General features: G+C 58.6%; 49 protein-coding genes and 5 pseudogenes (1 of these 54 only partly in view). 26 read left to right on the top strand and 28 right to left on the bottom strand.

The annotated features are described in order from the left end of the window. Window positions 1–102: 102 nt before the first annotated feature. From DFS28_RS30975 to DFS28_RS26055, 4 genes and pseudogenes are all read right to left on the bottom strand, one after another. Window positions 103–318, bottom strand: a pseudogene (locus DFS28_RS30975) (hypothetical protein); the annotation flags it as partial. A 169-nt stretch (window positions 319–487) separates the two neighbouring features. Beyond that, window positions 488–901, bottom strand: a complete 414-nt coding sequence (locus tag DFS28_RS26045) for a VOC family protein (protein WP_111452040.1) — start codon at window positions 899–901, stop codon at window positions 488–490. 199 nt (window positions 902–1,100) lie between these two features. Then, window positions 1,101–1,703, bottom strand: a complete 603-nt coding sequence (locus DFS28_RS26050; RefSeq protein WP_111452041.1) for a TetR/AcrR family transcriptional regulator — start codon at window positions 1,701–1,703, stop codon at window positions 1,101–1,103. Further along, the gene (locus DFS28_RS26055; RefSeq protein ID WP_111452042.1) at window positions 1,690–2,541 is read right to left on the bottom strand and encodes a 3-hydroxybutyryl-CoA dehydrogenase; all 852 of its coding nucleotides are present in this window, start codon (window positions 2,539–2,541) and stop codon (window positions 1,690–1,692) included. The genes DFS28_RS26050 and DFS28_RS26055 overlap by 14 nt, the downstream gene beginning before the upstream one ends. A 165-nt stretch (window positions 2,542–2,706) precedes the next feature. On the opposite strand from DFS28_RS26055, the gene DFS28_RS26060 reads away from it, so the two are divergent. Both DFS28_RS26060 and DFS28_RS26065 read left to right on the top strand, forming a co-directional pair. After that, window positions 2,707–3,726, top strand: coding sequence for an AraC family transcriptional regulator (locus tag DFS28_RS26060; protein WP_111452043.1), 1,020 nt, complete (start codon window positions 2,707–2,709; stop codon window positions 3,724–3,726). Further along, complete coding sequence (locus DFS28_RS26065; RefSeq protein ID WP_111452044.1) at window positions 3,723–5,537, top strand: ABC transporter ATP-binding protein; 1,815 nt, start codon at window positions 3,723–3,725, stop codon at window positions 5,535–5,537. Before DFS28_RS26060 ends, DFS28_RS26065 begins: the two co-directional genes overlap by 4 nt. 3 nt (window positions 5,538–5,540) lie before the next feature. Here the strand turns inward: DFS28_RS26065 and DFS28_RS26070 are convergent, their stop codons facing one another. Then, window positions 5,541–6,497, bottom strand: coding sequence for an alpha/beta hydrolase (locus tag DFS28_RS26070; RefSeq protein WP_111452045.1), 957 nt, complete (start codon window positions 6,495–6,497; stop codon window positions 5,541–5,543). Window positions 6,498–6,517: 20 nt separating this feature from the next. On the opposite strand from DFS28_RS26070, the pseudogene DFS28_RS26075 reads away from it, so the two are divergent. After that, window positions 6,518–6,748 (top strand): annotated as a pseudogene (locus DFS28_RS26075) (2-deoxyribose-5-phosphate aldolase); the annotation flags it as partial. On the opposite strand, the gene DFS28_RS26080 reads toward DFS28_RS26075, so the two are convergent. The 3 genes and pseudogenes from DFS28_RS26080 to DFS28_RS26090 form a co-directional block, all read right to left on the bottom strand. After that, a complete protein-coding gene (locus tag DFS28_RS26080) occupies window positions 6,749–7,747 on the bottom strand; it encodes an NAD(P)H-quinone oxidoreductase (RefSeq protein ID WP_111452046.1) in 999 nt (332 codons plus the stop codon). It abuts the pseudogene before it with no gap. Window positions 7,748–7,867: 120 nt separating this feature from the next. After that, a pseudogene (locus tag DFS28_RS26085) lies at window positions 7,868–8,137 on the bottom strand (YbfB/YjiJ family MFS transporter); the annotation flags it as partial. A gap of 77 nt (window positions 8,138–8,214) precedes the next feature. Continuing rightward, window positions 8,215–8,937, bottom strand: a complete 723-nt coding sequence (locus DFS28_RS26090; RefSeq protein WP_111452047.1) for a pirin family protein — start codon at window positions 8,935–8,937, stop codon at window positions 8,215–8,217. Between the two features lie 345 nt (window positions 8,938–9,282). Between DFS28_RS26090 and DFS28_RS26100 the strand changes: the two genes are divergently transcribed. Continuing rightward, a complete protein-coding gene (locus DFS28_RS26100; protein WP_111452048.1) occupies window positions 9,283–10,233 on the top strand; it encodes a GlxA family transcriptional regulator in 951 nt (316 codons plus the stop codon). A gap of 183 nt (window positions 10,234–10,416) precedes the next feature. Then, the gene (locus tag DFS28_RS26105) at window positions 10,417–11,901 is read left to right on the top strand and encodes a winged helix-turn-helix domain-containing protein (RefSeq protein WP_111452049.1); all 1,485 of its coding nucleotides are present in this window, start codon (window positions 10,417–10,419) and stop codon (window positions 11,899–11,901) included. On the opposite strand, the gene DFS28_RS26110 is transcribed toward DFS28_RS26105, so the two are convergent. Then, window positions 11,866–14,670 carry a winged helix-turn-helix domain-containing protein gene (locus DFS28_RS26110; RefSeq protein WP_111452050.1) on the bottom strand — a complete coding sequence of 935 codons (2,805 nt, stop codon included), beginning with the start codon at window positions 14,668–14,670 and terminating at the stop codon, window positions 11,866–11,868. The two genes, DFS28_RS26105 and DFS28_RS26110, sit on opposite strands and share 36 nt — an antisense overlap. Before the next feature lie 408 nt (window positions 14,671–15,078). On the opposite strand from DFS28_RS26110, the gene DFS28_RS26115 reads away from it, so the two are divergent. Both DFS28_RS26115 and DFS28_RS26120 read left to right on the top strand, forming a co-directional pair. Next, on the top strand, window positions 15,079–15,651 hold the full coding sequence (locus DFS28_RS26115) for a flavodoxin family protein (protein WP_111452051.1): 573 nt from the start codon (window positions 15,079–15,081) through the stop codon (window positions 15,649–15,651). Window positions 15,652–15,682: 31 nt separating this feature from the next. After that, a complete protein-coding gene (locus DFS28_RS26120; RefSeq protein ID WP_111452052.1) occupies window positions 15,683–16,507 on the top strand; it encodes an alpha/beta fold hydrolase in 825 nt (274 codons plus the stop codon). A gap of 51 nt (window positions 16,508–16,558) precedes the next feature. Here DFS28_RS26120 and DFS28_RS26125 read toward each other — a convergent pair whose 3' ends face one another. Further along, complete coding sequence (locus DFS28_RS26125) at window positions 16,559–16,999, bottom strand: helix-turn-helix domain-containing protein (protein ID WP_111452053.1); 441 nt, start codon at window positions 16,997–16,999, stop codon at window positions 16,559–16,561. Window positions 17,000–17,207: 208 nt separating this feature from the next. On the opposite strand from DFS28_RS26125, the gene DFS28_RS26130 reads away from it, so the two are divergent. The 8 genes from DFS28_RS26130 (at window position 17,208) to DFS28_RS26170 (ending at window position 25,402) form a co-directional block, all read left to right on the top strand. Continuing rightward, a complete protein-coding gene (locus DFS28_RS26130; protein ID WP_111452054.1) occupies window positions 17,208–18,191 on the top strand; it encodes an MBL fold metallo-hydrolase in 984 nt (327 codons plus the stop codon). A 46-nt stretch (window positions 18,192–18,237) separates the two neighbouring features. Beyond that, a complete protein-coding gene (locus tag DFS28_RS26135) occupies window positions 18,238–19,158 on the top strand; it encodes a LysR family transcriptional regulator (protein ID WP_111452055.1) in 921 nt (306 codons plus the stop codon). A gap of 844 nt (window positions 19,159–20,002) precedes the next feature. Beyond that, window positions 20,003–20,419, top strand: coding sequence for a DoxX family protein (locus DFS28_RS26145; RefSeq protein WP_111452056.1), 417 nt, complete (start codon window positions 20,003–20,005; stop codon window positions 20,417–20,419). After that, a complete protein-coding gene (locus DFS28_RS26150) occupies window positions 20,412–21,002 on the top strand; it encodes an antibiotic biosynthesis monooxygenase (protein WP_111452057.1) in 591 nt (196 codons plus the stop codon). The genes DFS28_RS26145 and DFS28_RS26150 overlap by 8 nt, the downstream gene beginning before the upstream one ends. Further along, window positions 21,002–22,840, top strand: coding sequence for an amidohydrolase (locus tag DFS28_RS26155; RefSeq protein WP_111452058.1), 1,839 nt, complete (start codon window positions 21,002–21,004; stop codon window positions 22,838–22,840). Before DFS28_RS26150 ends, DFS28_RS26155 begins: the two co-directional genes overlap by 1 nt. Window positions 22,841–22,910: 70 nt before the next feature. Then, window positions 22,911–23,537, top strand: coding sequence for an isochorismate family cysteine hydrolase YcaC (gene ycaC / locus DFS28_RS26160; RefSeq protein ID WP_008032694.1), 627 nt, complete (start codon window positions 22,911–22,913; stop codon window positions 23,535–23,537). Between the two features lie 97 nt (window positions 23,538–23,634). After that, complete coding sequence (locus DFS28_RS26165) at window positions 23,635–24,531, top strand: LysR family transcriptional regulator (RefSeq protein ID WP_111452059.1); 897 nt, start codon at window positions 23,635–23,637, stop codon at window positions 24,529–24,531. 58 nt (window positions 24,532–24,589) lie between these two features. Further along, window positions 24,590–25,402 carry a bifunctional 2-polyprenyl-6-hydroxyphenol methylase/3-demethylubiquinol 3-O-methyltransferase UbiG gene (locus tag DFS28_RS26170; RefSeq protein ID WP_111452060.1) on the top strand — a complete coding sequence of 271 codons (813 nt, stop codon included), beginning with the start codon at window positions 24,590–24,592 and terminating at the stop codon, window positions 25,400–25,402. Window positions 25,403–25,415: 13 nt separating this feature from the next. On the opposite strand, the gene DFS28_RS26175 is transcribed toward DFS28_RS26170, so the two are convergent. Then, complete coding sequence (locus tag DFS28_RS26175) at window positions 25,416–25,724, bottom strand: addiction module antidote protein (protein ID WP_008153842.1); 309 nt, start codon at window positions 25,722–25,724, stop codon at window positions 25,416–25,418. A 191-nt stretch (window positions 25,725–25,915) separates the two neighbouring features. Here DFS28_RS26175 and DFS28_RS26180 point away from each other — a divergent pair, with 191 nt between their 5' ends. From DFS28_RS26180 to DFS28_RS26205, 6 genes and pseudogenes are all read left to right on the top strand, one after another. Then, window positions 25,916–26,584 (top strand): ABC transporter ATP-binding protein, encoded by a 669-nt coding sequence (locus tag DFS28_RS26180; RefSeq protein WP_111452061.1) that lies wholly within the window; start codon window positions 25,916–25,918, stop codon window positions 26,582–26,584. 1 nt (window position 26,585) lies between these two features. Continuing rightward, window positions 26,586–29,057 carry an FtsX-like permease family protein gene (locus DFS28_RS26185; RefSeq protein WP_111452185.1) on the top strand — a complete coding sequence of 824 codons (2,472 nt, stop codon included), beginning with the start codon at window positions 26,586–26,588 and terminating at the stop codon, window positions 29,055–29,057. Next, window positions 29,047–30,111 carry a lipocalin-like domain-containing protein gene (locus tag DFS28_RS26190; protein WP_111452062.1) on the top strand — a complete coding sequence of 355 codons (1,065 nt, stop codon included), beginning with the start codon at window positions 29,047–29,049 and terminating at the stop codon, window positions 30,109–30,111. The genes DFS28_RS26185 and DFS28_RS26190 overlap by 11 nt, the downstream gene beginning before the upstream one ends. 62 nt (window positions 30,112–30,173) lie before the next feature. After that, complete coding sequence (locus tag DFS28_RS26195) at window positions 30,174–30,416, top strand: hypothetical protein (protein ID WP_111452063.1); 243 nt, start codon at window positions 30,174–30,176, stop codon at window positions 30,414–30,416. 120 nt (window positions 30,417–30,536) lie between these two features. Further along, window positions 30,537–31,115 (top strand): hypothetical protein, encoded by a 579-nt coding sequence (locus tag DFS28_RS26200; protein WP_111452064.1) that lies wholly within the window; start codon window positions 30,537–30,539, stop codon window positions 31,113–31,115. A 274-nt stretch (window positions 31,116–31,389) separates the two neighbouring features. Continuing rightward, a pseudogene (locus DFS28_RS26205) lies at window positions 31,390–32,107 on the top strand (VanW family protein); the annotation flags it as partial. A 183-nt stretch (window positions 32,108–32,290) separates the two neighbouring features. On the opposite strand, the gene DFS28_RS26210 reads toward DFS28_RS26205, so the two are convergent. The 9 genes from DFS28_RS26210 to DFS28_RS26250 all read right to left on the bottom strand — a co-directional run bounded on the left by DFS28_RS26210 (window position 32,291) and on the right by DFS28_RS26250 (window position 43,329). Continuing rightward, window positions 32,291–32,788 carry a hypothetical protein gene (locus DFS28_RS26210; protein WP_111452065.1) on the bottom strand — a complete coding sequence of 166 codons (498 nt, stop codon included), beginning with the start codon at window positions 32,786–32,788 and terminating at the stop codon, window positions 32,291–32,293. A gap of 182 nt (window positions 32,789–32,970) precedes the next feature. Further along, complete coding sequence (locus DFS28_RS26215) at window positions 32,971–33,360, bottom strand: immunity 22 family protein (RefSeq protein WP_111452066.1); 390 nt, start codon at window positions 33,358–33,360, stop codon at window positions 32,971–32,973. 369 nt (window positions 33,361–33,729) lie between these two features. Then, complete coding sequence (locus DFS28_RS26220; protein WP_111452067.1) at window positions 33,730–34,035, bottom strand: hypothetical protein; 306 nt, start codon at window positions 34,033–34,035, stop codon at window positions 33,730–33,732. Beyond that, a complete protein-coding gene (locus DFS28_RS26225; RefSeq protein ID WP_111452068.1) occupies window positions 34,036–38,694 on the bottom strand; it encodes an RHS repeat-associated core domain-containing protein in 4,659 nt (1,552 codons plus the stop codon). Beyond that, complete coding sequence (locus tag DFS28_RS26230) at window positions 38,694–39,431, bottom strand: DUF4123 domain-containing protein (RefSeq protein ID WP_111452069.1); 738 nt, start codon at window positions 39,429–39,431, stop codon at window positions 38,694–38,696. Before DFS28_RS26230 ends, DFS28_RS26225 begins: the two co-directional genes overlap by 1 nt. A 24-nt stretch (window positions 39,432–39,455) precedes the next feature. After that, window positions 39,456–39,794 (bottom strand): hypothetical protein, encoded by a 339-nt coding sequence (locus DFS28_RS26235; RefSeq protein ID WP_256596905.1) that lies wholly within the window; start codon window positions 39,792–39,794, stop codon window positions 39,456–39,458. Further along, window positions 39,784–40,194: a hypothetical protein gene (locus DFS28_RS26240; protein ID WP_111452071.1), complete on the bottom strand. Its 411-nt coding sequence runs from the start codon at window positions 40,192–40,194 to the stop codon at window positions 39,784–39,786. Before DFS28_RS26240 ends, DFS28_RS26235 begins: the two co-directional genes overlap by 11 nt. A gap of 181 nt (window positions 40,195–40,375) precedes the next feature. Further along, window positions 40,376–42,682: a type VI secretion system tip protein TssI/VgrG gene (gene tssI / locus DFS28_RS26245; protein WP_111452072.1), complete on the bottom strand. Its 2,307-nt coding sequence runs from the start codon at window positions 42,680–42,682 to the stop codon at window positions 40,376–40,378. Window positions 42,683–42,813: 131 nt separating this feature from the next. Further along, window positions 42,814–43,329 (bottom strand): Hcp family type VI secretion system effector, encoded by a 516-nt coding sequence (locus DFS28_RS26250; protein WP_054051032.1) that lies wholly within the window; start codon window positions 43,327–43,329, stop codon window positions 42,814–42,816. Between the two features lie 443 nt (window positions 43,330–43,772). On the opposite strand from DFS28_RS26250, the gene DFS28_RS26255 reads away from it, so the two are divergent. After that, complete coding sequence (locus DFS28_RS26255) at window positions 43,773–44,450, top strand: type 1 glutamine amidotransferase domain-containing protein (RefSeq protein ID WP_111452186.1); 678 nt, start codon at window positions 43,773–43,775, stop codon at window positions 44,448–44,450. Between the two features lie 153 nt (window positions 44,451–44,603). On the opposite strand, the gene DFS28_RS26260 is transcribed toward DFS28_RS26255, so the two are convergent. The 3 genes and pseudogenes from DFS28_RS26260 to DFS28_RS26270 all read right to left on the bottom strand — a co-directional run. Next, a complete protein-coding gene (locus DFS28_RS26260; protein ID WP_111452073.1) occupies window positions 44,604–45,995 on the bottom strand; it encodes a VOC family protein in 1,392 nt (463 codons plus the stop codon). A gap of 110 nt (window positions 45,996–46,105) precedes the next feature. Further along, entirely contained in the window at window positions 46,106–47,062 is a 957-nt protein-coding gene (locus tag DFS28_RS26265; RefSeq protein ID WP_111452074.1) for an alpha/beta fold hydrolase, read from the bottom strand. A gap of 22 nt (window positions 47,063–47,084) precedes the next feature. Next, window positions 47,085–47,447, bottom strand: a pseudogene (locus DFS28_RS26270) (NAD(P)/FAD-dependent oxidoreductase); the annotation flags it as partial. 132 nt (window positions 47,448–47,579) lie between these two features. On the opposite strand from DFS28_RS26270, the gene DFS28_RS26275 reads away from it, so the two are divergent. The 4 genes from DFS28_RS26275 to DFS28_RS26290 all read left to right on the top strand — a co-directional run bounded on the left by DFS28_RS26275 (window position 47,580) and on the right by DFS28_RS26290 (window position 52,254). Continuing rightward, window positions 47,580–48,653, top strand: coding sequence for a diguanylate cyclase (locus tag DFS28_RS26275; RefSeq protein ID WP_111452075.1), 1,074 nt, complete (start codon window positions 47,580–47,582; stop codon window positions 48,651–48,653). A 207-nt stretch (window positions 48,654–48,860) separates the two neighbouring features. Next, entirely contained in the window at window positions 48,861–50,102 is a 1,242-nt protein-coding gene (locus DFS28_RS26280; protein WP_111452076.1) for a M20/M25/M40 family metallo-hydrolase, read from the top strand. A gap of 152 nt (window positions 50,103–50,254) precedes the next feature. Then, window positions 50,255–51,621 (top strand): IS3 family transposase gene (locus DFS28_RS26285; RefSeq protein WP_111452187.1). Its coding sequence is split into 2 segments (ribosomal slippage): window positions 50,255–50,723 and window positions 50,723–51,621, totalling 1,368 coding nucleotides; the frame shifts between segments, so codons are not numbered across the junction. A 330-nt stretch (window positions 51,622–51,951) separates the two neighbouring features. Then, the gene (locus DFS28_RS26290; protein ID WP_111452077.1) at window positions 51,952–52,254 is read left to right on the top strand and encodes a hypothetical protein; all 303 of its coding nucleotides are present in this window, start codon (window positions 51,952–51,954) and stop codon (window positions 52,252–52,254) included. A gap of 150 nt (window positions 52,255–52,404) precedes the next feature. On the opposite strand, the gene DFS28_RS26295 is transcribed toward DFS28_RS26290, so the two are convergent. The 5 genes from DFS28_RS26295 to DFS28_RS26315 form a co-directional block, all read right to left on the bottom strand. Beyond that, complete coding sequence (locus DFS28_RS26295) at window positions 52,405–53,274, bottom strand: oxaloacetate decarboxylase (RefSeq protein ID WP_111452078.1); 870 nt, start codon at window positions 53,272–53,274, stop codon at window positions 52,405–52,407. A gap of 130 nt (window positions 53,275–53,404) precedes the next feature. Further along, the gene (gene astA, locus DFS28_RS26300; protein WP_111452079.1) at window positions 53,405–54,439 is read right to left on the bottom strand and encodes an arginine N-succinyltransferase; all 1,035 of its coding nucleotides are present in this window, start codon (window positions 54,437–54,439) and stop codon (window positions 53,405–53,407) included. Window positions 54,440–54,500: 61 nt separating this feature from the next. Further along, window positions 54,501–55,517 carry an arginine N-succinyltransferase gene (locus tag DFS28_RS26305; protein WP_111452080.1) on the bottom strand — a complete coding sequence of 339 codons (1,017 nt, stop codon included), beginning with the start codon at window positions 55,515–55,517 and terminating at the stop codon, window positions 54,501–54,503. Between the two features lie 119 nt (window positions 55,518–55,636). Further along, on the bottom strand, window positions 55,637–56,986 hold the full coding sequence (locus DFS28_RS26310) for an APC family permease (RefSeq protein WP_008153807.1): 1,350 nt from the start codon (window positions 56,984–56,986) through the stop codon (window positions 55,637–55,639). A 57-nt stretch (window positions 56,987–57,043) separates the two neighbouring features. Then, window positions 57,044–57,174 carry the final stretch of an N-formylglutamate amidohydrolase gene (locus DFS28_RS26315; protein WP_111452081.1) on the bottom strand. It continues 622 nt past the right edge of the window, so only the last 131 of its 753 coding nucleotides appear in the window; its start codon lies beyond the right edge, outside the window; it ends in the stop codon at window positions 57,044–57,046.

Here is a 57,174-nt window from a genome sequence, read left to right on the forward strand (position 1 = left end):
CCCCATGTGAGAGTAGGTCATCGTCAAGATTAAATTCCGAAACCCCTATCTGCGTATGCAGGTAGGGGTTTTGTTTTGCCCGCAGGAAAGTGCGAACGGACATCACCGGTACTTGATCACAATCCCTTTGAGTTTCCGACCTTCGATGGTTTTTACGTCGCGAGCCCACAGTGGACCGTTGACATAGGCGCCCACCGATTGGATATGGTCGTATACCACAACCACGGCATCGCCGCCGAGCCTGGCGGACTCTTCGCGTAGTTTTTCTTCTACCTGAGTGATGGGAGGAGCAGGCTCGACGTTCGCGTCGATGAGCAGTGACAGTTTGAGGCGAGTGGACTAAGGCACGTCTTGGGCAGGCAGTGGGGTTCCTCCGAACAATCCGCGGTTGTACGAGGTAGCGCGTTGACGGTAGCAGACAGTCAGGGAGTTGCCAGAAGCCCAACCTTTCAGGTTGGGCTTTTTTCATGCCTTGAGAAAATGAGTTTCACTGATCCTTTTCGCAGTTAACCATCCACGACACACCAAACCGATCAACCAGCATCCCGAAACGTGCTGCCCAGAACGTCGCTTCTAGTGGCATTTTAACGCTGCCGTCTTCCGACAATGCAGCGAAGATCCGTTCAGCCTCCGCAATGCTGTCGACATTCAGTGAAACCGAACAGCCGCTCATTTCGTCAGTAGGGCGATCAGGTGTTGTGTCCGAGCCCATGATCGCCTGATCGCCCACCAGCAGGCGGGTGTGGATGATCAGGTTGTGGTAGTCCGCCGGAAAGTGCTCGCGCGCGGGGCTTTCGCCGAAGGTCATCATGACTTCGATTTGGCCTGGCAGGCTTTGGGCATAGAAGGTGAAGGCGGCTTTGCAGTCGCCATTGAAGATCAGGTAGGGATTGATTTTCATGCTTTGCTCCCGGTTACGAAGAGGCGAAGAGAGGCCGAATTCACCTCAGGCTCCGCAGTGATTGGGCTCCCATTAGCAAAGCGTTAGATGTCGTGATTGGCGGGAATTGTTTAGATGTTTTTTCTATTGAAGCGACGTGGCTTATGGCTTCCGGCGCCTAGGTGCAGATCCATGGTCACGGAAATATCGTCCTGGGCCCTCAAGCTACGGCGCGTGAAACCGAGGGGCGCAGCAAACGCTCGATGGCACCGCTGACCAGGTTTTCCAGCAGCTCATCTCGCTCCGCTTCACTCAGCGTGTGCTGCGCCAACCAGCTGGGCGCGCTGTTCAGCAAATTGGCGATGGCGTGCCCGGTGGCAAGTTGCGCCTGCTCGCTGAGACGAGGCCTTGTTCCGAGCATCAGCAGAAGTCGGCGCTCGTATTGCTCGCGCAGTTGCCGAACCCGTTCCTGTTGCTCTTCATTCAGGCAGCCGCTGTCACGCTCCGCCAGACGAAAATGCCAGGGCATCTCCTGATGCAGGTTCAAATGCGCTCGGATAAGGGCATGGAGTTTGTCACGTTTTGCCGGCGCCTTTTGCTCGATCCGCCCCAAGGTTGCCAACAGCTCTTCGTAGAACTCTTCGATCAGGTCGAGCAGCAAGTGCTGTTTGCTGGGGTAATGGTGATACAACGAGCCGGGAGCGAGCCCCAGGCAGGTCGCGAGCTCACGCATGCCGACCTGTCCGAAACCTTTGCAGGCGAACAGCTCCAGCACCTTGTCCCGGTACTCGGCAAAGCGCGAGCAACGCTCAGGCATAGGCATGGAAGCCACGCCCCGTTTTGCGCCCCAGGTAACCGGCGGCGACCATTTCCTTGAGCAGTGGAGCAGGGCGGTACTTGCTATCGTTGAAGCCGTCGTAGAAGGCTTCGAGGATCGCCAGCACGGTGTCCAGGCCGATCAGGTCCGCTAACGCCAACGGCCCGATCGGCTGATTGCAGCCCAGGCGCATGCCGGCGTCGATATCTTCGGCACTGGCCAGGCCTTCCTGAAACACCAGAATCGCTTCGTTGATCATCGGCACCAGAATCCGGTTGACCACGAAACCCGGACGGTTGCCCGCGGTGATCGCGGTTTTACCGAGAGTGGTCGCCATGTCCAGCGCTAGGGCGTGGGTGGCGTCGCTGGTTTGCAAACCGCGAATCACCTCGATCAGCCCCATCACCGGCACCGGGTTGAAGAAGTGCAGACCGATGAAGCGCTGAGGCTGGCTCACGCTGGCCGCGAGTTGGGTGATGGACAGCGAAGATGTGTTGGAGGCAATCACGCAATCGTCGCTGACCTGCGCCGCGATCTGTTGCAGCACGCGCAGTTTCAGCTCGAGGTTTTCGGTCGCGGCTTCGATCACTAGTTGCACGTTCTGCAAGTTGCTGTAGTCGGTGCTGGTGCGGATCTTGTCGAGGGCGGCGAGCTTTTGCTCTTGCGTCAGCGTTTCCTTGGCGATCTGTCGATCGAGGTTTTTACTGACGGTTGCGACGGCCTTTTGCAGGGCGCTCTCGGAGATGTCGAGCAAGGTCACGTTAAAACCGGCCAAGGCGCAGACTTGCGCAATGCCATTGCCCATGGTGCCTGCGCCGATCACGCCAATGTTTTGCAGATTCATGTTCTGTCCTTCCGATCAAATCCCGCGATACCTTGGCCGCCGTAGTGGCCGAAGGCGTACTATTGGCCGCGAGTCTAGAGCCGGCAGGGCGGTTGTCCTATGCCGAAACTGTTCAACGGCACTGGTGTTTTTTGCCATTCGGGTGATGGGGAGAGAAGCGTTCACATGCGGGAAAAGGACTCGGTTTCCGCCTACTTCGTGCAGGCAATGATCCATGGGCTGGGAAATAATCCGCAACGACAGAGGGCTGTGCTTGAACAGGCCGGCATCGATCCGGCGTTGATGGAGCAGCCCACCGCGCGTGTACCGGCGAGTGCGTTTGCCGCGTTGTGGTTGATTCAGATCCGCGAGCTCAACGATGAGTTCTTCGGGCTCGACTCCCATGGCATGCCGCCGGGCGGTTTCGCCCTGATCTGCCGGGCATTGATTCAGGAACCTGACCTGCACAAAGCCATGCGCCAGTGCCTGGCCAATTTCGCGCTATTCCTCCACGACTTTCGCGGCACGCTGACGGTGCGCGGGAAACGTGCAGTGATCAGCTTGCAAAACCACTCGCCAAACAGCGACGTCAGTCGTTTGGGCGAGGAGACGTTTCTGGTATTGATGATCAGTCTGCTCTGCTGGCTGGGTGGGCGGCGCATCCCCATCGACCGCGCAGATTTTCGCCATGAGCGAGTGTCGCTCAGCGATGACCGTTTACTCTGGGGACCCAACCTGACCTTTGGCGCCGAGCGCACCGAAATCGAATTCGCCAGCCATTATCTGCGTCTGCCGGTGGTTCAGGATCTGGCCTCACTAAAAGTGTTTTTGCGCACCGCGCCGCAATGGCTGGTGATCCGTTTTCGTAATCAGCACGGCCTGGCGTCGCAGGTCCATCAGCGCCTGCGTAACAGCCATTACAGCCAATGGCCGACCTTGCAGGCCTTCGCCCTGGAACAGCACCTGAGCCCCAGCACCTTTCGCCGAAAACTGGAGCGGGAAGGGTGTTCGTATCAGGAGATCAAGGACGAGGTGCGGCGTGGCGTTGCGTTTGAGCAACTGCGTCACAGTCGTGCGAGCATCAGTGACATTGCCGAGCAGCTTGGCTTTCAGGAGCCTAGCGCGTTTCACCGGGCGTTCAAGAAGTGGACGGGGGAAAGTCCGGGACGGTATCGGGCGAGGTATCAGGGGGGGATCACGGAGTGAACCCTGTTCTCGATCGTTTCACCTCGTTACTCGACCAGGCGAGACGCGCCTTGCTGCTGGTCTGGGCAACGTCTCGCGGGCTGTTTCTGGGATTGGTGCTGGCGACGTTGATTGCCGGTGTACTCCCGGCACTGGCCGCCTGGTTAGGCCAACGTATCGTCGATGCGGTGGTCACGGCCATGCAGTTGCACGCACAACAGGGCAGTGCGCCGTTGTGGCCGGTCGTGCGTTATGTGCTGTTTGAAGCGGGCGTGCTCGCATTGTTGTCCGGGACTCAGCGGGCGCTGTCGGTCCAGCAATCGCTATTGCGGGTGCAGTTGGGGCAGAAGGTCAATACGATGATTCTGGAGAAGGCCCAGACGTTATCGCTGGTGCAGTTCGAGAATTCCGAGTTCTACGACAAGCTGGTTCGAGTGCGCCGCGAAGCATCGACCCGGCCGTTGGCACTGGTGATGAAGTCGTTGGGGCTGATCCAGAATCTGATTGTGTTGATCAGCTTCGGCGTATTGCTGGTGCATTTTTCGCCCTGGGCGCTGGTACTGCTGGTGGTCGGCGCGTTGCCGGTGTTCTTCGCCGAAGCACATTTTTCCGGCGATGCTTTCAGGCTTTTCACTCGCCGCGCGCCGGAGAGTCGACAACAGAATTACATCGAAACGCTCCTCTCTCACGAGGGCTACATCAAAGAGGTCAAACTGTTCGGCTTCGCGCCGCTGCTGTTGAAGCGTTATCGCGACACGTTCGCGCGACTCTATGCCGAAGACCGGCGCCTGACGCTACGTCGGGATGGCTGGGGGTTTGTCCTCGGTCTACTGGGCACCGGCGCGTTTTATCTGGCCTATGCCTGGGTCGTGGTTGATACCGTCCATGGCAACATCAGCCTCGGGCAGATGACCATGTACCTGGTGTTATTCAAGCAGGGGCAGACGGCAGTCAGCAGCAGCTTGAGTGCCATCAGCGGTCTCTACGAGGATGGTCTTTACCTGTCCAGTCTTTATGAATACCTGGCCGAGCCTGTCGTGGCGGATACCGGCAACCTCACCGTGGGGGCCGTGCCCGGCGATGGCCTGCGTTTCGAAAACGTCGGCTTCCGTTATCCGGGCGCCAGTCGCGCTGCGTTGGAAGGCATCGATCTTCACCTTGTGCCCGGCCACAGTGTGGCGCTGGTGGGGGAGAACGGTTCGGGCAAAACCACGCTGATCAAATTGCTGACGCGGCTGTACCGTCCTGATCAGGGCCGTATCCTGCTGGACGGCAGCGATCTGCAAGCGTGGGAAGAAGACGCGCTGCGACGGCGCATCGGGGTGATTTTTCAGGACTACATCCGCTACCAATTCTCCGTTGGCGAGAACATCGGCGTCGGTGACACCCTGGCGTTCAACGATGAACAGCGCTGGCAGGAGGCCGCCGCCGAGGGCATGGCCGCACCCTTTATCGAGGGGCTGGATCGAGGGTATGCCACTCAGTTGGGGCGGTGGTTTGCCGGGGGGCAGGAGTTGTCCGGCGGGCAATGGCAGAAGATCGCGTTGTCGCGCGCCTACATGCGGCGCAACGCCGATATCCTGATTCTGGATGAGCCGACCTCTGCACTCGACCCGGCGGCGGAAGCGGCGGTATTCGAGCACTTCAGTGAGCACACCGAAGGCCGGATGACGTTGCTGATCTCTCACCGGTTTTCCAGCGTGCGCAATGCGGACCACATCATTGTGCTGGACCAGGGAGCGATCCTTGAGCGGGGCGATCACGACAGTCTGGTGGCCGCGGGCGGGCGCTATGCGCAGTTGTTTGATTTGCAGGCCCGCGGTTACCGATAGACCTCAAGACTCCCGGGAGACCCGAACCACGGCCGGCCCGGCCATTTGTGTCGGTTTTGTTTTCATCAAGCCGTCGAGTGCCTGGCGATACTGGGTACCGCCCTGGCTCATGCTGTTGTTGTGTGTACCACCGGGCACCAATAACAGGTGCTTGGGTTCGTTGGCGGCATTGAACAACTGCTGGCTGAATCGCGAGGGCATGAACGGGTCGGCCAGGCCATGGACCACCAGCAACGGCATGTTGATGTCGACAATCTTGTCGATGGAATCGAATTTCTGCGACAGCAGCCAGCGCACCGGCAACCATTTCACCGGCAGGTTGCTGTCGGCCACTTGCGCCACGGCATCGCCCAGCGAGGTGAAAGTGGATTCGATTACCAGACCGCGCACCGGCACCACGCCATGCTCCTTTTTCGCCTGTGCGGCCAGGTCTGCCGCCAGGTCGATAGCCACCGCGCCACCCAGGGAATGGCCGTAGATCAGGCGCTTGTTGGCGTCCGGTTGCATCTGGGTGAAGCGCTCCCAAGCGGCTCGCGCATCCTCATAAACACTGGCTTCCGACGGCAGATCCCCCTTGCTCTGGCCAAACCCGCGGTAGTCGATGGCCAGCACCGAATAGCCCATGGCGCGCAATTGCTCGATGCGGAACGCCTGGCCCGTCAGGTTCCAGCGCACGCCATGCAGGTAGAGGATCGACGGCGCATCGCGACGCGCGGCCGGCCACCACCAGGCATGCAGGCTTTGCCCGGCCTTGAAGCTGGCGGGTTTGATGTCGAATTCCTGAACGTCCTGCGGCAGACCACGATACCAACCAGCGTTGCCCGGCTCGATGCGGAACAGCAACTCGCGTTCTGTGTACTTGAGCACGCCGCAGCTCACCGGCAAACCGACGATCAGCACGGCCATGCACAGCAGCGGCAGCCAGCGTCGGCCCAAGCGGCTCATCAGGTTAGAAAACATGCGGTGGCCCGGAGGATCAAAAGGAAAGTTCGGGTTTTAACAGAAGCGTGGCGAAGGCAGGAATAAATTCGACAGTCGTATGTATGGCCCGACGCCGCACCGTCGGCGCGCTTATTGGGGTCAAGGCTTCCGGTGGCCTACGCGATTACCCGACTGCACTGGCGATGATCGAGGCCGGCGCCACGCGACTGGGCACCAGCTCGGGCATCGCGATCATCAGCGGCGCCCTGGCGGCGGGTGAGGGCTACTGATCAGTCCACCCGCAAGACAATCTTGCCGATGTGATCACCCGCTTCCATCCGGGCATGAGCCAGCGACGCGTCGGTCAATGGATAGACCTTGTCGATCATCGGCAGGCAACGCCCGGCGGCGAGTACGGGCCAGACGTACTCGTGCAACTGTTCGGCGATCGAGGCTTTTTCTTCGCGGGTGCGCGCGCGCATCAGTGAGCCAGTGATCGTCGCGCGTTTGCCCAGGATCGCCAGCAGGTCGACGTCTTTGGCGTGGGCGCCACCGAGAAAGCCCAGCATCACCAGTCGACCGTCCATACCCAACGCCGCGATATTCTGATTCAGGTACGAACCACCCATGATGTCGAGGATGACATTGACGCCCTTGCCGGCGGTTCTTTCCTGGATGACTTGGACGAAGTCCTGATCGCGATAGTTGATCGCCTCGGCCCCCAACGTGCGGATCGCTGCACATTTTTCTTCACTGCCCGCCGTGGCGAATGCCTTGATGCCAAACTCGCGACACAACATCAGTGCGGTGGTGCCGATGCCACTGGTGCCGCCGTGAATTAATGCGCGCTGGCCTTTGCTGGCACCGCCCATGTCGAACAGATTGGCCCACACCGTGAAGAAAGTTTCTGGCACCGCCGCGGCGTGCACCCAATCCATCCCTTCAGGAATCGGCAACGTCTGGCTGGCCGGTGCGACGCAGTATTGCGCGTAACCGCCACCATTGGTCAGTGCACAGACGTTATCGCCGACGATGAATTCGTTGACGCCAGCGCCAATCGCCACCACTTCACCGGCCACTTCCAGACCAGGTATCGGGCTCATGCCGGGTTTCATCGGGTACTTGCCGGCGCGTTGAATCACATCGGGACGGTTGACCCCGGCAGCGTGCACGCGAATCAGCACTTCGCCTGCACCTGCGGTGGGGACCGGTTCCTGACGCGGCTTTAAAACCTCCGGACCACCGGGTTCGGTGATTTCAATCAGGGTCATGGTTTGGGGCAGATTCATGTCGGCGTCCTGTTGAGAAAGTCATCTGTAAATGGGATCGCATGAGTGAACGAATGATTCAATCCAATGCACTGATCCCTGTGGGAGCGAGCCTGCTCGCGAATGCGGTGTTTCAGTCACCTACTTTGTTGAATGCGACGCCGTCTTCGCGAGCAGGCTCGCTCCCACATTGTTTGATCTGTTCAGCAAGCGCATGAACTGTTCCAGTAACAGTGCGACCACAATGGCGCCGGCTGCAATGACAAACAACAACGCGTGATCGCCTCCGCTGGCGTTGAACAACGCCGAATACGCATACCCGGCGATAGCCTGAAACGTAGCGAATGAAACCGTCGCGCGGCTCCAGGCAAGTTGCTGTTGATGATGCTGTGGGACCAGTTCGTGAACCCGTCACCGCCCGCAGGGCCAGCACTGCACGAATCCCTGTAGGAGCTGTCGAGTGAAACGAGGCTGCGATCTCTTGATCTTTATGGCATTTCCGGCAGTTCTTGCGGCCGCAGGTCAAAGATCAATACCTCGGCATCGACGCCATTGCTCAAGGTCAGCACCTGTTCATCGCGAACCCGCACGCCATCGCCTTCCTGCAACGGCACGCCGTTGAGCTCGACATTGCCGCGGGCCACATGCACATAGGCATAGCGGTTGGTGGCCAATTCCAGCGCAGCGCTTTCCTTACCGTCGATCAGCGCCGCATACACCCGTGCGTCCTGACGCACCTTCAGCGAGCCTTTCGCCCCGTCGGGGGAGATGATCAGTTGCAGACGGCCGCGTTTCTTTTGCGTGCTGAAATGCTCTTGCTGATAGCGCGGTTTGGCGCCGCTGATGTCCGGCACGATCCAGATTTGCAGGAAGTGCACCGGCCGGGTGGTCGAGTGGTTGTATTCGCTGTGCGCCACGCCGCTGCCGGCGCTCATCAACTGCACGTCACCGGGGCGGATCACCGAGCCAGTGCCCAGGGTGTCTTTGTGTTCCAAAGCACCTTCGAGCACATAAGAGAAAATCTCCATGTCGCGGTGTGGGTGCTGGCCGAAACCTTTACCGGCGGCAACCCGGTCATCGTTGATCACCAGCAGGTCGGAAAAACCCTGCTCTTTCGGGTTGCGATAGTTGGCGAAGGAAAAGGTATGGAACGACTTCAACCAACCGTGATTGGCCGCGCCGCGATCCGAAGCTTTGCGAAGGGTCAGCATGATGAAATCTCCTGTGGGGACGTTGATTCGTCCGAGTGAGGAGAAGGTTAATGGTTACGAGTTGGTGCAATAAGTAGGTAGAAATTGAAATACTGTCCTGTTGAGGTTGACAGTGATCGGCAGGCGATCACGTATTCTTCTCCGACGCCGATGCCACATTTGGCCATAATGCACAGCATCCTTCTGATACCGACACCACCCCTGTGGGAGCGGGCTTGCTCGCGAAAGCGGCGTCACATTCAATATTGTGGGTGACTGATACACCGCTTTCGCGAGCAAGCCCGCTCCCACAGGGGGTGGTGTTTGGCAGATGGATTTTCTTTTGACTTCAGTGATTTTGAACCCATGAAAACCGTGGCTATTGTGTTGTTCCCGGACTTTCTCCTGCTGGATATGGCAGGCCCGATGGAAGTGTTTTCCATCGCCAATCGATATCTGGCACCGGATGATCGTTACGAACTGTCGACCATCGGCACCGAGCATGGCGCGCTGCGTGCCTCCAACGGCGTCAGCGTCCAGGCCGATTTGCACATCGATCAGGCGGATCAGGCGTATGACCTGTTGCTGGTGCCGGGCGGTCCGGGTGCCTACAACGAAAAACATCCACCGTTGTTGTGTTGGCTCAAAGCCGCGGTCGGTCGCGCCGAGCGATACGGCTCGATCTGCACCGGCGCGTTCGTGCTGGGCCATGCCGGTTTGCTGGACGGTTATCGCGTGACCACCCACTGGCATTACACCGAACGACTGATCAAAGGCTTCCCGAAGGCTACCGTCGAAACCGATCAGATTTACGTGCAGGACCGCAACCTCATCACTTCTGGCGGCGTCACTGCCGGCATCGACCTGGCACTGTCGGTGGTCACCGAAGACCATGGCAAGAAAGTCGCCCAGGACGTCGCCAAGGTATTGCTGGTGGTCATGAAGCGGCAGGGTGGGCAGGCGCAATTCAGCCCGTTGATGGCCGCTGTCGCACCGCAGGAAACACCGATCACTCGTGTGCAGAACTTTGTGCTCGAACACCTCGATGAAGCATTCAGCATCGAACGCATGGCCAGCCTCGCGAACATGAGTGCGCGGCACTTCGCCCGAATATTTGCTCGGGAAGTGAACATGACGCCCATGGAATTTCTGCAAAGTGCGCGTATCGACAGCGCCAGGAATCTGCTGGAAACCAGCGACTTGCCACTCAAGACAGTGGCGTTCAAAAGTGGCTTCGGCAGCGTACGGCACATGCGTTTTCTGTTCAGTGAAAAGCTTGGTTTGACGCCGACCCAATACCGTGAGCAGTTCAGCTAGAGCCTTCTTGTCCGTTATGCGCACCGTGATGGCTGTGACGCTCCCTCCGTGGCAGTTGTACCGTCACTGATGCCTGCCAAGATACCCTGAACGCTTTGCAATGGAGGTGCGGGAGCCTGGAAGGCGGGTGCAAGGGATGTTGCTGCACTGTGAGCCGGGCCAGGTTTCAGCACGTGAATGTGCATGAACAGCCTCAGAGATTTAAACAGCGATGCGGTGCTGCGATTCGGCCCCTATGCATTCCACCTGCGGCAACGGCTGATCCTTGAAGGTGATCGACCGCTGCGCATGGGCGGTCGGGCGCTGGATATCCTCCAGGTGCTGGTCGAGCGCGCCGGCAACGTGGTCAGCAAGGACGAACTGATTGCTCACGTCTGGCCGACGTCCGTGGTTGAGGAAATCAACCTGCGCGTGCACATTGCCGCCCTGCGTCGGGCGCTTGGCGACGGGCAGAATGGCCAGCGCTACATCGTCAACATTCCCCAGCGCGGTTACAGTTTTATCGCCCCGGTGCAGCCCGCGTCCGCGGGCACGCGGCTCTTGATCGAGACCGTGCAAAAACATCAGCACAACCTGCCCGCACGACTCACGCCGGTGACCGGTCGGGATTCGCTGGTCGGCAGTCTGGTCCGACAGTTGCCGGTCCGGCGTTTCATGACGCTGGTCGGCCCCGGCGGCGTCGGCAAGACCACGGTGGCGTTGCGTGTCGGCGAACTGCTGTTGCAGCACTATGAAGAGGGGGTGTGGCTGGTTGATTTCGCCGCGATCGATGACCCCGCTCGAGTGGTCGATCATCTGATCCAGACCCTTGAACGGGAGATCGGCACGACGCTGGAGGTGCTGGCAAACTGGCACGCCTTGCTGGTGCTGGACAACTGCGAACACCTGCTGGAACGCTGTCGAACCCTGGTCGAGGATTTGCTGATGTCGGCGCCTCGGCTGTCCATTCTGGTGACCAGCCGCGAGCCTTTACAGGCAGGAGGGGAAACGGTTCTGCGTGTACCGTCTCTGGCGGTGCCGCCCGCGTCGGCGTTGCACAGTGTCGCCCAAGCCATGGGGTATTCGGCGGTGCAGCTGTTCGTCAGCCGTGCCCGAACCCGTCAACAAGGGTTTGCCTTGCGCGAACAAGACCTCAAGGCGGTCCGTGAAATCTGTCGGCGGCTCGACGGTTTGCCACTGGCCATCGAACTGGCTGCGGCGCAGATCCATGCGCTGGCGTTGGTCGGTTTGCAAGCTCAGCTGGATAACTGTCTTCAGCTGCTGACCCAAGGCCGGCGCACGGCGGTGCCCCGACATCAGACGCTCAAAGCTGCCCTGGACTGGAGCTATGAACGGCTGAGCCTGCCTGAACAAACCGTGTTGCAGCGCCTGTCGGTGTTCAAAATGTCATTCACCCTCGATGCCGCGATTGGCGTGTGCAGTTGCGCGGAGCTGAAGCCCGATCAACTGGCGGCGCTGGTGACGCGATTGGTCGCCAAATCGTTGCTCGCGATGGATCAGGTCAACGGCACGACCCGTTTTCGTTTTCTCAACACCACGCGCACCTATGCCCTTGAGAAGCTCGAACACAACGGCCATCTGCGGGCGTTTGAGCAGCGCCATTCGCATTACATCAGCCGGGCGCGCTGGGTCTCAGGCGTGCAGTTGCCCATTGAGCTCCTCGAGTAATCGACGGACTTTGCTCAGGTCCGGTGTAGAAAATCCCTCGGTGAACCGATTGTAGATCGGCGCCAGCAGCTCATGAGCTTGCTGATACAGGCCCTGACGCTGCCAAAGTTGCGCCAGCGAGGTGGCGCTGCGCAGTTCCCAAGCCAGGGCTCCCTGATGTTTCGCCACATTCAATGCCCTGATCAGCACGGCCTCGGCCGCTTCGGTTTTCAGTGGGCAATCCTCGGCCAGCAGCGCATCAGCCCGGGCCCGCAGTACTTCCGCCGTGCTCCAGCCAGCCGTACCGGTGTCGGCCCGTTGCAACAGGGCGTCATCGACGAAACTGCCATCCAGCGTGACCATGATGTCCTTGATCAGCCCCACGCCTGGCTGAAGAGGCAAGTGCGCCTCGGCGCTGTCGATCACCTGCGCATAGTGTCGGGCCCAGGTGTAGAACAGCAGCACCGAGTGTTTCTGTGCTTGTTCCAGCAGCTGGCGCAAGAGTTCACGAGCCGTTCGGGTATCGCCGTTGTAGTGAGCGATCGGGCAACCGGCCAGCGCCAAGGTGTAGCAGATGGACGTGCCGTGGTTGATCTGGGTCGCAATCTCCAGCGCTTGCCGGGCGGTGTGCCAGGCTTGTTCTGGTTGCCCCTGCAACCAGAGGATGCGCGCCAGAATCGTCAAGGCGGCGACGCTCTGGTCGTAGTGCACGCCAAAACCGTAGGTGAAGCGGTTGAGGTGGCCGCTCTGGGCCATGCGCTGAAGCACCTGCTCGGCATTCATCCGCGCCTGCTGTTGGTCCCCGGCAAAGTGCAACGCCAGCACCCGCAAGCGATGCATGCTGAGGGACAACACTGCATCGCCGTGCAGCCCCAACCGATCGAATTGCCGGCTCTGTTCCAGGGCCATTTGATAATTGGCGCAACAGAGGTTGACCGCCATGTGCCCGGACACTGCCCGCAACTGACCGGCCAAATCGTTGCATTGCTTGGCCAGGGTTCTGGCGCTGACGAAAGCCTCGATGGTTTCAGCCGTGCTCATCTGAGTGTGATAGCAAGAACTGCCGAGGGCGAGATGCAGGGCTATTTTCAGCTGCGGGCAGGGATCGGACGTTGCATCGAGCAGGGCCAGCGCCCTGCGCACGTAGAGGCCGTGCTCCTTGAGCAGCGACAGTTCCTGCCACAGCGGCGTGGAAGCTGCCGTCAGGCGGATCGCCAATGCCTGCGGTCCTTGCGCGTTAAAACACCAGTCGAGGGCCGAACGAATGTCTTCCAGACCGCGGGTATAACGCTCGATCCATGTACCTGTCGGGATCAGCTCCCAGTCGTGCTGGGCCTGATTCATCAACGCCAGGCAGCGCTTGGCGTGACGTTCCCGGGTATCGGGCAGGTCGGCGGCCTGGTCGAGTTTCTCCAGGGCATAGCTGCGGGTAGTGTCGAGCAATCGGTAAAACACCTCTTCGTCCCCCACCTCCACGTTCAGCAGCGATTTGGCCACCAGTTGCGTGATCGAGCCAAACACTGCTTGCGGTTCGATGTGTTCGCCGACGATCACCGCCGCCGCCGATTCCAGGGTGAACCCGCCCCTGAACACACCCAGTCGGCGCAAGCAGGCTTGTTCGCAGGCATTGAGCAGCTCGAAGCTCCAGTCCAGTGTGGCGCGCAAGGTTTGGTGTCGGCCCAGCGTGGTCTGACAACCCTGGGTGAGCAGGCGAAAACTGCCTTGGAGCTGGGTCAGTAATCCGCTCAATCCGAGGCTGTTGACTTGCGCGGCCGCCAATTCGATCGCCAATGGAATACCGTCCAGACGCCGGCAGATTTCAATTGCCAGCGGCAGCTCGTCATCGGTCAGTTCGAAGCTGTCGTGGCTGGCCATCGCCCGTTCGACGAACAACTGCAGGGCGGAAAAGGTCAGGGCCTGAGCGCGGTCTGGCACGGCAATGGGGGGAGGGCAGTCCAGCGACTCCAGGCGTTGGACACATTCACCTTCGGCCCGCAGGCTCTCACGGCTGGTGGCCAGAATGTGCACCTCTGGCGCGGCGCGCAGAAGGCTCTCGCTCAGCAATGCGATGGCGTCGACCAAGTGTTCGCAGTTGTCGATCACCAGCAGCATCTGCCGGTCGCGCAAAAACGCGGCAAGGCCGCTCATCGGCTCGGCGTCGTGCAAGGACAGTTCGAGCAATGTCGCCAGGTGAACGGTGATCATCGACGGATCATTGATCGGCGCCAGGTCCAGCAGGCGAATGCCATCCCGGTAGCGCCCGATCAGTTGTTCGGCGACACGCAGGGCCACGGTGGTTTTGCCGATCCCGCCGGGGCCGACCAGGGTAATGAAACGCTGGCGTGACAGCTGGACCACCAGGCTATCGACGAGAGACTGGCGGCCGATCATGCGGGTTCGACGAACGGGCAGGTTGTGGCCACTCGGTGCTGGCGCTTCGCTCCCTGGAGGGTGCTCGATGTGCTCCAGCGAATACGGCGCCACAAAGCTGTACCCGCGCTGCGCCACGGTGATGATGTAACGCTGGCCGGCCTGTCCGTCGCCGAGGGCCTTGCGCAAGGCGGCCATGTGCACCCGCAGGTTGATGTCTTCCACCACGTTTTTCGGCCAGACCCTGGCGATCAGCGTTTGTTTGCTGACCACCTCCCCGGCGTGTTCCAAAAGGATCAACAGAATGTCCATGGCACGTCGACCCAGGCGCAGGGGCTGGTCGGCCTCCATGACCAGACGTTGTCCGGGATAGATCCGGTAGGGGCCGAAATGGATGGCTTGGTCGGGGGGAAGGGTCAACGTGTCACTCCTGCTTGCAGCCGTCTGATACGCGGTTTTCGAGCATATTCGTCAGGTTTTTACGGCAACGCAATGCGCTGGCCGGATGACTCTGCGGCGTCTGCCTGGACTGCTGGTTCTCCGCCCTTGTTCATGGGTTCCGTAATTATTGGGCGCGACGGTCTTGAAGGTATCGCTGAGGCTTTTGGCGCGCCAGGGAAAATTAACAACGTTTAACTCGTCCTGCGTCCGGTCTACGCTCAAAACTCTGCATCTTCAACGGCCACCGGTCTGTGGGAGCGAGCCTGCTCGCGAAGGCGGCACATTCAACATCGTTGGTGACTGATACAACGCTTTCGCGAGCAGGCTCGCTCCCACAGGGGGGCTGCCGTGGAACAAAGGGATTAAACATGTCATGAGGACGTCCGAATGAGCAGCGTGGTGGTGGTCTATCACAGTGGCTATGGGCACACCCGTGTCATGGCCGAAGCCGTGGCCCAAGGCGTGGAAAGGCACGGCAGTACCTGCCGGCTGATTTCGGTCGAGGACGTGGACCGGCACTGGGACCATTTGCACAACGCCGACGCAATCATCTTCGGCGCGCCAACCTACATGGGTAGCGCCTCGGCACCCTTCAAGGGGTTCATGGACGCCACGGCGGCGTTCTACCTGGCCCAACCCTGGCGCGACAAACTGGCGGCCGGCTTCACCAATTCCGGCTGCCTGTGCGGCGACAAACTCAACACTTTGCTGCAGATGGCAGTGTTCGCCGCGCAGCATTCAATGATCTGGGTTGGCCTCGACCTGCTGCCGGCGCGTTCGAGCAAGGGCGTGTTCGATGGGCAAATGAATCGCCTGGGCAGCTCGCTGGGCGCCATGGCGCAGTCGAATGTCGAACAGTCCCCCGAACGCGCACCGCCCCCCGAAGACCGCCGCACCGCCGCCCATCTGGGCGAGCGAGTGGCGCGGCTGGCTGAACGCATGAGCCACTCACCGGTTTGATTCACCCCAACACTCACTAAGGAGGCAACACATGAGTACGTTCACGACCCGAGACGGTACCGAGATTTATTACAAGGACTGGGGCACCGGTCAGCCTATTGTCTTCAGCCACGGCTGGCCGTTGAATGCCGACAGCTGGGAGTCGCAGATGATCTTCCTGGCCGCCAAAGGCTACCGGGTGATCGCCCATGATCGCCGCGGTCATGGCCGCTCCAGCCAGCCGTGGACCGGCAACGACATGGACACCTACGCCGATGATCTGGCGCAGTTGATCGAGTGGCTGGACCTCAAAGATGCCGTGCTGTTCGGCTTCTCCACCGGCGGCGGTGAAGTGGCGCGCTACATTGGTCGCCACGGTACCGAGCGCGTAGCCAAGGCCGGGCTGATTTCTTCGGTGCCGCCGCTGATGCTCAAGACTGAAGCCAACCCTGGCGGCCTGCCGATCGAGGTGTTTGACGGCATTCGCAAGGCGTCCCTGGCCGACCGTTCGCAGCTTTACATCGACCTCGCCAGCGGTCCGTTCTTCGGCTTCAACAAACCAGACGCCAAGCCATCCCAGGGCATGATCGACTGGTTCTGGATGCAAGGCATGACCTCCGGCCACAAGAACGCTTATGACTGCATCAAGGCGTTCTCCGAAACCGACTTCACCGAAGACCTGAAGAAGTTCGACATTCCGACGCTGGTGGTGCATGGCGATGCTGACCAGGTGGTGCCGATCGAAGCGTCGGGTATTGCGTCTGCAAAACTGGTGAAAGGATCTACGTTGAAGATCTACCCCGGCGCCCCCCATGGCTTGACTGATACCCACAAGGATCAGCTCAACGCCGATCTGCTGGCGTTTTTGAAGGACTAAGCGTTACTCCCTGGCCCCCCGATCCTATGCCATGGAAGCTTTGTAGCGGGTTTATTGCGCGTGAAGTTGAGCGGTGCAGGCGGGGCGGTGGGCCGGGGAGCGCACGGTGCGGCAACGCCATGCAAATGGAGTGATGCCTTCATTGCGAGTGAAGATGTGGCAGAAATGCGCTTGATCGCAAAAGCCGCATTCGAGACTGATTTGCGTCAGCGTCAGGTCAGTGTTCTGGATCAATTGCTTGGCGCGGGCGATGCGCTGGTTGCGAATCCAGTCCTGAGGCGAGAGCCCGGTGCTGCACTTGAACGCGCGGGAGAAATGACTGCGCGAAAGGGCGCAGGCGCGGGCCAGTTCGGTCACTTCAACGGTCTCACCGAGGCGCTCGAGGATCAGTTGCTTGACCAGGCTTTCGCGCCACGGAGTCAGGCCGCCGGTCGTTTTCTTTCGCGTTTCAGTGGTCGTCTCGCGGACGACGTTTTGCTGAGAATGAGCCATGACAGATGTCCTTGTCGGTGAGCTTCATTTTTGGTCGCAGGGCTCTGGCAGGCGAGTTAAACGTTGTTAATTCCGTCAATGTGCGGCGGTAACCAACAGCGCTAACTCAGCACATTGCTGCAATTTCCACGGCTGCGAGCCGTGCAAAATTGACGTTATCTGGCGGCGTTGTGCGTGGCCGCTCCTCTGACTCGACCAAGGTGGTGGCATGAAACATTCTCTGGTTTGCGCGCTGGGGCTCGCGGCAGCGCTGGCGTCCGGCATTTCCTCGGCTCAGGCACCGGCGCAAGTCGGCACGCAAGTGCCGGGTTATTACCGGTTGGCGTTGGGCGATTACGAGGTGACGGCGTTGTTCGATGGCTACAACGATCTGTCGCCCAAACTGCTCAAAGGCCTGACTCAAAGTCAGATCCGCGCGCTGCTGGCTCGCCGTTCGATTGAAACGCCGGGCGTACAAACCGCGTTCAATGCCTTTTTGATCAACACTGGCAAGCAATTGATCCTCGTCGATACCGGTGCCGGCCAGTGCATTGGTGCTACCGCCGGGATGCTGTCAGACAATATGAAAGCCGCCGGTTATGAGCCGGCGCAGGTCGATACGGTTTTGTTGACCCACCTGCATTTGGACCATGTCTGCGGACTGGTCGACGGCCAGCAGAAACCGGTTTTCGCCAACGCCACTGTTTACGCGGCAAAGGCAGAAGCTGACTACTGGCTCGATCCTCAAGCCTTCGGCAAGGCGCCCGAGGCTGCCAAGCCGTATTTCAAAATCGCCCAGGATTCGACCGCGCCCTACGTCGCGGCAGGTCGCTTCAAGACGTTCGATGCCGGTCAGTCGCCGGTACCGGGTGTGGAGGCGGTTATCGAGACCGGCCATACGCCGGGCAGCACCACGTACCGCTTCACCTCGCAGGGTCAGAGCATTCTGTTCATGGGGGATCTGGTGCATAACCTGGCGGTGCAGTTCGAACACCCGGAAGTGTCGATCGGCTTTGACGTCAACAGTCAGCAAGCGATCAAGAGCCGCGCCAGGGTTTTCAGTGATGCAGCGGCGAGCAAAATCTGGGTAACAGCGGCGCATTTGCCGTTTCCGGGCATCGGCCATATCGCGGCAGAGGGCAAACATTTCCAATGGGTACCGGTGGAGTACGGTCCTTACAAACGTGCGGCCAACGTACCGCTGATCGAGTAAATTCCAACGCTAAGTGCCTGGCTGAACACACAAGGGGAATCTGCCTGTGAACCGTAACGATCTGCGCCGCGTCGACATGAACCTGTTAGTGATTTTCGAAGCGTTGATGTTCGAAAAGAACCTCACCCGTGTGGCTGAAAAACTGTTCATGGGGCAGCCGGCGGTGAGTGCCGCGCTGGGACGGTTACGGGATCTGTTCGACGATCCGCTGCTGTTGCGCAACGGCCGCGGGATGGAGCCGACAGGGCGGGCACTGGCGATTCTCAAGGAGCTGCAGCCGGCGATGGATGTGATTTCCGGGGCCGTGAGCCGAGCTAAAGAATTCGATCCCGGTACAAGCTGCGATGTGTTTCGCATTGGGCTGTCGGACGACGCCGAGTTTGGCTTGTTTCCGCCCTTGTTGAGCCAGCTCCGGGAAGAGGCGCCAGGGATCATTGTGGTCGTGCGTCGGGCGAATTATCTGCTGATGCCGGCGTTGCTGGCGTCTGGGGAGATTTCAGTGGGAGTGAGTTACACCACGGACTTGCCGGCCAATGCCAAGCGCAAGACGTTGCGGGATATTCCATGCAAGGTGCTGCGTGGTGACAAACGACCGGGGACGCTGTCGCTGGATGAATACTGTGAACGACCCCATGCGATGGTGTCGTTTTCGGGGGATTTGAGCGGCAACATTGATCTTGATCTCGCGAAGATCGGACGAAGTCGGCGGGTGGTGTTGGGCGTTCCGCAGTTCAGTGGGTTGCGGGCGTTGCTGGCCGGGACCGAGATGATCGCCACCGTGCCGGATTACGCCGCATGTGCGTTGGTCGAGGGTTGTGCGTTGCGGGCCGAAGACCCGCCGTTTCCGATTGAAGCGGCGCAACTTTCGATGGCCTGGAGTGGGGTGCATGACAACGATCCGGCGGAACGGTGGTTGCGGTCGCGGATCAGTGAGTTCATGTCCAGGCCTTTGTCGATTTCGGCTTGACCGTGGCGGCCTCCGGGCCGACCTGTTTATATCCTGATGTACCCAGTCCAACTGTGGGAGCGGGCTTGCTCGCGATGGCGGCCTGATAGCCGACCAATCTCTTTCAGGTGTACATATCCATTTCTGCGGTAACGGCGGCTGGCGGTTTCGCCCTTACGGCGAGGCACTTTTTTCAAACGCCAAAAAAGTACCCAAAAAGGCTCGCCCCAAGCGTCCGGCCCCTCGCTTAGGCTCGGCGTTCCTTCGTTCCGGTATTCATCTGGGGGCATCGCCTCCGGTCGGCTTCGCTTCGACCTCCTCTCGATGTGTTCGACTGCGTCGAACGGCGCTGCGCGCCTATCCCCCAGATGAACACCTCCACTCAGCCTCCCGATAGGGGCGGGTGGATCAAGAGCTGCAGGCGAGCTAACGCTCGGCCTGTTGAGTGGTGAGAAGCGAAAGGCGAACACGGATCCCCTGTGGGAGTGAGCCTGCTCGCGATGGCGGCCTGACAGCCGACCACTCTCTTCCTGCAAACATCCAATCCCTGTGGGAGCGGCGGTGCGACGATTCGACTTGCTCGCGAAGGCGGCCTGACAGCCGACCACTCTCTTCCTGCCGAACATCCAATCTCTGTGGGAGCGAGCCTGCTCGCGAAGGCGATGTGTCATCGAGCATTGATGTTGCCTGACCCACCGCTATCGCCAGCAGGCTCGCTCCCACAAGGGATCTGGGGTGGATCGTACCGCCGGGCTCATCCACAAAAAGAGCACACACATCCAATTTTTCCCGACCTCAGACCGGCACTATCAAACCAAGTCCCGGCGCATGAGCGCCGGTGGTTTTTCATTCGTGCAGGTAGCCCATGAATACGTCGCGATGGGATGAGCGGGCCCAGGATCTCGGACTGCTGTTTTTGCGGGTCAGCGGTGGTTTGTTTCTGCTGTGGGTGCACGGTTTGCCGAAACTGCTTAACTACAACGCTCAACTGCAAGTCATCGAAGACCCTTTCCACTTGGGCGCGAACGCCACGCTGATGCTGGCGATTTTTGCCGAGGTGCTGTGCCCGTTGCTGATCATCGCCGGGGTGCTGGTGCGTCTGGCGTGTCTGCCGATTTTGGCGGTGTTGCTGATCGCGCTGCTGGTGGTGCATGCGCAATGGAGTCTTGATGAAGGGCAGTTCGGTTGGCTGCTGTTGATTCTGTTCACCAGCGTTCTTATCGCCGGGCCGGGACGGCTGGCGCTCAATGTCCGATTCGCCGGAGCTTTGCGTTATGCCTGAATCCAATCGTTTCGAGGAAGTCGTGACCCTGGTCATCAAGCACAGGATCAAGGCGGGGTTTGAAGTGCCCTACGAAGCCTGGTTGCGCAACATTGTCAGTATTGCCGGGCAGCAGGAAGGGCACTTGGGCGTCGATGTGATTCGCGGCAAGAGCGCCGGACTTGACCTGTACACCTGCGTGCTGCGCTTTTGCTCCACCGAATCGATGCAGCGCTGGCTCGATTCACCGCAACGGCTGGAACTGGTCAACGAAGCCACGCCGATGCTCGCTGACGGCGACCAGACCGAGGTCAATCCGGTCAACGAATTCTGGTTCGCGCCGCAAGCCGACGCCGCTTCGTCACCACCGCCGCGCTGGAAGCAGGCCATGGTGACGTTGTTGGTGATTTTGCCGCACACCTTGCTGGTGCCGCTGATCTGGGGCCCGCTGTTGCAGCTCAATACCTTCCTGTCCAATTACGTGGTCGCGACGTTCCTGATCACGCTGACCATCGTCGTGTCGGTGGTGTACCTGTTCATGCCAATGGCGACGCGGTTGTTCGCGCCCTGGCTGTCCTCTTCCACTCAGCCCAAGGAAAAGTGATGAACGCTGATCTGATTTTGTTCAATGGCCAATTTCATACGGTTGACCGTGAAAACCCACGCGCCAGCGCCGTAGCGATCAGCAATGGTCGTTTCGTCGCGGTCGGCACCGACGCCGAAGCCATGGCCCTGCGCGGTTCGGGTACGCAGGTCATCGATCTCAAGGGGCGCTGCGTCATTCCCGGCCTCAACGACTCGCACTTGCACCTGATCCGTGGCGGTCTGAACTACAACCTCGAACTGCGCTGGGAAGGGGTGCCGTCGCTGGCCGATGCCCTGCGCATGCTCAAGGATCAGGCCGACCGCACGCCGACGCCGCAATGGGTGCGCGTGGTCGGCGGCTGGAACGAATTCCAGTTCGCTGAAAAGCGCATGCCGACCCTCGAAGAACTCAATCAGGCTGCGCCGGATACACCGGTATTTGTCCTGCATTTGTACGACCGCGCTTTGCTCAACCGTGCCGCGTTGCGCGTGGCCGGTTACACCCGCAACACGCCGAACCCGCCGGGTGGCGAGATTGTGCGCGATGCCAACGGTGAACCGACCGGCATGCTGGTCGCCCGTCCTAACGCGATGATTCTCTACTCGACCCTGGCGAAGGGGCCGAAGTTGCCGCTGGAATATCAGGTCAACTCGACCCGTCAATTCATGCGCGAACTCAACCGTCTCGGCCTGACCAGCGCCATCGATGCCGGCGGCGGTTTCCAGAATTATCCGGACGATTATCAGGTGATCGAGCAGTTGGCCAAGGACCAGCAGCTGACTGTTCGCATCGCCTACAACCTGTTCACCCAGAAGCCCAAGGAAGAGCTGACCGATTTCAAGAATTGGACCAGCAGCGTGACCCTGCATCAGGGCGACGATTACCTGCGGCACAACGGTGCCGGGGAAATGCTGGTGTTTTCAGCGGCGGATTTCGAGGACTTCCTCGAACCGCGTCCGGACCTGCCACAAACCATGGAAGACGAGCTGGAGCCGGTGGTGCGCCACTTGGTCGAGCAGCGCTGGCCGTTCCGTTTGCACGCCACGTACAACGAATCCATCAGCCGCATGCTCGACGTATTCGAGAAGGTTAACCGCGACATTCCGTTCAACGGTTTGCCATGGTTTTTCGACCATGCCGAAACCATTACACCGCAGAACATTGAGCGGGTGAGGGCGCTGGGTGGCGGTATCGCGATTCAGGATCGCATGGCGTTCCAAGGCGAATATTTCGTCGAGCGTTACGGCGCCAAAGCCGCCGAATCGACCCCGCCGATCAAACGCATGCTGGCCGAAGGCGTACCGGTCGGCGCCGGCACCGATGCCACGCGAGTGTCCAGCTACAACCCCTGGACTTCGCTGTACTGGATGGTCAGCGGCCGTACGGTCGGTGGCCTGGAACTGCATGCCGAGGGCTTGTCTCGTCAAACCGCACTGGAGCTGTTCACCCACGGCAGCGCCTGGTTCTCTTCCGAGCAGGGCAAGAAAGGCATGATCAAGGTCGGCCAACTGGCTGACGTCGCGGCCCTGAGCGCGGATTTTTTCAGCGTCGACGAAGAAGCGATCAAGTGGATCGAGTCGGTGTTGACCGTGGTCGGCGGCAAGGTGGTGTACGCCGCCGGTGACTTTGAAAAACTCGGACCGGCCAGCGTGCCGGTGCTGCCGGACTGGTCGCCGGTGGTGAAAGTGCCGGGGCACTGGCGTCCGACCTCGCCGATGCAAGCGCAGGTTCACCATTGCAGCGGGCCATGCGGCGTGCATTCCCATAGCCATGACAAGGCGCGTTTGTCGAATGCGCCGGTCAGCGATTTCGCGGGTTTCTGGGGCGCGTTCGGCTGCTCGTGCTTCGCGTTCTGACGTTCATAAAAAAAGCGCCGGCCCTGCACGTCGGCGCCGCATGTAACACCCATCCAACGAGGAGTTTCACATGAGCAACGTTCCGTACAAACGCCTGAACAAAGATGACGCCGTTGTCCTGTTGGTCGACCACCAGACGGGCCTGATCTCGCTGGTCCAGGATTTCTCGCCGAACGAATTCAAGAACAACGTACTGGCCCTGGGCGATGTGGCCAAGTTCTTCAAGCTGCCGACCATCCTGACCACCAGCTTCGAAAACGGTCCGAACGGCCCGATGGTTCCCGAGTTGAAAGAGCAGTTCCCGGACGCGCCGTACATCCCGCGTCCAGGCCAGATCAACGCCTGGGACAACGAAGATTTCGTCAAGGCCGTTAAAGCCACTGGCCGCAAGCAACTGATCATCGCCGGCGTCGTCACCGACGTTTGCGTGACGTTCCCGACGCTGTCGGCGTTGGCTGAAGGGTTTGAAGTGTTCGTCGTGACCGACGCTTCGGGTACTTTCAACGAAACCGTGCAACAAGCGGCCTGGGCGCGCATGGCGGCGGCCGGTGCTCAACTGGTGAACTGGTTCTCGGTGGCCTGCGAGCTGCAGGGCGACTGGCGCAACGACATGGAAGGCCTGGCGAACCTGCTGTCGCCGCGCATTCCGAACTATCGCAATTTGATGAACAGCTACTCGGTGCTGACGTCGAAGTAAGTCCCGCCACAATGAAAGATGCCCGCCAATGTGCGGGCATTTTTGTCTGAGACAAAAAGCGGCTATACAGTGTCTGACTGTCAATCAGAGCGTGACAATGAACCCGTTCGAAGATATGCGTATTTTTTGCCAGGTCATGGACTCCGGCAGCTTCACCGCGGCGGCCGATCAATTGGGCCTGTCCAAGCAGTTCGTCAGCCGGCGGTTGATGCAACTCGAAGAGCGTCTGGGTGTGCGGCTGCTTAATCGCTCCACGCGGCGACTGGACGTGACACCACTGGGGCAGAGTTATTACGAGTCAGCCTTGCGTCTGCTGGGCGAAGTCGAGCAAGTAGAGCAGGGCATCGCCGGCCAGACCACTGAGCCCCGCGGCACTATTCGCATAAGTGCGCCATTGTCGTTTGCGGTGGTGCGTTTGGGCTGTTTACTGCCGGTGTTTTTGCAGCGTTATCGCGATGTCACGGTGGAGGTCGATCTCAGTGATCGACCGGTGGATTTGCTCAGTGAGGGTTATGACCTGGCGCTGCGCATCGGCGTTCTGGAGGATTCGACGCTGATCGCCCGACGCATCGCCTCCATCCAACGGGTGTATTGCGCCAGCCCGGCTTACCTGGCCGAGCGCGGCACGCCGCTCAAACCCGAAGACTTGCACGCGCATGACTGCCTGCCTTACGGCCATGGTCGTCAGGTGCAATGGCGTTTCGAAGGGCAGGGCAAGCCGTTGGTGGTCAATGTCACCGGGCGGATGCGGGTGAACAATGGTGAACTGCTCAGGGACGCGGCGATCGCCGGCATGGGGATTACTTACTTGCCGACTTTCATTGTGGGTTCGGCGTTGAAGGACGGCAGGTTGGTGCCGGTGCTGGAAGCATTTCGTTCCGAGCCGCTGACGTTGTCGGCGGTCTATCCGCAGCACCGTCAAGCATCGCGACCGGTGCAGGCGTTGATCGAGTTTTTGCGTGAACGGCTGGATCAGACTGAGGGTGGGTTGTAGCGCGGTTGGTTATAGTGTCAGCACGCAATTAATGAAAGACCCCAGTCTGGAGCGCGCAATGGAAATGCCGACAAAAGAAAAAGCCATCGCCAGCAACCGCGATGCCTGGAATGACTCCGCCCGACACCACAAGGACACCCCCGAATGGCAGGCCCGTTTGACGGCGGTTGGTTGTAGTGATTTTTGCTGCTTGGACGACACCCTCCGAGGGTTACTGGAACAGGTCGGTGTCGACGGCAAAGACGTGGTGCAACTGGGCTGCAACAACGGCCGCGAATGCTTGTCGTTGTTTGCGTTGGGTGCCCGCAGCGTCACAGGCGTCGACCAGTCCGAGGCGTTCCTCGATCAGGCGCGGGAACTGGCGTCACGCTCGCCCCATGCGCCTGAGTTCATCGAGGCAGACATCCATCACTTGCCGACAGAACTTCATGGCCGCTTCGACGTGGCCCTGATTACGATCGGCGTGTTGAACTGGATGCCGGACATCGCTGAATTTTTCCGCCATGTCGCACAAACCCTCAAGCCCGGCGGCAGTCTGGTGGTGTACGAAACCCACCCCTTCCTGGAAATGTTCGACCCCGAGTCGGCCGATCCGTATCGGCCGGACAGCTCGTACTTTCGCAGCGAACCTTTTGTGCAGGACCAGCCGATCGTCTACGAAGGCAAGATCGAACAGCAGGCCTCGACGTCCTACTGGTTCGTCCACACCCTGGGCGCCATCTTCACCGGCGCCATCGAGGCGGGATTGCAGATCAGCCACTTCAAGGAGTACCCGCATTCCAATCGCGAGGAACTCTATGATCGGTATGAGCAACAGACGGTGCAGCTGCCGTTGTGTTTTACGTTGGTTGCGCTGAAGCAAGCAGTCTAAGCAGAGGAGTCTCTTAGAGCGTTGAGTGATTGACCGAATGACCCGGCTGCGCGCAGAGATCAATGCCAAGGGCGTGAATGACCTTTAAAACCGTATCGAAACGTGGTTTTGCTCCTGGTGCGAAGGCCTTGTACAGGCTTTCGCGGCCCATACCCGAATCCTTGGCTATCTGTGTCATTCCACGCGCTTTTACCACGTAGCCGATAGCGCGAAGAAACTCTTCGTTGTCGCCGTCTGCGAGCACTTGCGAAAGGTACTCGCTGATGGCTTCGTCACTGTCCAGCAGAGCCGCCATATCGAAAGTAGTCAAAGTCTGGCTCATGTTTAAACCTCCTTTGCCAAAATTCATTACTCAAATGTATCCATCTGGATACGAATGAGCAGTCAGGCAATTCCTTCGTTGTGTATGTTTTTTCCTTGAAGTGTGTGGGCTATGGGGTATCCAAACGGGTCTATTCGCGGTGCCGCTGCCGTCCGCTATCCTTGCTCCACGCACATCGAACGGTTTTCCCCATGCTTTCGGTCCAAGGCGTCTTCAAAAGCTACGCCACTCCCCAGGGCCCATTAGCGGTTCTGCAAGGTGTCGACCTCACCTTGAAACCCGGCAGCAGCCTGGCGTTGATGGGGGAGTCGGGCAGTGGCAAAAGCACTTTGCTGCACCTGATTGCCGGGCTCGACAAGGTCGATCGCGGCAGCATCCGCAGCGGCGAACATCGGCTGGAGCAGATGAGCGAAGGGCAACTGGCGAACTGGCGGCGGACCGAAATCGGCCTGGTGTTTCAGCAGTTCAACCTGATCGGCAGTTTGCGCGTGGAGGACAATCTGGCGTTCCAGGCACGACTGGCGGGGCGCCATGATTCGCGCTGGCAGGCGCATCTGGTGCAACGTCTGGGCTTGGCTGATTTGCTGCAGCGTTATCCGGAACAGCTGTCCGGTGGCCAGCAGCAACGGGTCGCGCTGGGCCGTGCCCTGGCGTCGCAGCCAAAATTGCTGCTGGCCGACGAACCGACCGGCAGCCTCGATGAAGCCACCAGCGATGAAGTCTTGAAGTTGTTGCTGGAGTTGCTCGACGACAGTCCCACCGCCTTGTTGATGGTCACCCACAGCTCGCGGGTTGCCGCGCGGCTGGCCGAAAAAGTGGTGCTCCACGGTGGTCGTCTGGCTGGCGCGGGCGAGCGCTGAAGTGCGGGTCTTTCGCGAAACGCTGCGGGCGCTGCTCAGTCATTGGCGGCAGCACCCGGTGCAGTTTTTCAGTGTGCTGACCGGGCTCTGGCTCGCCACCAGTCTGCTGACCGGCGTGCAGGCGCTGAACAGCCAGGCGCGCGAAAGCTATGCCCGGGCCAGTCAGTTGATCGGCGGCGAACCCCAGGCCAGCCTCAGTGCGCCCAGCGGCGCGACCTTCTCCCAGCAAGTGTTTGTCGACCTGCGCCGTGCGGGTTGGCCGGTGTCGCCGGTCCTGCAAGGTCGGGTGACGCTCAAGGGGCATGACGACCAGCGCTTGCAGTTGATGGGCATCGAGCCGGTGTCGCTGCCCGCCGGTTCTTCCGTGGCTGGGCAGGCGTTGCCGATTGAGCAGGTTGTCGAGTTTTTCAGCCCGCCGGGCAGTACCTGGATTTCGCCGCAGACGTTGCAGACTCTGGGTCTGCACGAGGGCGAACGTCCACCGACGTTGAGTGGTCAGGCATTGCCGCCGCTGCATGCCCAACCCGATATGGCCCCCGGTGTGTTGTTGGTGGACATCGGCTTTGCCCAGCAGATTCTCGGCTTGCCGGATCAGCTGTCACGCCTGCTGCTGCCGAAGGATTTCACCGCGACCCTGCCTGATCAATTCAAAGGACAGCTGCAGCTCAAGACCAGTGGCGAAGAGAACAATTTGTCGCGCCTCACCGAAAGCTTTCACCTGAACCTCGATGCGCTGGGTTTTCTGTCATTCGTGGTTGGCCTGTTCATCGTCCACGCCGCGATCGGCCTGGCGCTGGAACAACGCCGTGGCTTGCTCAGAACCCTGCGTGCCTGCGGCGTCAGTGCACGGTTGCTGATTGCCGGTTTGGCGGTTGAATTGGGTGGGTTGGCATTGATCGGCGGATTGGTCGGCGTCGCCAGCGGCTACCTGCTGGCCAGCGTGCTGTTGCCGGACGTCGCCGCGAGTCTGCGCGGGTTGTACGGCGCCGAAGTGGCGGGGCAGTTGAGCCTCAGTCCGTGGTGGTGGCTCAGCGGCGTCGGCCTGAGTCTGTTGGGCGCGTTGTTGGCGGGGGCCAACAGTTTGTTGCGGGCTGCGCGCCTGCCTTTACTGGCCTTGGCCGATCCGCAGGCCTGGCATCAGGCTCACGCGCGCTGGTTGCGGCGTCAGGGTTGGGTTGCCGTGATCGCCGCGGTGATCGCAGTGCTGGCCTTGATCTTTGGCGACAGCCTGAGCAGCGGCTTTGTGCTGATGGCGGTACTGTTGATCGGCGCTGCGCTGGCGTTGCCGGTGGTGCTCAACTGGGTGTTGAACCGGGTGCTGCATCGCAGTCGCTCGGTGCTCGGCCAATGGTTTCTCGCCGACTGCCGTCAACAACTGCCGGCCCTGAGCCTGGCGCTGATGGCGCTATTGTTGGCGCTGGCGGCAAACATTGGAGCGGGGAGCATGACGGCCGGTTTTCGTCAGACCTTCAGCGATTGGCTCGAACAACGCCTGACCGCCGAACTGTACGTTAATCCGCAAAATCCGGCCCAGGCCAGAGAACTGCAAACCTGGCTCAAGCAGCAACCCGAACTCACGGCGGTGCTGCCCAGCTGGCAAGTATCGATCCAGTTGCAAGGCTGGCCGGCGGACGTCTTCGGCGTGATCGATCACCCGACGTATCGCCAGCATTGGCCGCTGCTGGAAGCCTTGGGCGACAACCCTTGGGACCGACTGGCCAAGGACGACGCACTGATGCTCAGTGAGCAACTCGCCCGTCGGCTGAAGGTGCGCCTTGGCGATCACCTGACGATTCCCACACCGAACGGCGCCTGGTCACCACGGATCGTCGGCATCTACGCCGATTACGGCAATCCCAAAGGCCACATTCTGGTCAACGTCAAGCATCTGCTGCGCGGCTGGCCGCAGCTGACACCGAGCCGTTTCAACCTGCGCATCGATCCGACGTTGATCCCCGCTTTCCTGACCGCGCTGCAAACCCGCTTTACGCTGGAGGATAGCCGAATCGTCGACCAGGCCCGGCTCAAGGGTTGGTCCACGCAAGTGTTCGAACGCACCTTTGCCGCGACCGCCGCACTCAACAGCCTGACCCTCTGCGTGGCGGGCGTGGCGCTGTTCATCAGCCTGTTGACCCAAAGCCAGAGCCGCCTCGGGCAACTTGCCCCCCTATGGGCGCTCGGCGTGACTCGCCGGCAACTGATGCTGCTCAATCTCGGCCAGACCTGGTTGCTGGCGGTGCTGACCCTGGTGCTGGCGTTGCCATTGGGGATCGCGCTGGCGTGGTGCCTGGACACGGTGATCAACGTTCAGGCCTTCGGCTGGCGCTTGCCATTGCGGGTGTTTCCGCTGCAGCTGTTGCAGTTGATGGGGCTGGCGCTGTTGGCGACTTTGTTGGCGTCGGCGTGGCCGCTGTATTCGCTGTACCGCACGCAACCGGCGGATCTGCTGAGGACGTTTGCTCATGAAGATTAAGGTCGGCGTGTTGCTACTGGCATTATTGAGCGGCTGCGATAACTCGGCGCCTGTTGAGAAAGGTTTCGCGGGGCTGGGTCATCAGGCCGCCGCGTTTACGCCGGTGGTGCCCGGTCGGGTGTTCAGCTTTCCGGCGGATCACGGTCCTCATGACGGTTTTCGGATCGAATGGTGGTACGTCACCGCCAACCTCAAGGACGATCAGGGGCGCGAGTTCGGCGCGCAGTGGACGCTGTTTCGCAGCGCCTTGAAAGCGACGCCCGAAGTGGCCGGTTGGGGTAATCAAATTATCTGGCTTGGCCATGCGGCCGTGACGTCGGCGACAGTGCATCACGCCGCCGAACGTTACGCCCGTGGCGGCGTTGGTCAGGCGGGTGTGAGCCTGGCGCCGTTCAACGCGTGGATCGATGATTGGCGTTTCAGCAGTCAGAGTTCCGAGCCTATGGCGGATCTTCAACTCAGCGCCCGGGACAAGCATTTTGGCTATCAACTGCGGCTGAGTTCCACGCGTCCTTTGGTGCTTCAGGGCGACAAAGGCTTCAGTCAGAAATCCGAACAAGGGCAGGCGTCGTACTACTACAGCCAGCCGTTTTTTCAGGCCAATGGCACACTGGAAATCGACGGCAAAACCTATCAAGTCAGTGGCCCGGCCTGGCTCGACCGGGAATGGAGCAGCCAGCCCCTGACTGCCAACCAGACGGGCTGGGACTGGTTTTCCCTGCACCTGGACAGCGGCGAGCAAGTGATGCTCTACCGCATGCGGCAGAAGGACGGCGCGCCTTACCTCACCGGCACCTGGATCGACGATCAGGGCCAGACGCAGCGACTGCACGCCGCCGATATCAGCCTCACACCACAAGACACCGCCAACGTCGCCGGGCGTTCGATGCCGATACGCTGGTCGATCAAAATCCCCGACAAACACCTCGACATCACGATCAGCGCGCTCAACCCCAATGCGTGGATGGCTTTGCGCATTCCCTATTGGGAAGGGCCGGTGCAATTGAGCGGCAGCCAGGGTGGGCAGGGGTATCTGGAAATGACCGGGTATTGAGTCGGAACTCTCGGCAGAGCGATAGCCTCCTAATTCTAGAAGCCCGTTCACAGGAGCCCGCCATGAGTGAAGACCTGAAACCGCCCGACCTTGATTCGTGGCAGCGTCTGTTCGAAGACCAGGCCTACTGGCAACAATCCCCCGACGCCCACTACGCCGAACTGCTGCGAGTGGCCGACGACTTGCTGGGGCAGGGCGCCATCGACCTGGAACAATGGCAAGCCTTGAAGGCCAGGGCCGATCAGTCCCATAAAGACTCGCCTGCCGTGAACGTCGCCCAGGAGGTTGACGATCCCGAGGCTTGAGGCGTTCTCCAAGAAACTGCGAACACTCCCTGATCAGCGTCTATGCTCATCTGCGCAGAGGACGCTGGACGGTGGTTCAGCGCTCGTTGCTGCCTCCAATTCACAGGGAATGTACCGCTTATGAAACTTCACGCACTGACCAAAGCCATCACCCTTGCGACCCTGCTGTCTGCCGCCAGTCTTAGCGCCATGGCTGCGGACATCCCGCTGTCTGCCGTTGTGGAGGCGGATCAGGTCACCACCAAAGTTGTCTCGGTCGATGCTGCCAAACATCAGGTCGTCCTGGAGGGGCCGGAAGGTCGTCAGGTCCATGTGCAATTGACCGACAAGGCCAAAAACCTCGGCAAACTGAAAATCGGCGACCAAGTCGATATCAAGGTTACCCGCTCTGTCGCTGCCTACCTCGACACCGATATCGACAAAGGTCTGCCAGGCAGCGTCGAACGCGCTGGCGAAGTCCGCGCAGCCCCCGGCAGCGACAACCCGGGCGGCGAAGCCTACCGTCAGGTGCAGGTCCAACTGCAAATCACCAAAATCGACGTGAAGAACAATCGTGTAACCCTCAAAAACCCTTCCGGCCAGTCCAAGACCGTTGACGTCGTAAGGCCCGAAGTTCAAGCGAAATTGAAAGATCTGAAAGTTGGACAGAGTGTCGTTGTGACCTATACCGACATGCTGAAAGTGACCAGCAAGCACTGAAGTTGAGTATTAGCTCTATATGTTGATTGTTCTTGTACAACTTTTATGTATAAGAACAATCAGTTTTAATGGTCTAACTGGTGAGTTTGCTGGGCTGTAAAATAGTATTTGGGCCGACATTTAATCAAAAGTTGTTTCGATAAATTTCATGTTCATATACGCGGACATATTCGAAAACTTCAATTAAAATACTTCCCGTTCGCCCAGTGTCAGGGCTCTTTACCGGTGCATGGATTGCCAGGCCATTACACTGGGCGAACACCTTCTTGAAGTGCGGTACGCACATCCCCTGAACACCGCCTCCCGTTTGCCTTTCCGCTATCTCAAACACACCTCCAAATTGATCCGCAAACTCGGCAACTCCGATCTCACCCTGCAACACGACAAAGTCATCAACCTGAAACTGGCCGTTGCTTCGATCGACGGCGTCGTCATCCGTCCTGGCGAATATTTTTCATTTTGCCGCCTCGTGGGTCGGCCCACCCGCAAACGCGGTTATGTCGAAGGCATGGAGCTGTCATTTGGTGAAGCCCGCAGCGGCATCGGCGGCGGGATCTGCCAACTGAGCAACCTGATTCACTGGATGGCGATTCACTCGCCATTGGTCGTGATTGAGCGGTCGAACCACAGCTTCGATCCCTTTCGTGACGACGGGCGGGGACTGCCATTCGGCTCCGGGGCTGAGATCTTTTACAACTACATTGACCTGGGTGCTGCATAACCCGACCGATCGTTATTTTCAGGTGAAGCTCAATGTCGCCGAGCAACAGTTGGAGGGGGAGTTGTTGTGCGATCAGGCGAGAGAGTTTCGGTATCACGTTTATCAACTTAGGCATCGGTTCGTGCGAGACGGTGGGCGGGTTTTTCGGGAGAACGAGATATGGCGGGAGGTCAGGAGCAAGGGGCAGGAGAGTCAGGTGTTGAAGAGTGAGCGGCTTTATAAGAATCGGGTGGTGGTTAAGTATGAGGTTGAGGACAGTGTGTTGACTTGAAGTGCATAAAACGGGCGATCGTTAGATCATCCGTTTTTTTTGGGCGTCGGTTGGAGAATTTTTCATGGTGAAGCTCTTGAATCAACGGAACCGCAAAGCGGTATTTGCATGCCTTGATCGTGTTCGGTCTGTCAAAACTGCTCGCTGAGATTGCAGCGGCAGTATTGCAACAATATTGACGGTTCAGTTCCGGAAATACAGCTCATCCAGTTGTCGTCTCCGAATCAGCATGTATTTCTCCCAGACCTTGGGGAAGTCCTCATCCTTGGTGAATGGGAACGTCAGATAAATATGCTTGCCTGTCACGCTTATATACTGGCGCGCGCGTTTGAAGGCCGGTTGTTCGTACATCGAAATGCTTTCATCGTAACTGTCGTGGCGGTGAGAGATCGTTACACGATGCGGAGCGATCATGCCTCGCGTAAAGTCAATCACCCAGCTGTGATCCAGTCCTGTGGTCAAATAACCGTAAACGCCGTCGCTTGAAAGACGGATACACGATTTGGCCTGAGCGCCGTCGTCGTCATTCACGACGACTATCTTGTCTTTGAAGTATTGGACACTTTTTTGATTCGGTCCTTGCAAAACCAGATTCCAGCCTTCGACTGACATTCTGAATTCGCCTTGGTTTTCGAATTCGGCTATCCAGCCGTTTGAAAGGGTGATTGTGTGTTTGTTCACAGGGTGTCCTTATTGTTGAATATCCAAAGCCGCTCAGTATAAATCATCCGTTTTTTGGGGCTTTTATGAGGGCGTTCTGTTCAAAAGGGGAGAGATTTATTTTTGTTGTATTTTCGTTGGATTTCTCAGGGGCAGATTTATTTTAGAGTGCAGAAATATATCTACTCTTATTTTCTGAGAGTTTAGTCTTGGTATTCAAAACATCCGCGGTATGTAAAGAGAATATTTCTGATTTTAGTGTTGTTGGGGGTGCCCAAGAAGGAGTAGTCGTAGATTGCAACTATGGTGTCTAAAAGCGCTTCGGTCAGAGGGGTGTTTTTATTTTTCATGTCAGACGCGATGTCAAGGTCGTATGAACACCCGTCAATTGCATCAATTAGAGAATTTGTTGGCTCGATTTTATCTGCTTCGACAGTGTCATCGTCAATAAAACCAAGTGAGAAAGCCTCGCTGAACTCAGAGCCAAGATAGTCTCCGTCGTCAGAATACTCTGGGCTCATCACATCTCGAAGCGTAGACGGTTCCCAGTCGGTGTTCGCCGTCCAAATGGAAACGATTTTGTTCGAGCCCATTTTTTTGTTTCCTCAATTTTTAGTCCTGAAGGCAGAGCATCGGCGCAGCGAACAAAAGGGGACAGATTTATTTTCGTGGTTGCGTGGAAAATAAATAATTCCCCATTTTTCTTTTTTATTAATTGTTTTGGCTTAGTCGCATTGAGTAAGAATGTATACGTTGTTGTCAAACACCTTTGGAGTAATAACCTTCAGGAACTCTCAGAGTTTTTAATTCTTGAGCCAGCTCATTCAGGCTTGTAGTCTTGATATTTTCCACGGAGCTTCGAGTACGAACTCTCCGGGGATTATGATTTTTTATTTGTGTCTAGCATTTTTTTTGTGAAAGGCCAACATGAGGTGGGTTTGTTTTTGTGAGCGCTCGGGCGATCATTTTTCTAGTATGTTTAAAGCATTGGAAATTGCCTTGTTTAATTCTGTCCAGCTTTTTGCTTTTTCGCTGAAAGCTGGGTGCTCCCAGTCATAGGCTTTAATTAAAGAAACTCTAAATGTGCCGTTTTCACAGAATTCAGGGTACCAACCTATGTCAATAAGTTGATCATGTGGGAAGACGGCTTGGAATAGATCCTCCTTTAAGTCATCAATGATCATCGAAGTGTCAATAAGCTGGTTGAGATGGGAGATGTCATCAAGTGTGATTGTTCCGCCAAGCTCAATAATTTTTTTAGTGTCCATTCAGTTCTTCTTCGCTTTTGTGAGTTTTTTAAATGCTTCTTCGGAAATAGGGTGGCCGTGGATAGTGTTTGCGCTTAGTTCAACCCTCATGAAGCGTGTTTCTTTACCATCGTTGGCGCCAATAGTCTTGCCCATATCAATAACTTTCCAAGGCTTTCCGTTGTTAACATCCTGGCCATTTTTAAATGCATGCCGTTCGAGTGCTTCGATGTCTGTCCCGGGTAAATACCTTGCCGCACCTCCATTTGCCGTTGATTTAACAACATTTGGCCAGGGGGCCTTGGGGGCTACGTGTTTGTTACCGTGATTCGTCCATTGAACATCAGGTGCTCCTGATGCCCCCTCATTTACCTTGGCCTTACTCGCCGGATCTTCAACCGTTCCAGGCTTGCAACTCGCTCCCCCCGGACATTCGCTATTCAACCCCAACGGATCCACCCACCCCGTAGGGTTAGGCACGTATTGGTAGTTGTTCAACCCACCCGCAAGCTTGATCGGGTCCGGCGTCAAAAACCGCCCAGTGCCCGGATTGTAGTAGCGATGCCGGTTGTAGTGTAAGCCCGTTTCTGCATCGAAATACTGACCTTGGAAACGCAACGGGTTGTCGATTTCTGCAATGTCTAGGGTGGCGAGGTTGCCGTAGGCGCGGTACTTGGCCGACCACATGATCTCGCCGCTGTAGCCGGTGAGTTCCTGCGGGGTGCCGAGGTGGTCGAGTTGGTAGTAGAACGGCGTGGCTTTCAGTGGGCCTTCGCCATCGAGCATGGCCAGCGGGCGGAAGCTGCCGGGTTCGTAGATATAACTGCGATAGCGGTTATCGGCGCTCTCGGCGATGAGGCGTTCGCCTTGCCACAGGAACTCGGTGGTGTGGCCATCGACGGTTTTAGCGATGCGGCGGCCGAAGGCGTCGTACTGGTAGCTTGCGCTGCTACCGCCGGGCAGGCTGACGCCGATCAGACGATGTTGGCAGTCGTAACGGTACTCGGTAACGAGTTTCTGCCCGGTGCCACGGCGTTCGCGGATCAGGTTGCCGTGGGCGTCGTAGTTATAGTGACGGTCGCCCTGCATGAGCAGGCGGTTGCCTTTGACGTTGGCCAGGTTCGCGGTCGGTTGATCGCCTTGACCCAAGAGGTTGCCCGCCGGGTCGTGGGCGAAGCTTTCAGGCGTAGCTCCGCGCACGCTGATCAGGCGATCGAGCGGATCGTAATGGTAGCTGCGGTTGCCTTTGCGGCTGTCATCGATACCTGCGAGGTTGTCGTTGGCATCGTAGGCGTAGCGGCGACGGAACAGGTTGCGGTCTTGCTGGCTGACGGTGTGGGCTTGCAGACGGCCTTGTTCGTCGTACTGGTATTGGCTGTGCAGCAGGCCTTGTTGGCGCTGTTGTTCGCGACCGGCGCTGAACTGGTGCGTGGTCAGGCGCGAGCCGTTGAGGTCGATGCTGCTCAGGCGACCACCGGATTGGTGACGGTAGTCGAGTTTGCTGCCGTCGGGGAGGCGGCAATGACTCAACTGGCCCAGGTTGTTGTACTCGTAACGTAAAGTGCCCCAGCCTTGGTGTTCGGTAATCAGGCGATCCTGCAGGTCGTATTCGTAGGCGAGGGGCCAATGGCCGTCGTCGACGTTGACGAGGCGGCCGAGGGCGTCATAGCTGTAGTGAATTTCCTCACCATCGGCCAGGGTTTTCACCAGCAAGCGGCCTGCGGCATCGCGCTGGTATTCGGTGACCAACTCACTGCCGTCTTCGCCGAATTCGGTTTTCTTCAGCAGTTGGCCGTTGAGGTCGTATTCGTAGGCAGTCCGGCGACCGTCGAACCCGATTTCCTGCTGGATCAGGCCGTTGGGGTAGTAATCGAGCTGGTAGTGCTCGCCACGTTCGTTTTCGATGTCGCTGAGCAGCAGCCGCGAGTTGTCATAGCGGTAGCGAAGTTGGCTGCCATCAGGGTTGATACGACGGCTAACCAGATGCAGACCATCGGCGTATTCGTATCGGGTGATGCGGCCCAGTTCATCGCGCTCTGCTGTGACGCGGCCATAAGGGTTGTAGGAGAACGCACGAGTTGCGCCGCCGGGCAGGGTAATTTGTGCGAGGCGGTTGGCTGCGTCCCACTGGTACTGGGTGATGGCACCGTTTTCTTCCTGACGGGTGATCTGGCGGCCTAAGGCGTCGTAGCGGTACTTGCGCTGACCGCCGTCGGGCAGTTGCTCTTCAAGCAATTGGCCGAGGTTGTTCCAGCCCAGCTTGTGGCGACTGCCGTCGGGATGGCGGATCTCCAGCAGGCGACCCTGGCGGTCGTAGCTGTAATGTGTGGAGTTGCCATCCGGGTCGATCTGCTGAGTGATATCGCCCTGATCGTTGCGTTGATACTTCCAGGTCGCCTTGCCGCGACTTACTTTGCTTACGAATCCATTGCTGTATTCGTAGCCGGTAGGTTGGTCTTCCGGTGGAACAACCGCCACCATGTGACCGGTTTCGTTGTAGTGATACTCCGTGATTGCGCCAAGCGGATTCTGTTCTGCAATCAAACGACCCTTGTCATCGTAGGCCTTGAGGTTCTCAGCACCATCCGGGTCAATTTTGGCGATCAGTCGAGCCTGTTCGTCGTGGGTGTAGATCTCTTCGCTGCCGTCCGCATTGGTGACAGTAACGCTACCCTTGTCATCCCAGGCGTAGTGCGCGTCCATCTGCGAGAAGCTTGCCCAGTGATGGATGCAGCGTGCCGATTTGCCTTCTTTTTCCCATTCCCAGTAGAAACTGGCGCCACCGGCCAGTCGGCGCTCAAGAATGACGTTCTGCTCATTGTAGGCGTAGCGCTCGGCTTCGCCCGCCGCGTTTTTGGCTTCGATCAGGCGGTGCTGAGCGTCATAGCTATAGGTGACCAAGGTCTGGATGGTGCTCCAGGCATCTTCCAGATTGTCTGCCGGACTGAACTGCTGGTAATCGACGGCGACGATGTGTTTGCGGTCATAACGCAGGAGCAGGGCGCGACCGGCGCCATTGTCGACACGTTTGATCCGGCCGTGGATGTCGCGGGTGATGTGCAGGCGGTTGTTGTAGGTGTCGCTAATGGCGATCAGCGTCGCGCCTTTGCTGTTGTAGCGGAAATGATAGAACTGGGAACGGTCGTCAGCTTGAGTGAGGATCAGTTCGGAAGGATCGTCGCCGATGAAAATCGCCGCTTCGGACAAACTGTTGGTAATCGCCGGTCGTTGCATACTCGGCAATGGGAAGGTCGTAATGCGGTTTTCGTGGTCGGTCCAGACCACCTCATCACCGTTGATTTCCACCCTTTGCGCCAGAGCGTGACTCCACCCGTAGCCGAGGCCGCAATCGATTTCCGCGGCGCTGGTGCGATAGAGGCGGGTCCAGCTGAATGGCAGTAGCCCTCCGAGTTCACCATCGGTCAGGGTCAACAGTTCCTCACCCGTCACCATCGAAACCGGACAGCCATTGGTGCAGGTGCTTTTGGCGCAGGTAGCACTTTTTTCGTCAGGAGTCTTGGATTGAGCGGGTACATCGTGGTGGACTTTCGGCGTTTCTATGGTAGTCACTCGCTTCCCGTCAAAACGAACCTGCGCCACCCCTTTCTTCACCTGAGCCGTCACCCCACGAGCCGCCACCGCGGTGTATTTCGCGACGTATTCCATGAAGCCTTTGATGATTTTGAACACCGACTCCACAAAACCGGTCACGGCCTTGATGATGATTTCGCCGTACTTTTTCAAGCGCGCGGCGAGGTAGATGACACCGGTACCCTCCGCAGCAATCGTCAGCACGATAGAAATCACGATATCGATTGCGATGCCGACGACCGCCGCTGTGGTCATTTTTGCGGCGTCACCGGCCATCTTCATCGGTGGCAGGCCGGCCAGCCAGATCACGGCGCTGCGTACCATCAGGAACAGTGCGGCCTCGTCGCTGGCCAGCAGCATGGCTTTTTTCATGATGTCTGGCGCTTCTTTTGCCAGAGCTACCAGTTTTTGGGTGCCGGCACCGAGGTCTTTCGCAAACTTGCTCGGGTCTTGCAGGATATCGAGTACCAGGCTGATGCCGTCCCAGACCCCTTTGATCGCTGCCCAACCGCCTTCAAAAATGCCGTTGCCAATCGCCATGGCCGTTCCCGAGGTGGACATGTTCGACCATTGCGGTTTGAACCCTGCCCATTCCTTGCGCAGGAAACCTTCCAGTTGACCTGTCAGGCCGTCATAGGATTTGAACAGGGTATCGATCTGAGCCGGCGTCACTTCGTTATGGATACGGATTTTGTAGAACTTGCCCGGAATACCGCCCGTCCAGCTGGCTTTGCCTTGGGCGTCGAGTTTGACTTTGCTGACCGCACCGCCTTCCACCGCAACGATTTCGACTTCGATGTCACCCAGCGGAATGTCATACACCGATTCGAATTTGCTCTCGATCAGCAGCGGCCCCTTGAGTGGGCACTGGGCCACGTTCGAGGCGAAGTCGCCATCGGTCATGCTCACCGATTTACTGGTATTGCCGACCTTTATCACCCGCTCCATGCCCAGCAGGGAGGGCAGGTCTGTTGCTCGGCTGCCTTTGTCGGCGGCTTTCGCGTACCAGGTTTTGGTCTGTTCTTGATACAGCTTTAAGCTGTCCTTGAACGTGCTCAGTTGGTTATCAACAAAGGCAACGCGATCCATCAGCCTTGCTCCAGAATCAGGTGGTTTAACAGTGCTTCATTAAGTTTTTTTGGAGCATCCGGGCGGCGCACGAAACGTGCGATTTTCAGCTTCAGATTGCTCTCTGGGTAAGCGGCGTAGATGTCTGGACGTTCCTCTTCCAGCCATTGCATCAGGTTGCCAATCAGGGTTGACGGGTTCTGCTTGGCGAGGCCATCAAGCAACGCTTTCGGCACTTCCCACCAAGGCCAATCCTTCGCTGGTGGCACCACCCTCGGTCCAACCTCCAGGCTCTTGCCATTGATCAGATACCGATCAAACACCGGCAGCACCTCACCCGCGGCATCGCCGAGGCCTTCCAGAATCGGGTAGATATGCCGCCCATCCCAGAACCTGAAAAACACTTCAGTCCTATCCGGCATCCGAACCTGAGTGAGGCTACGCAGATGTTCGAACACCACGTTCGGTTCGCTGCTGGAAACGGCCAGCCACCCCCAATCGAGGGCGTCCGTTTCGGCAATCCATGACAGGAAGCTTGAGTTGGGTTTCAACTCGGTGAGGTAGGGCATCACCGGCTGCCAAGCCGCATAGGGTGTACCGCCCCAGATCGGGATCGCCTGGGTTGTGGGTTCATTTTGGTAAAGCGACTTGAGCGCTTCGGCGTCGCTGGCGGCGCTGACGATCAGGTAGAGGCGTTCACCCGGTAGCAGCGGGGTTTTGGATAACCAGACCTGTGGATTGATGTCTTCAGATGTCACAACAGCCGTCCTTGATGAGTGAATCTAAAAACTCATATCCGCTTCAATATTTTCTTCGTAAGTCGAGAGCAACTTCACAATGCTTTCGTCTCCAGAGTATTTCTCTTTCAACTGCTTCAGTTTTTGATCTGTACCCTTGCAATATTTATTGATATCGCTGATGACACGGCTGAGGTTGTCCGGGTCGGCGGGGTCCGGCTCAGGAATATCTCCGCGCAGAGAGTCACAGTTGTCTCTGCTTGTTATGTAATCGGAGACGTCGCCAGGCACTGAGCCATCGCTTTCGGCTGCACAAGAAAGCAGTGGGAGGGCGAATGCGATGAGCAAGAAATAGCGCGCGATTGTGTACATTTTAATGCCCATCGTTTGACCAGTGAGGTTTGTCACTATTTCCACCAACAAATTTGATCACGCCATAAGTGGCCCCTACGGTATGAAGCTCACTGTTCATCCCGGTTTTTGGATCTGAGCTTATAGTGACCGCCGTTCCTGAGGCATTATTTATTATTAATGTCCCGGACCAGCTGATATTCATGTCGATCGCCTGTTTCTGGGTGTGTCGTGAGTTAAGCGCCGGGGCGACGTTCAAGCCGCTGATTCCGTAGCCATTCACCATGGCCCTGGCTGCTTGTACAGAGGCCTGTTGATCAAACGCGCCAGACTCGGAAGTATGTGCCCATTGGATTTTTATAACGTCGCCGGGATAGCTAGGAACCTGTTGTGGGTCGTAGCCCGTTTTAACGATTTTCCACGACCAGTGCATTAAATAAGCTCTTTCCGGAGGCCGATATGTCGCAGAAATATGTACAGTCCCGCCGGCAGCTCTTACTGCATCGAGATACTTTGTCACGGCTTCACGAAATGGAGACGCAAGTGACGTGACATTAGCGCTGCCCAGGAACCTTGCCACCCACTGAGCACCACTCGGTTCATCCGTTGAAACACTAACAGCTACAGGCGTCGGATCCGCAGTCGGAGTGAGTGTCGCTTGTAGTGTCGCCATAGTAGGGGGCCTCGATGGTGGCTTTTTCTGGTTTGTTGGATGAAACTTTTTGGGTCAAACCTTTACTGTCGGTAACACCCTTAACAATAAGTCCAGACTCAAGCTTGATTTGGTAAGGAGTATTCGGCTTGGGTTTGCCCGTTTTTTCGTCATTCACGACGAACACTAAATCGTGGGTGATTTTTTCAGTGTCGTGATTGGGTTTTTCTATATCGCATACACCTGCCTTGCATTTCTCGCACTCTTCACAGAACGGCGCATTGCGCTTCAGCGTATTAATCTGCGCCGGGGTCAGGACCGCGCCGGCCTTGTCGGCGTCGGCCTGTTTCAGCACGCCGGGCATCAACGGTGCCGCGCCAGTCCCGCTACCGGGACTCCCGCCGGAGTTCATGTTGATCACCGGCCCGCTCAACGTCACACCGCTGCCATCAATCTTGATGAAGCTGCCGCCGCCCTTGAGGGTCAGTTCGCTGCCGGCTTCGAGCACGACTTTCATGCCGCTGCTCAGGTGGATTTCCTGGCCGGCTTCGATGAACTGGCCGGTGCCGACTTTGATGTGCTGGTTGACGCCCACGGTGAGGTGGTCGTTGGCGCGGGTTTCGACTTTGCGGTCGGCGTAGACGGTGTGGTGTTCTTCGGCCTTGAATTCGCTGTAGCTGTTTTGCTCGACGGTGTCGTGGCGTTCGTTGCCGACGCGGATTTTCTGGTCGTGTTCGACGTTTTCGTTCCAGTCGCGTTGGGCGTGCAGGAAGATTTGTTCCTGGCCCTTTTTGTCTTCGATGCGCAGTTCGTTGTAACCGCCGCCACCGGGGGAGCTCAGGGTTTTGAAGGTGGTGCGGGTCTTGTTCGCCGGCAGGGCGTACGGGACGACGTTTTCCTTGTGGTACAGGCAGCCGCTGATCAGCGGTTGGTCGGGGTCGCCTTCGAGGAAGCTGACGAGCACTTCCATGCCGATCCGCGGGATTGCGATGCCGCCGTAGTGGGCACCGGCCCAGGCGGAGGAGACGCGCAGCCAGCAGCTGGTCTTGTCGTCGGCCTGGCCTTCGCGGTCCCAGTGGAATTGCACTTTGACGCGACCGTATTGGTCGCAGTGGATCTCTTCACCTTTTGGCCCGGTGACCACGGCGCTTTGGCTGCCGAGGATGCGCGGCTTCTTCTGGGTCAGCGGTGGGCGGTTTGGCACGTCCCACGGGGTGGCCTGGAAGCGGTTGCGGTAGCCCTGGTGGAAATCGTCTTTGAGTTTGGTCGTGTCACTGGTAACCGACTCTTCCAGCACTTGCGGCTGTTTGCCTTCGTGGAGGATTTCGGTGAGCAGCCACAGGTCGTTCCATTTGGCTTTAGGGTGTTGGGTCAGGGCCAGGAAGTGGCCGCTGACCAGCAACGGCTGATCGCTTTTGCCTTCGGCGAGCTGGAAGTCACTGCGGTGACGTTCGAGGGCGCGTTTGGCCAGGTGCTTGCCGCGTTCGCGGTCGATGAAGCGGCCCGGGTAGTCGTAGTCTTCGAGGTCGGGCAGGGCGTCGCCGCGGTTTTCGCTTTCCAGGGTCAGGCGTGGTTTTTCGAAGTCGTAGTCGCGGCGGGTGGTGCGGCTGGTGCGGGTTTCCAGGCGCAGGTCGAAGCGCTTGATCACCGGGTCGTTGGCGACCATGCCGGAGTCTTGCTGGTAAGCCACGGGTGCGAGTTTCGGGAACACCGTCTGGTCATCGCCGAACACCAGCTTGTGGGCGGTGGCGCTGTGCTGAAAGTGGTAGTGGATACCTTCTTCCTCGCACAGACGCTGGATGAACTGCAGGTCCGATTCATCGTACTGAACGCAGTAAATGCGCTCGGGATAAATCGCCCCGACTTTGAATTCGTAGGCATTGCTTTGGATGCCGTGCTCTTCGAGGACGCTGCCGATGATTTTCGGCACGTTAAGGTTCTGGAAGATGCGTTGGTTGATGCGGTGCGCCAGGTAAGACAGGTGCGGGCGCAGGGTCACCGCGTAGCGGGTCAGGCGTTTGCCGGAATCACCCTGGGCGGCGCGGTAGATCTGGCCATGAATGCCGCTGCCGTCAGGCGAGAGCTGCAAAAAGGCTGGTTTGTGCAGCAGGGTCTCGAGGTCCAGGGACGGCTGTTCACTGACCAGCTCGACCTCAAACACAAAAGGCTGGCTGATGGCTTCCCGACCTTGCAGGGAAAAAACCTGGAAGTCGCTGGAAAGACCTTCGATGGTCAGGGCAAAGTGAGTTTGATTGGCCGGCGCGAACATCCCTTGTTCCTCGTGCAGTGCTGCGGCATGCGCTGACACCCGGAAACCGGGTCAACGGACGCGAAATTCTGGAAGGGCGGAAACAACATCGACCAGCAGAGCTGGCCGATGCTTGTGACGGTCGGCCTGACTTAGGCGACCGGCTGACGCCAGTCATCGGAACCCGAAGTACCGGATACTTCGTGGGTCCAGGTGATTTTGCGGTAGGTGAACTGTACTTCTTCCAGGTGGGTGAAGTGCGAGTTCGACGGATCTTGGCAGTTGTGCATTTTGTTGTTGATGGCGACGATGATCGCGTCTTCCAGTTTGGTGGTGTAGTAGTGCTCTTGGGTACCTTGAGCCGAAGTGCGGTACCACTGGATAACGATTTCGCTCATGCGCTCGCCGGAGGTCAGAGCGGCTTGCAGCAGTGGTGAAGCCTTGTCGTAGACCTTGGTGATCACGACTGGCTTGTGAACGCGCTGACCGGTCGGTTGGCCGGACTGTGGGTCACGCGGGATGATCACGTCGTGGCTGAAAGCCTGAACCATGACCTGGTCTTCGTGACCTTCCTGGTAGGTGTTGCCAACCGAGTCGGCGGTGAATGCGCCGGCAGTGATCAGACCTTGTTTTTCGCCAGTGACGGACATGTACGCTGGTGTAGCCATGGATGTGCTCCTTGCTAAAAGTTAGGGTGCCCGGGAGGCGGTATCGCCCGGTGGGTGCCTGACTGTTATCAAGGTCCGTGCCAGAAACGGTTAACACTATATAAATCAGGTGGTTAAGAGATTTTTTCGACCCCGTGGAGAATGTTCGACGGCGATCGCCTGTGAATGTGCGCAAGAAGTTGCGCAGTACTGCGCAACTTCTTGCGCACTTGGCTGGGGGCCTGACAGGCCGGGCGCTCCGTCACCCGGGAAGGGCTTTCGCAGCGATGAGTGCGCAACTTCTTGCGCATCAAGGCGGTTAGCCATCACTCGGTGACCCATCGTCTGATTTGCCGAAAAACGGTAGCAGAACCGCTAGGGTGACAGGTGCAACGAATGCTGCAGCCTGGAGGTCAAACTCAGCGCCGAGATGAATGAACATCTGCGAACTCAAGGAGAACGAAATGAAAATCCTGATGGTTCTAACGTCACACGATCAATTGGGTGACACGGGTAAGAAAACCGGCTTTTGGCTGGAGGAGTTTGCCGCACCGTACTTTGCCTTTAAAGACGCCGGCGCTCAGTTAACCCTGGCCTCACCCAAGGGGGGTCAACCACCGCTGGACCCAAAAAGCGACGAGCCGGACGCGCAAACTGCGGCCACCGAGCGCTTTCGCAAAGATTCCGCCGCCCAGTCCGCATTGGCGTCTACCGCTCTGCTGAGCAGCGTGAGAGCTGAAGATTACGACGCGATTTTCTACCCGGGCGGCCATGGCCCGCTGTGGGATTTAGCCGAAGACAAAATCTCGATCGCTCTGATCGAGGCGTTTTACAAGGCAGGCAAACCGGTCGCGGCCGTCTGCCACGCCCCGGGTGTGTTGCGTCACGTCAAGGGCGCAGACGGCCAGCCGCTGGTCAAAGGCAAACGCGTGACGGGGTTTACCAACACTGAGGAAGAAGCTGTGCAACTGACGAACGTCGTGCCGTTTTTGGTGGAGGACATGCTTAAGGAGAAGGGTGGCGTCTATTCCAAAGGGGCTGACTGGGCGAGTTATGTGCTCACTGATGGGTTGCTGATTACCGGACAGAATCCGGCGTCGTCCGAGGCGGCCGCTGAGGCATTGTTGGCGAAGCTGGCTTAAATCCCTGAACGGCTAAAATATTGGCCGGACACTTTCATGTGGCGAGGGAGCTTGCTCCCGCTGGGCTGCGCAGCGGCCCCGATTTCTGCGAACGATTGCAGATTTTTGTGAGTGCTGCGCACTCAAGCGGGAGCAAGCTCCCTCGCCACAAGGTCAAGCCAGACTCGACAATCCCATTGCCTCGCGGCATTCCTCGATCGAGCGTCGCTGTGTCTCGGCATACAACGCCAACTCATCAATCGTCGATCGCCCCAACGCTTTCTCGAACACCTGCCGGTTCGATTGCACGCCATAGTGGGTTTGCGCCGCATCCCCCAGGTTCGACTGAAAAATCCCCGCTGCGCTGACTGGCAGGAAATCTTCGTACACCAAAGGTTCAACCCGCAAATACCCGCCGTTGAGCAGATCCTCCAGCGACCACGATTTCAACTCATCGGCTGCCAACCCTTTTTCCGTCACGAAGTAGCGAAAGTACGCCAGTTCCTCTCGGCGCATGCCCTCAATGGTGTCAGGGAATTCTGCAAAGTGCTGCGCCATCAGCGCGTTGTAACGTGCGGCATTGGCCTCATTGGGGAAGTCTTTCAATTCATCCCGGGCAGCGTTGAGCAATCGGTCGTAAAGCGCCCGACCTTTGGGGGTGAGCGCCGCGCCGCGTTGCTCGATCTCGCCGAATCGGGCGCTGTGGCTGCCGTGAGTCTGGGTTTGATCGGTGAAGGCGACAGGCTCATCCAGCGCCTTGAAACTGGTCTGACGCAGCAGGATCGGGCACTGACGGCGGGGCGGTCCTTCGATCACCGCTTTGGGGGTGATGCCGTGGGCAGGCATTTGCGCCTGGACGATGTCGATGTCCAGGGTGCGCGGCGTCAGGTGGTTGATATGCGGGCCGGTGAACGCCACCACGTCGGCGATCAGGCGATGCTGGGCGCTGAGCTTGCGGTACTGCTCGGCGGTCACGGTGGCGGTGTGATGCCAGCGGAACGTTTCCAGCGCCTGCTCGACGAAGTCCCGGGCCTCCTGTTCGGTAAGGCCGCCCTGGGTTTCGGCGCGATGGATGAGGGTCAGCGCAGTGGGCGTGAAGATCGAACGCTTATCCAGCACCGACTGGGCGAACGCTCGCAGTTCCAGGTCTTCGATCAGTTCCAGGCGCAGCAGGGAGGTGAATACCCGGAATGGGCTGACCTGCAACGCCGCCTCATGCACCGCGCGAAAAGCCGTGGAGTGTACCGGTACGCCGGCCGGGGTCAGGTCGTAATAACCCACCGGTTGCATGCCCATCACCGCAAACAACCGGGCGAGGGTGGCCAGTTCATCGGCGGTGCCGACACGGATCGCGCCATGCCGCTCCAGGTCCAGGCGCTGGATTTCACCGGTGCTGCTCAACTGTCGGGCGATGTGTGGATCGCTGTCCAGCACGTGACGGTTGGTCTGTTCCACCAGTTCCATCAGCGCGCCGTACAGCGGCACTTCTTCGCGGTACATGTCGGACATCGCTTTGGAAAAGCGTTGGCGGATCAGGTCAGGGCTGACGAAGTTCGGGTGACTCATGAAAGAATTCCTGGTGCGGTGACGTAAAGGATGCGGGAAAAGATCGCAGCCTTGCGCGGCGCCGACAAACGAAGAATCTTACGGACTTCATTCTGCAAAGGACTGCATGTTCAGTGCAGCCGTTGATCCTGAGGGCTTTCCGAGCGCAGCGATGCCAAAAATTCCCGATACAGCCGCGCCGTGTTCGTCGGTTGTTCCACCATCGGCATATGGCCGGTGTGGTCCCAGACTTCCACTCGCAGATCGGCGATGCCTTTGCTCCAGATCGCCACGCTGCTGACATCGATCAAGCGGTCCTTGTGCCCCCACAGCAACAACGCCTGGCACTTGATGTCGGGCAGTTTCGGCTCCATCGGCGGGCTGGCGCGTAAATCCCTGAAGATTTCTTCCAGCTCATCGCGACTCTGTTCATAGCGTTGCGCGATGGCGTCCAGCACCACCTTGGGTACCCACGGCGGTTCGGCCATGGTCATGGCGTAGAAGCGCTGGAATTCTTCCCGTGAATGAATCAGGAACGGGTTGTGGCCCTTGGCCAAATGCCGCTCCAGGTCGCTGGCTTCGGGGGCGGTGACACCTGCCGGGTCGATCAGGGCCACCGAAACAATGCGATCCGGGTACGTGGCCGCCAGCCACGCTGCCATGTAACCGCCCATCGAGTTGCCGATCACGTGGACTTTTTCGACGCCGCAGACATCGAGCAACTGGATCATTCGCTTGGCCTGCAAGGGAATGTCGTAGCCGCCGCCCGCCTTGAAGCCGGTTTCGCCATGGCCAGCGATGTCGGGGATGATCACCCGATAATTGCCGACAAAGTGCCGGGCAAAACGCAGCCAGACATTTTTGTCGGCGCTGTAGCCGTGGAGCATCAGCACGCTGCTGGATGCTTCGTACGGCCCGCCTTGCCAGGTCGAAACCGTCATTTCGGCGATCGGCACGACAATTTTGTGCAGTCCATACAGCTTCGCCTCTACCGACATGTTCAAGTCATAGAGCCAATGACCGATGGCCGGGTAACTCAACCAGCTCCAGGCCACGAAAACGGCGATTGCGACAACCAACAAAAGCATCAGACATCTTCCTTTTACGTGATCAGGACAGAATGTGATCGGCGGGTTTCAGCGCCCTGGTCAACCGGTGATAGCTGAAACTGAACCCCGGAAACATCGCAATCACATGACCGCTCTTGCTTTGATACCAACTGTGGCAGCCCCCGGACTTCCATACCGTGCGTTCCATCTCCCGGTGGATCATTTCAGTGTAGGTACGTTCTGCTTCGGGGCGTACTTCGATGCTGCGCAAACCGTGTTCTTTTAACGTGCGGATGCAATCGAGAATGTAGTTCATCTGGGACTTGATGATGAACAGCGCCGAGGTATGGCCGATGCCGGTGTTGGGGCCGGTGACGATAAACAGGTTGGGGAAGTCCGGCAGGCTGGTGCCAAACATTGCTCGCCCGCCTCATGGCTATGCCTGGGTATTCAGGCCGCCCGCCGGTGATGGCTATTTGCCGCTTCCCTGATAGACTCTCACCACACTTGAACCCCTTGTGTTTTCAGGTTCCGTCTCAGTGGCGCAGAGGCCTCTATGGGAAAAACGGGAGGAAAAGGACTTTCACTGGCCAGGAGGCTCTATACATCGCGAATCCTGGGTTTAGCCTTGGGGCTGTTGCTCGTGAGCGCGGCGATGTATCCACTCAACCCTGCACCGTGGGTCTGGGTGGCGATGCTGCTCAACGCCGTACTCTGGCCGCACCTGGCCTATCAATGGGCGCGCCGCGCGCCAGTGCCTTATCACGCCGAACACCGAAACCTGCTGGTGGATGCCTTTCTCGGCGGCTTCTGGGTCGCAGCCATGCACTTCAATCCGCTGCCCGCCGCGACCACCCTAGCCATGATGGCGATGAACAATGTGGCCATTGGCGGTTTGCGTTTCCTGTTGGCAGGAACCGTGGCGCAAGTTCTCGGGATGGGCGTCGGACTGCTGATTTTCTCCCCCGCCTTCGTCCCGCAAACCAGCCAACTGCAGATGTATGCCTGTTTGCCCTTGATGTGTTTGTATCCGCTGGCATTGGGCTGGATCTGCTTCCGCCAGGCCCACACCCTCGGCCGACAAAAGCGTGAATTGCTGGCCCTGAGCCGCACCGACAGCCTCACCGGCCTGCTGAACCACGGCGCCTGGAAGGATCAACTGGAAATCGAATTCCAGCGTTGCAAACGTCAGCAGCAGGGCGGGGCGATTGCGCTGATCGACATCGACCATTTCAAATCCATCAACGACACCTACGGCCACGTTGCCGGGGACATCGTGCTGCGCCAGTTGAGCAAAATGCTCAAGCAGAACCTGCGCGCGGCGGATGTTGCCGGGCGCTACGGTGGCGACGAGTTCTGCGTGATCCTCCCGGACCTTCCGCTCACGAGCGCTGCCGCCGCCATGGATGCCCTGCGTGATCGCTTCGCCACCTTGGGCTATGAACAAAGTCCGGCGCTGACAGTCAGCCTGAGCATCGGCCTGGCCGCCTTCAACCCGGCACACACCGACGCAACCCTGTGGCTCAACGACGCCGACCAGGCGCTCTACGAAGCCAAAGCCAGCGGTCGCAACCGCGTCATCTGTTGCAGCGATAGCAAACCGCATCACCCATTACTTGATTCGGTGTGATCCATCACCAGTCATGTCGCCTGACATTCCGCCATCGCGAGCAAGCTCGGCTCCTACAGATCACGTTGACCTGTAGGAGCAAGGCTTGCCCGCGATGGCTTCAACTCGGTCCAAAGCCGAACGCTCGGTGTCGCATTCGGTCTAGAGCCTTGCGCCGTAGTCAGGTAGGGTGTTTTTCACCCCCCGACACGAAACAAGGATCGATTCATGACGTTCAACCTCCCTCGCTCCCTGCTGGCCACCAGCCTTGGCCTGACCTTCGCCCTCGGCGCTTTCGCTCCCGCCGTTTCCGCTGAACCGCACAAACAAGTCCTCGTCGATTCCGAACAGTACAAGGGCGAAGCCCTGAAGTTACTGGAGCGTTTGGTGAACATCGACTCCGGTTCCGGCTATGAACCGGGCCTGACGAAAGTCAGTGACATCGCCATCGACGAACTGAAAAAACTCGGCGCGACCATCGAGCTTGTGCCCAATACCCCGGACAAAAGCAGCCATGTGATCGCGACCCTGAAAGGCACCGGCAAGGCAAAAATCCTGCTGATGGCGCACATGGACACCGTCTTCAAGGAAGGTTCGGCCGCCGAGCGTCCGTTCCACATCAAGGACGGTCGCGCCTACGGGCCGGGCGTGATGGACGACAAGGGCGGCATCGTTGCCGGGATCTACGCGCTGAAAGTCCTGAAAAATCTCGACTTCAAGGACTACGCGCAAATCACCTTCCTGCTCGACGCCAGCGAAGAAACCGGCTCGGACATCGCCACCGACCTGATCAAGAAAACCGCCAAGGCCCACGACGTCACCCTCAACCTCGAACCGGGCCGCCCGGCGGATGGCCTGGTGGTGTGGCGTAAAGGCAGTGCCACCGCCGTGGTCGAGGTCAAGGGTAAGGCGGCTCATGCCGGTGTCGCGCCGGAGTTGGGACGCAACGCCGCCATGGAAGCGGCGCACCAGATTTTGCAGCTCGGCAAACTGGGCGACGCAGAGAAGAAAACCACCATCAACTTCACCGTACTCAAGGCTGGCGACCGCACCAACGTCATTCCGGATCAAGCCACCGCCAAGGCAGACGTGCGGGCGGCGGTGCCGGAAGAGTTTGACCGGATCGAGAAGGACCTGGCGCGGGTTTCGAAAGACAAGCTGATTACTGACACCGAAGTCACCACCACCCTTCAGCGCGGATTGCCGCCGATGCCGCAAACGCCGGAATCGGATCGGTTGATGGCCATGGCTCAGGGGATTTACGGGGAGATTGGCCGTAAGTTGACGGAAGAAGGCAGCGGTGGGGCGGCGGATGCCAGTCTGTCAGCGGGGGTGGGTACGCCGACGCTGGATGGGTTCGGGATTGTTGGCGGGAATATTCATACGCCAGAGGAATACGCGGAGGTAGAGAGCGTGGCGCCGCGGATTTATCTGTTATCGCGGATGATTATGGAGTTGGCCAAACGCTAATCTCACCGCTGATCGTTCCCTCGCTCCCGCGTGGGAATGCCTCAACGGACGCTCTGCGTTCGGCTTTGGATGGGACGCGGAGCGTCCCGGGCTGCATTCCCACGCAGAGTGGTGTGCACCCCAAAAGTTGGACACGACCGATGGGGTGTTTCATGGGAAAGTACACGGTTAAAGCGAAGCTATCAGCGGTACAGGATTATTGCGCCGGCAAGGCGGGGCTTAGAGATGTAGCACACCGTCACGAGGTGGATTTTTCGTCGTTGCGCCAGTGGGTTGCAGCGTACCAAGTGCACGGCACAGCCGCTCTGGAAGTAAAAAAAGTGCGCCACTACAGCGCTGAATTCAGGATGTCCGTCTTGAAGCGTATGCGCGAAGAGCAGCTTTCTTACCGCCAAGTAGCCGCATTATTTGATATCCGGAAATTCAACATCGTCGGCGATTGGCAGCGCCGCTATGATGAGGGCGGTGAAAACTCCCTGCTCAGCCACCCCAGACGAACTGGATCTACAAAGAAAATGCCCAAACCGCCCGAACCTACTCAGCCTCTGTTACCTGACGAGTCTCGTTCCCGGGATGAGTTGATCGCAGAACTTAATCAACTTCGGCTGGAAAATGATTATCTAAAAAAGCTCGATGCCTTGGTTCAGAAGAAACGAGCAGCGCAACAGAAAAAGCGCAACTCGTAATTGAATTGAGGCAGCGGCATTCTCTCGACGGCTTGTTGAAGGTCGCTGGATTGGCGCGCAGCACGTTCTACTATCAGCAGAAAGTGCTCCAGGCGGCTGATAAGTATGCGGATCTGAAAGCCAAGATATGCGAGGTCTTCAACGAAGAAGAAGGCAAGTTTGGCTATCGCCGCATGACGCTGGCAGTGCGCAAGGCCGGTTTCTTGATCAACTACAAGACAGTGCAACGCCTTATGGCTGAGCTTGGCCTCAGATGCCGTGTACGTGTGAAGAAGTATCGTGCCTACAAAGGTGAAGTGGGTCGAGCCGCCCCCAACCTTCTGAACCGCGATTTCCACGCATCACAACCCAATCAGAAGTGGGTAACCGACGTCACGGAATTTAAGGTGGGAGGCCAGAAGCTGTATTTATCGCCAATTCTGGACCTCTATAACGCCGAGATCATTTCCTACGATATCGCCAGACGGCCGCTGTTCAGCATGGTCGGGACAATGCTTAGCAAAGCTTTTGCGCGACTAAAAACAGGCGAAAAACCCATCCTGCATTCAGACCAAGGTTGGCAGTACAGGATGCCTATTTATGACCAACGCCTTAAAGAGCACTCGGTCACCGCGAGCATGTCGCGCAAAGGAAACTGTTACGACAATGCGGCCATGGAAAGCTTCTTTGGCACGCTCAAATCCGAATTTTTTTACCTGAAGAAATTCAGTAATCTGGACGAGCTTCAGGCCGGTCTAGTGGACTACATCCACTATTACAATCACCGGCGCATCAAGCTGAGGCTGAACGGAATGAGCCCTGTGGAATACAGGACTCAATCCGTTCAGGCCTAGAACCACAATCGTCCAACTTTTGGGGTGCAGACCAGAGCGTGGGAACGATCAACTTGTGGCGCACAACTTTCCAAGACGTTTCCTACGACGTACCCTGTTGCCGCGTTTCGGCTTCGACCCCTATAGTTCGGGCTCGCGGAAAACACCGCGAACGACCTTGGCCGGTCGATTATCTGAAACGCAACAGCGCCAAAACGTTTTATGGCGGCTGTGCGCGGGACACTCTCGGGTGTGCCGGGTCTTTCAGGTACCGGTCGGCCAACCCGCACACGGCTGCCACCTTACATCGCTTGGCCGCGAACGGTGGTAGCTCAACCTGGAGTTACATCAATGTTCGACCAAGTCATGCCTCGTTACCTCCCCATCGACACCTACGACGCCGAAACCCCGGTGCTCTTCATCAACACTCACAAAGAACTCAGCGACATCGCCGCGTGCGCCGCGCATCGCTTCACCGTGGTTCGCGATCTGGCGGATACCTTGACCAGCCTGAACCTCAAGGACATTTCCGATTGCGATCTGACACGCGTTACCCGGGCGGTTCATCTGCTGATGCGCGAAGGCTGCGCGATGCTGAATGTCGTTCAGGCGCGGGCGTTGCAGCGGGAGCGGGAGTTCAAAACCGCTGATTAGTGGTGTGGCATCTGGCCCTTTCGCGAGCAAGCCCGCTCCCACATTGGATTGGCGGTGTTCACGAATCTTGTGTTCACCCCAAATCCCTGTGGGAGCGGGCTTGCTCGCGAAGGGGCCATTGCAGTCACTACTTGGACATCTGCTGAACCGCTACTCCTTGACGCTCATAAACTCTTCCGCCCAACGGATGTATTCCTCAGGCTGCGTATAGGTATGAGTCAACTCGGTCGCATTCAGGTCCGACGCCTGAGTAAAGAACTGCCGTTGTTCCCGCAGGCTGTCATACGTGGCCTTGATCGCGGCGAAGTAGGCGCCGTGACCATCGATGGTGACCCGCACGCCCAGTTCGGCCAGGCGTTTGTCGTCGCGCAGCAACGGGTTGCCGTAGGTGACCAGCATCAGCGGCACGCTCAGGTGCTCGGCGATTTGTTCGAGGTGGTCGAAGTCTCGCACGCCCACCATGCAAATCCCGTCCGCACCGGCCTGCTGGTAATGACAGGTACGGCTGATGACTTCCTGCACCGGCAGGATCCCGGCATTGGTGCGGGCGATGATTGCCATTTCCGAATCGACCCGGGCTTCCAGTGCCGCACGAATCTTGCCGGCGCCTTCCGCCACCCCGATCAGGTCGGTGGACTTGCGGCCGAACTGGGCGGGCAGCAACGTGTCTTCGATGGTCAGGGCGGCCACACCGGCGCGTTCGAGTTCGACGATGGTGCGCATGACGTTCAGCGCGTTGCCGTAGCCATGGTCGGCGTCGGCGATGACCGGCAATTGAGCGACACGGCCAATGCGAGTGGCCTGTTCGGCAAACTCGCTGAGGGTGATCAAGGCAAAGTCGGGGGCGCCCAGTACCTGCAACGATGCGACTGAACCGCCCAGGATCCCCACTTCAAAACCCAGATCAGCGGCAATGCGGGCCGACATCGGGTCGAAGACAGACGCCGTGTGATAGCAGGTGTTGGAGGCGAACAGCTCGCGAAAGTTACGGCGCAAATCTTGATGAGAAAGCCTGGACATATGAGTTCCACCACTGCAATGGGAATGGAAGGGCTTGAGCAAAAGTGTCAACGCCGAAGGAACAAAAGGCTATCACGCGAGCGGGGGAAGGATGATGACGAATTTGCAGAGGCGGATGGGCAACCGTCGGTCACGCCGCAACAGCCTGCTGCTGTTGATTGAGCAGTGGCACAGCGCGCACCGAGTTGCCGGGTTGCAGTTGCAGGCGTTTGGCGGTGAGGCGGTCGACGATCAGGCTGTTGCCCACCTGTCTGGCCTGGGCGGCGGTGATGCGGCAGTTTTCCAGGCGACGGTTATGGATCAGCCACACTGGAGCCTCGTCGTCGGGCGTGCCGATGGCCAGCAGCAGCGGTTGGCTGTCACGCACGGTGCGGATATTCGAGACCGGGGCTTCGATCACCGGGCCGGCGTCGAAGATGTCGATGTAACCCTTATGGGCAAACCCTTCGGCGGTGAGGATTTTCAGGGCCGGTTCGGTGTTCGGGTGCGCCTTGCCGATCACGGCCTGGGCCTGTTCGGTGAGCAGGCAGGTGTAGAGCGGTTGGCGTGGCATCAGTTCAGCGATGAACGACTTGCTGCCCAGCCCCGACAAGTGATCGGCGTGGCTGAAATCCATCTTGAAGAAGTGCCGCCCCAGGCTGTCCCAGAACGGAGAACAACCTTGTTCGTCGGCGCTGCCACGCAATTCGGCGATGAGTTTGTCGCCGAACAGGTGCGGAAACTCGGCCACAAACAACAAGCGCCCCAACGACAGCAATCGACCGTTACTGCCCTGGCGTTGATCGGGTCGCAGAAACAGCGAGCAAATCTCCGACTGGCCGGTCATTTCATTGTTCAGGAACAACGTCGGAATCTGTCGCCGGATACCCAGGTCCGGTGACGAACTGACCGTGAGTCCGACCCGGTAGTTGTACCAGGGCTCGCGCAGGCCCACGGCGCCCACCAGAGCACTGACGCCCACCAGTTGCTGATCGTCGTCTTCGAGCACGAAGAGGTAATCGGCATCGGCGCGTTCGACCTGTTCGGCGAAGGTTCGTTGGGCCCAGCGCACCCGGTGGGTCAGGCGTTCCTCGTTAGCCGGCAGGGTGGTGAAGCCGGGGCCGGCCTGGCGCACCAGGTTCAGCAAGGCGGGCAGGTCGGTGACGTGAACCGGGCGGACAATCATGATGCAACTCCTTCTGCACGCCCGCTCGGGCGCTGTCGTTGGGCGCGGGGCCGGGTGATGCTCACAGGGCGATCAGCCGGATCGGGCTGCCTTCGGTCACGTTCAGGGCGGCGCACATCTCGGTGCTCAACCCCACAGGTTGCCCGGCCTGGTAATCCAGATCGGCGACGATAGCGCGATAGTCCTTCAGCGAATCGTTGCTCACCAGATAGCTGCCACGGGCATCGATGGACGCACCCGGTTTCGCCGTGCCGGTCTGGCTCTGGGCGATGGAACGGATGCCGGGAGTGCGCGCATACAACGTCGGACCGCCGTCGAACAGATCGATGTAGCTGTTGGTTTCGAAGCCTTCGCGCTCGAGGATATCGAACGCCTCCTGGCCATCGGGGTGGATGCGGCCGATGCAATCCTGCGCCGCCTGGGGCAGCATCGGCACGTAGATCGGGTATTGCGGCATCAGTTCGGCGAGGAAGGTTCGGCTTTCCAGGCCGCAAAGTCGTTCGGCCTCGACATAGGGCAGGTCGAAGAAATGCTTGCCCACCGCATCCCAGAATGGCGAGTGCCCTTCGTCGCTGCTGAAGCCAACGATCTCGGTGATGACGGCTTCGGAAAATCGCTGTGAGTGGGCGGCGATGAACAATAGCCGCGCCCGGGACAGCAACTCTGAAAACCGTGTGCGCACCAGCGCTGCGTCAATATGAAAACCCCGCAGCAAGGTATGGCCGCTGAGGTCGTGGCACAACGACAGCGCGGGCACACCGTGCTCGATGTTCAGCTCCCGCGAGGCGCTGGTGAAATGCCGGTTGCGCAGACTGTAGAACGGCTCGCTGAAACCGGCGGTGGCAAGGATCTCCGAGCAGCCCACCAAGCGTTCTCGGGTCAGATCTTCCAGCACGAAGAAGTAGTTCTCCGGGCCATGCCCCTCAACGTTTTTTTCGAATGAGGCGCAGGAGTCGAGAATCTTCTCGCGCAGGCATTCGGTGTCGTCCGGCAAGGACGTGACGCCTACCAGACTGTCGCGCGCCAGTTGCTGCAACTGGGGCAGGTCGGTTAACTCGACTGGGCGTAAGACCAGCATGGATGCACTCCTGTATCAAAGGGTTCGGTGGTTGGCACCGAACCTGACTATCACTGTCGGTTTCCACGCGTTCAATCGGCGGTCGCCTGAATTTTTGTCAGACGCCGCTCTTTTCCTTGTCAGCCATTGCTTGGGTCGGGCAGTACCGCACGGGTGCCCAGTTTGTTGAGTACAAACAGGTAGACCAGGCCCAGGGCAATCCAGATCAGGCCGAGTTTCTGTGCGTCGACGCCCATGTTGTACATGATGGCCGCGACGATGATGAAGCCGATCACCGGGCAGATCAGGTGACGGATCACCTGGCCGGATTTCTGCCGACGCCAGTAGTAGTTGATGACCGTCAGGTGCAGCAACATGAAACCGCTCAGTGCGCCGAAGTTCACCAGCGAGGTGAGGGTGTCCACCGAGTTGATGAACAGGTAGCAGATCACCAGCGACAGCACGGCCACCAGGTAGATGCTCACGTACGGCGTGTTGTGTTTGGGATGAACCTTGGCCAGTACCTTTGGCAGCTTGCCGTCCCGGGCCATGCCGAACAGTAGACGAGACACCGCTGCTTGAGAGGTGATTGCCACCGCCACACCCCAGGCCAGCGCCGTCGCCACGGCGGTCAGGGTGGCCAGCCAGCTGCCGGCCGCGAGTTCAGCGATTTCATAAAAAGCCGTGTCAGCCGATTTGAAACCCATGCCGGCCGCCAGATCCGTCGCAATCCAGGTCTGCACGACGAAGATCACGCCCATGACCACCAGCGTGATCAGCGCGGCCTTGCCGACGCTGCGGCCCGGGTCACCCTTGATCTCTTCGGCGAGGGTGGAAATCGCATCGAAACCGAGGAACGACAGCACCGCAATCGACACCGCTTGCATCAGCAGGGCGAAGTTGAATGTCTCGGGGTTGTACAACGGCGCCAGTGTCAGCTGACCGTTACCGCCACCACTGTGCAGCGCGTTCCAGGCGTAGAACAGGAAGATCCCCAGCACCACCAGTTGCGCCAGCAGGAAGATGATGTTCATTCGCGCGGTGAAGGTGATGCCCCGCAAGTTGACGAAGGTCGCGCTGACCAGGAAGGCCAGGATGAAACCGACCTTCGGAATGTCCGGGTACAAATGATTCAGGGCCATGGCCGCGTACACATACAGCAGCGGCGGAATCAGCAGGTAATCAAGGAGCATCAGCCAGCCGGCGATAAACCCTACGTGTTGGTTCAGGCCCCGTTGCGCGTAGGAATAAACCGAACCGGCAATCGGAAAGGCCCGAGCCATGCTGCCGTAACTCAGGGCCGTGAAGAGCATCGCCACCATGCCGATGATGTAGGCCAGCGGTACCAGCCCTGGCGCCTCGGCGTTGACGTAGCCATAAACACCGAACGGTGCGATGGGGATCATGAAGATCATCCCGTACACCACCAGGTCGGTCAGCGACAGACTGCGTTTCAACTCTTGCTTGTAGCCGAATTCTTCTATTTCCATGAAGCCGTTCTCCTTGATATGAACGCAGCTACACGCTGCGAGTTTGAAGCGATTCCTTTACAACAGCGGCGCCAGGTAGTCGGTAAAGCGATTGACGCCTTCAGGCGTGCGCAGCAGGTCATTGCGCACCTCGATCAACACTGATTCAAGGCCTCGTGCATCACCGTGGACCGGCACGGTCATGTCGC

This window comes from Pseudomonas sp. 478 (genome assembly GCF_003254125.1).
In the GTDB taxonomy this organism is placed as follows: domain Bacteria; phylum Pseudomonadota; class Gammaproteobacteria; order Pseudomonadales; family Pseudomonadaceae; genus Aquipseudomonas.

Excerpts from the sequence above, each read along its gene's own strand:
- DFS28_RS26045 (WP_111452040.1), bottom strand. The coding sequence starts at position 901 with ATGAAAATCAATCCCTACCTGATCTTCAATGGCGACTGCAAAGCCGCC.
- DFS28_RS26050 (WP_111452041.1), bottom strand. The coding sequence starts at position 1,703 with ATGCCTATGCCTGAGCGTTGCTCGCGCTTTGCCGAGTACCGGGACAAG.
- DFS28_RS26055 (WP_111452042.1), bottom strand. The coding sequence starts at position 2,541 with ATGAATCTGCAAAACATTGGCGTGATCGGCGCAGGCACCATGGGCAAT.
- DFS28_RS26060 (WP_111452043.1), top strand. The coding sequence starts at position 2,707 with ATGCGGGAAAAGGACTCGGTTTCCGCCTACTTCGTGCAGGCAATGATC.
- DFS28_RS26070 (WP_111452045.1), bottom strand. The coding sequence starts at position 6,497 with ATGTTTTCTAACCTGATGAGCCGCTTGGGCCGACGCTGGCTGCCGCTG.
- DFS28_RS26080 (WP_111452046.1), bottom strand. The coding sequence starts at position 7,747 with ATGAATCTGCCCCAAACCATGACCCTGATTGAAATCACCGAACCCGGT.
- DFS28_RS26090 (WP_111452047.1), bottom strand. The coding sequence starts at position 8,937 with ATGCTGACCCTTCGCAAAGCTTCGGATCGCGGCGCGGCCAATCACGGT.
- DFS28_RS26100 (WP_111452048.1), top strand. The coding sequence starts at position 9,283 with ATGAAAACCGTGGCTATTGTGTTGTTCCCGGACTTTCTCCTGCTGGAT.
- DFS28_RS26105 (WP_111452049.1), top strand. The coding sequence starts at position 10,417 with ATGAACAGCCTCAGAGATTTAAACAGCGATGCGGTGCTGCGATTCGGC.
- DFS28_RS26115 (WP_111452051.1), top strand. The coding sequence starts at position 15,079 with ATGAGCAGCGTGGTGGTGGTCTATCACAGTGGCTATGGGCACACCCGT.
- DFS28_RS26120 (WP_111452052.1), top strand. The coding sequence starts at position 15,683 with ATGAGTACGTTCACGACCCGAGACGGTACCGAGATTTATTACAAGGAC.
- DFS28_RS26125 (WP_111452053.1), bottom strand. The coding sequence starts at position 16,999 with ATGGCTCATTCTCAGCAAAACGTCGTCCGCGAGACGACCACTGAAACG.
- DFS28_RS26130 (WP_111452054.1), top strand. The coding sequence starts at position 17,208 with ATGAAACATTCTCTGGTTTGCGCGCTGGGGCTCGCGGCAGCGCTGGCG.
- DFS28_RS26145 (WP_111452056.1), top strand. The coding sequence starts at position 20,003 with ATGAATACGTCGCGATGGGATGAGCGGGCCCAGGATCTCGGACTGCTG.
- DFS28_RS26150 (WP_111452057.1), top strand. The coding sequence starts at position 20,412 with ATGCCTGAATCCAATCGTTTCGAGGAAGTCGTGACCCTGGTCATCAAG.
- DFS28_RS26155 (WP_111452058.1), top strand. The coding sequence starts at position 21,002 with ATGAACGCTGATCTGATTTTGTTCAATGGCCAATTTCATACGGTTGAC.
- ycaC (WP_008032694.1), top strand. The coding sequence starts at position 22,911 with ATGAGCAACGTTCCGTACAAACGCCTGAACAAAGATGACGCCGTTGTC.
- DFS28_RS26165 (WP_111452059.1), top strand. The coding sequence starts at position 23,635 with ATGAACCCGTTCGAAGATATGCGTATTTTTTGCCAGGTCATGGACTCC.
- DFS28_RS26170 (WP_111452060.1), top strand. The coding sequence starts at position 24,590 with ATGGAAATGCCGACAAAAGAAAAAGCCATCGCCAGCAACCGCGATGCC.
- DFS28_RS26175 (WP_008153842.1), bottom strand. The coding sequence starts at position 25,724 with ATGAGCCAGACTTTGACTACTTTCGATATGGCGGCTCTGCTGGACAGT.
- DFS28_RS26180 (WP_111452061.1), top strand. The coding sequence starts at position 25,916 with ATGCTTTCGGTCCAAGGCGTCTTCAAAAGCTACGCCACTCCCCAGGGC.
- DFS28_RS26190 (WP_111452062.1), top strand. The coding sequence starts at position 29,047 with ATGAAGATTAAGGTCGGCGTGTTGCTACTGGCATTATTGAGCGGCTGC.
- DFS28_RS26195 (WP_111452063.1), top strand. The coding sequence starts at position 30,174 with ATGAGTGAAGACCTGAAACCGCCCGACCTTGATTCGTGGCAGCGTCTG.
- DFS28_RS26200 (WP_111452064.1), top strand. The coding sequence starts at position 30,537 with ATGAAACTTCACGCACTGACCAAAGCCATCACCCTTGCGACCCTGCTG.
- DFS28_RS26215 (WP_111452066.1), bottom strand. The coding sequence starts at position 33,360 with ATGGGCTCGAACAAAATCGTTTCCATTTGGACGGCGAACACCGACTGG.
- DFS28_RS26220 (WP_111452067.1), bottom strand. The coding sequence starts at position 34,035 with ATGGACACTAAAAAAATTATTGAGCTTGGCGGAACAATCACACTTGAT.
- DFS28_RS26225 (WP_111452068.1), bottom strand. The coding sequence starts at position 38,694 with ATGGATCGCGTTGCCTTTGTTGATAACCAACTGAGCACGTTCAAGGAC.
- DFS28_RS26235 (WP_256596905.1), bottom strand. The coding sequence starts at position 39,794 with ATGGGCATTAAAATGTACACAATCGCGCGCTATTTCTTGCTCATCGCA.
- DFS28_RS26240 (WP_111452071.1), bottom strand. The coding sequence starts at position 40,194 with ATGCACTGGTCGTGGAAAATCGTTAAAACGGGCTACGACCCACAACAG.
- tssI (WP_111452072.1), bottom strand. The coding sequence starts at position 42,682 with ATGTTCGCGCCGGCCAATCAAACTCACTTTGCCCTGACCATCGAAGGT.
- DFS28_RS26250 (WP_054051032.1), bottom strand. The coding sequence starts at position 43,329 with ATGGCTACACCAGCGTACATGTCCGTCACTGGCGAAAAACAAGGTCTG.
- DFS28_RS26255 (WP_111452186.1), top strand. The coding sequence starts at position 43,773 with ATGAAAATCCTGATGGTTCTAACGTCACACGATCAATTGGGTGACACG.
- DFS28_RS26260 (WP_111452073.1), bottom strand. The coding sequence starts at position 45,995 with ATGAGTCACCCGAACTTCGTCAGCCCTGACCTGATCCGCCAACGCTTT.
- DFS28_RS26265 (WP_111452074.1), bottom strand. The coding sequence starts at position 47,062 with ATGCTTTTGTTGGTTGTCGCAATCGCCGTTTTCGTGGCCTGGAGCTGG.
- DFS28_RS26275 (WP_111452075.1), top strand. The coding sequence starts at position 47,580 with ATGGGAAAAACGGGAGGAAAAGGACTTTCACTGGCCAGGAGGCTCTAT.
- DFS28_RS26280 (WP_111452076.1), top strand. The coding sequence starts at position 48,861 with ATGACGTTCAACCTCCCTCGCTCCCTGCTGGCCACCAGCCTTGGCCTG.
- DFS28_RS26290 (WP_111452077.1), top strand. The coding sequence starts at position 51,952 with ATGTTCGACCAAGTCATGCCTCGTTACCTCCCCATCGACACCTACGAC.
- DFS28_RS26295 (WP_111452078.1), bottom strand. The coding sequence starts at position 53,274 with ATGTCCAGGCTTTCTCATCAAGATTTGCGCCGTAACTTTCGCGAGCTG.
- astA (WP_111452079.1), bottom strand. The coding sequence starts at position 54,439 with ATGATTGTCCGCCCGGTTCACGTCACCGACCTGCCCGCCTTGCTGAAC.
- DFS28_RS26305 (WP_111452080.1), bottom strand. The coding sequence starts at position 55,517 with ATGCTGGTCTTACGCCCAGTCGAGTTAACCGACCTGCCCCAGTTGCAG.
- DFS28_RS26310 (WP_008153807.1), bottom strand. The coding sequence starts at position 56,986 with ATGGAAATAGAAGAATTCGGCTACAAGCAAGAGTTGAAACGCAGTCTG.